Raw genomic sequence first — 56469 nt, forward strand, 5'->3', positions numbered from 1 at the left:
CCGCGGCCGCGTTGCGGGCCTGGTGGGACGAGCACCGCGCGATCTACACCCCGGTACGCACCGGCCTGCTGGAAGCGCTGAACTCGGCTCTGGCCGAGGCCGGTTCGGATGCGCCGACGGTCGCCGAGGTGCTGGCCGAACGCACCGAACCCCTGCTCGAGGAGATCCGCACCCGCCGCAGAGAGGCTCGCGCCGGCGTGGCCGCGGCCACGGCGCGCATCGAGGAGTTGACCGCCGAGCTCGAGCGGGTCGCGGCCCGGCGAGACGACGCGCCGCCCGCGTTCGCGGGCCGCTCCGGCCGGACCGGTGACCGGCCCGGCGCCGCGCTGTGGCGGCTGGTGCGCTTCGCCGACGACGTGCCGCCCGAGACCGCGGCGGGCATCGAGGCCGCGTTGCAGGCCGCGAACCTGCTGGACGCCTGGGTCTGCCCGGAAGGCGAGCTGCCGCCGGACTACGAATCCGATCAGTTCTTGGTGCCGCTGCCCGCATCGCAACGCCCGACCGGTCGCACGCTCGCCGACGTGCTGGTCGTGGAAGACGATTCGGACACGCTGGCGGTGCCGCGGCAGGTCGTGGCCGGTGTGCTCGCTTCCATCGCCCTGCACGATGGCGCGGGCGAACCGAGCGGGGCGGTGGCGATCGGAGTGAACGGCGCGTTCCGGCAGGGCGTGCAGATCGGCCGCCACCGCAAGACCGACGCCGAGTTCATCGGCGCCACCGCGCGCGCCAAGCGTCGCGAGGTCCGCTCGGCCGAGTTGACCGCGGCTGTCGCGGCCGCCGAGCAGGACCGAAGCGTCGCCGGACAGCGGGAGGCCGACGCCGACGCCGAACTCGCGCGAATCTCCGCCGCCGCGAAGGCGCTCCCGCGCCCGACCGCGGTGACCGCCGCTTTGCGCGCGATGTCGGAGGCCGCGGGCGTGCTGCGATCGCGCGCGGAGGCCGCCGCCCAGGCCGAGCGCGATCTCGATCAGGCGGTCGCCGAGGTGTCGGCCGCGGAGAAGAAACTGCGCGCCGCCGCCGCCGCACACCGCACACCGCGCACCGCCGGGGAGATCGATGCGCTGGCCGCGGCCATCCGGCATTTCGAGAACACCGGCACGGGATTGCTGCGGCTGCGCGGGGACCACGAGCGCGAACGAGAGCGCGCACGCGAAGCCGACGACCGCTTGACCGAGGCCGCCGACTTGGCCGAGGCGTTCGCGGAGGAGGCCGAGGCCGCGCGCACCGGATACGAGGAACAGCTGCGCAAGCTGGAGACCCTGCGCGAGGCGCTCGGCGCGGGCGCCGCCGACATCGACCGGGAGCTGGAGCAGGCCCGGCAGCGGATCGAAGCGACCAAGGCCGCGCAGAAGGCCGCGCGCAAGGCCGCCAACCAGGCCATCGAGGCGGTCGGCGACGCCGAGGCCGCCTACCGCACGGCGCACGAGTCGCTGGCCACCGCGCTGACCGAGGTGCTCGCCGAGGTGAAAAACCTCGCGCCGTACGCCCAGCCGGATCTGCTGAGGCTGCTGGGCGCCCCCGCCGACGCACGCTGGCCGAGCAGTGCGGCCGCGTGGTCGACGCCCGAGCAACTGCTGTACCGGATCGCGACGGCAGGGCCGGACGCAACACCGGGGGTGCTGCCCGACGAAGTCGCCGCGCTATTCGACAACCTCACCGCGGCCACCGCGGCGGTGCGCGCGAGCGAGGCGACGCGCAAGTCCACGCGCACGGCGGTGACCGCGGCGTTGCAGGAGTTCGACGCGGCGCTGGCCGGGTCGGGCCGTGATTACCGGCTGCAATGGGACGCCGCGGACGGGTTGACCGTCGTCCAGGTGCACGACGAGCACGGGGTCTCGGCACTGGCCGACTTCGCCGCCCGCGTCGACGCCGCGCGCCGGGATCAGGAACTGCTGCTCACCGACGCCGAGCGGCGCATCCTCGAAGACGCCCTGCTGACCGGCCTCGCCCAGCAGATCCACGAACGCACCAGCGACGCGCGGGATCTCATCGCCAGGATGGGCGCGGAGATGAAGCAGCGGCGGATGTCATCGGGCAACACCATCGGCGTGCACTGGGTGCTCGCCGACAGCCTGTCCGACGCGGCGCGGGCGATGTGCAAGCTGCTCGACCGGGATGCCTCGGCGCTGACGGCGGAGGATCTGGCGGCGATCCGGGCGCATTTCGCCGCCGAGATCAGGGCGGCGCGGGCCGCGCACCCGGAACGCTCCTACCCGGAGATCCTGGCCGCGACCCTGGACTACCGCACCTGGCGGGTGTTCTCGTTCACCTTGATCTCCGCCGACGGCAGCGAGGACAAGCTCACCGTGGCCAGGCACAGCGCGCTCTCCGGCGGGGAGCAGTCGGTGTCGCTGCACCTGCCGCTGTTCGCCGCCGCGCACGTCATGCTCGACTCGGCCGACCCGCAGGCCCCGCGCCTCCTGGCCCTGGACGAGGCATTCGCCGGTGTCGACGACAACGGCCGCAGCGAATTGCTCGGCCTGAGCGTGCAATTCGACCTCGACCTGTTCATGACCGGCTACGACCTGTGGATCACCTATCCGCATGTCCCCGCGTGCGCGCACTACGACCTGGCGCACGCCGCGGCCGAGAACACCGTCAGCGCGACCCTGCTGGTGTGGGACAGCGGCGACCTGCTCGCCGAACACGACGGCACCGATCTCACCACCGCCCTCGGCTCCCCCGATCGACGCAGGCTGCCCACCACGATCGAAGGCGCACTGGAACTCACGCCGGTGACCTAGCAGTTATCTGGGGCGGGTGGCTCACAGGCGCACTCCGGCACGTCGCGCCCGGGCCGGGCCGAGCCGAGCCGAGCCGAGCCGAGCCGAGCCGAGCCGAGCCGAGCCGAGCCGAGCCGAGCCGAGCCGAGCCGAGCCGAGCCGAGCCGAGCAAGGATTCCAGACGGCCCGGCGGTGCCCCCAGCCCGGCGCATAATTTCACCGCTTGCCGCCGCGCCCGGCCGCCACCGTGGCGCCGATCGTCATGGCGTCCTCATCGCCCCCATCGGCCCCGCGGGAGCAGCGGTCGGCGGCGCGCCCGCATCCGCACCGGGCTGCCGATTGCGTTCTACCGACCCGGCCCGGTCACCGCACGCTGGCGTCGGGCAGCATGAGCAGGCATGGTGTGCCCGGCACGTTCGTATTCGAAGATGTCACATCCCACAAACCGGCCCGGTCACCGCACGCTGGCGTCGGGCAGCATGGGCGGGCATGGTGTGCCCGGCACGGTTTGTAGCTCGAAGTGCCACCATTCGTTCTCGAACGATCGGCACAGCCCCCATCGGTAGCCGTTCGCTTCGAGCCAGCGCGCGCCCTGCTGCGGACCGACGTCGACGGCGTCGCCGGACACGTGCGTCGACTCCTCCGGCGGCAGCACCCAGCGGCGCGCGTTGTCCGGCCCGTAGGTCGCCACAGCGTCCTCCCACAGCGCCTGCTGCTCGGCGGGCGTCCGGTAGCCGGACGTGATGGACAGGGGCACCCCCTGCGCGTGCGCCTCGCGTTCGGCCAGGGTGTACGCCAGCGCCAGCGCGGGATCGAGCCCTTCGGTGCCGGTCGCCGAGCCGGCCGACTCGCGCCGCTCGATGGCGACGGCTGTGTCGGCTCGCGCCTCGCCCGCCGAAAAACCGGCTGTGACCAGCGCCGGAAGCGCTACCACCGATAGTCCCGCCGCGATCAGGCTCCGCCCAGCATTCCCAAGCACCATGCGCCGATGCTATCGCCTGCGATCACGTATGCCGGGTATGCCCCGATCCCATATGGGCGGCAGGGGTGTTCCCGCGGTGTCGGCGCATGACTTCACCGGTGACTCATACTGGTCGGGCAGGTGATTGCCGCACCTGTGCCCGGCTCGGAGACACGGACAACGTGAAGCTGTCGAGCGAATGCGGCGACCGTGCCCTACCCCAGTCCGCGGCAGTGCGAGCCAAGGTCCTTCGGTTCGCCCCCTGCTCCGATCACCTCCCCGCATCCGGCGTCGAACGCACCCCGTTGTCCACACCCGAATCGGCGAATACCGATGGGCAGCGACGACAACCGTGCCATGGCTCGCAGCGCGCGCAACGTCCGCACGACAATCGCCGCACCGATCGGCACCATGTGGACAACCGCGAGCGAATTCCACAGAAAACTCCACAACTTGGGATAATGCCGATCTGATATGTCCTTTATGCCCCCAATCTCCCTTGCACAGCAAACGTTTCGCTCCGCCTGGAACGAGTGATGTCCACAATCTGTGCACGTGCTGTGGATCACATCACCACTCGGTCTGTCGTCGATCTCGAATCATCCGTCGATAAGCGGCTTTTGAGTGATTTGCGCCGGATCGGGGCGTCCGACGCGATGAGATCGGATCTCCGCGAGGAACTTTCGCGTAGCGATGCGTCCCTTTCGGTCTGTATGTCGTACCCCTCCGGGGCATCGGCAAACGGACGCACTGCGCGAATCCCCCGCGCCCGCCGCACGGCGAACGATCCGAAGCCCCAGAACGCACTGCGGGCGGCCGGCGCTCGTGCCGCCGGCCGCCCGCAGTTCGGGTGGATAATCCACAGATGTCGGGAATTTCACATTCCCTCCCCAGCCATGTGAAGACCGGCCGCACCACACGGCACGGCCGGATCACATTCCGGGCGTACCTCTCAGCGCGCTCGGACGCGACCGGGACGAGGTCATCGGCACACCCGCTCGGCGAATCCACTCCGCCGCTTCCCTATTGCGCGCGATCCGTTCCAGGATCTCCCCGTCGTGCGCGCGGGCGTACGCGAGCGCCAGCCTGATCTTGCTCGCGTGCAGGTCCGACTTCGCGCTGAGCACGGCGATCCGGCGCTCCACCGGACCGTCCAATTCGCGCAGGCGCGCAACGACTTCCCAGACCTCGGGACCGGCCGTCAGCGCGGCGCGCCGGTCGTGCAGCGGACCGCGGAAGACGATGCCGGGGTGGTCGAGCTGGTCGACGCCTTCCTGGATCAGGCGATCGAGCAACGCGGTACAGCTGGTTCCCTCGCGGGCAGCGCGATCGGCCAACCGGGAGGCGGCCGACTCGGTGAGACACAACGCCGTCGGTACTGGTCTGGACGTGCTCATAGCTCTCCTCGACCTGCATCGGTGCCGGTTCAACGATGTTCTTCGCTAAGCGTGCCCGCTGCGACGGCACCACCGCCCCGGTGATCGGGGTGACATCGTCGTGTCCTGGCCCGCCGCTGCGGGCCGGGACGACGGCTCAGACGCGCTCTTTGGAGCGGGTGCGCACGCGCAGCGCGATCGGCTTCTGCGTTTCGGCGAAGAAGTCGTTGCCCTTGTCGTCGACGACGATGAAGGCGGGGAAGTCCTCGACCTCGATCTTCCAGACGGCTTCCATACCCAGTTCGGGGTACTCGAGCACCTCGACCGACTTGATGCAGTCCAGCGCCAGCCGGGCGGCGGGCCCGCCGATGGAGCCGAGGTAGAAGCCGCCGTGCTCCTTGCACGCCTTGGTCACCTGCGCGGAGCGGTTGCCCTTGGCGAGCATGACGAACGAACCGCCCGCCGCCTGGAACTGGTCGACATAGGAGTCCATCCGGCCCGCGGTGGTCGGCCCGAACGAGCCGGACGCGTAACCCTCCGGCGTCTTGGCCGGGCCCGCGTAGTAGACGGCCATGTCGCGCAGATAGTCCGGCATCGGCTCGCCCGCGTCCAGCCGCTCCTTGATCTTGGCGTGCGCGATGTCACGGGCGACGACCAGCGGACCGGTCAGCGAAAGCCTGGTCTTCACCGGGTATTTGGACAACTCGGCACGAATCTCGTCCATCGGACGGTTCAGGTCGACGCGCACCACGTCGCCGCCGAGGATGGCGTCGGTCTGCTCGGGCAGGTACTGCGCGGGCTCGCGCTCGAGCTGCTCGAGGAACACGCCCTCCGCGGTGATCTTGGCCAGCGCCTGCCGGTCCGCCGAGCAGGACACCGCGATGGCGACCGGGCAGCTGGCGCCGTGCCTGGGCAGGCGCACGACCCGCACGTCGTGGCAGAAGTACTTGCCGCCGAACTGCGCGCCGATACCGAAGGACTGGGTCAGCTTGAAGACCTCCTCCTCCAGTTCCAGATCGCGGAAGGCGTGCGCCGACAACGAGCCCTCGGTGGGCAGATTGTCCAGGTAGTGCGCGGAAGCGTATTTCGCCGTCTTCAAGGCGAACTCGGCGCTGGTGCCGCCGATCACGACCGCGAGGTGGTACGGCGGGCAGGCCGCGGTGCCGAGCGAGCGGATCTTCTCGTCCAGGAACTCCAGCATCCGGGTGGGGTTCAGGATGGCCTTGGTCTCCTGGTAGAGGAACGACTTGTTCGCCGACCCGCCGCCCTTGGCCATGAACAGGAACTTGTAGGCGGGGTTCGCCGGATCGCCCGCGGTGGAGTACAGCTCGACCTGCGCGGGGAGATTGGAGCCGGTGTTCTTCTCCTCCCACATGGTGATCGGCGCGAGCTGCGAGTACCGCAGATTCAGCTTGGTGTAGGCGTCGAACACACCCCTGCTGATCCATTCCGCGTCGTCGGCGCCGGTCAGCACGCCCTCGGACTTCTTGCCCATCACGATCGCGGTGCCGGTGTCCTGGCACATCGGCAGGATGCCGCCCGCGGAGATGTTGACGTTCTTGAGCAGGTCGAGCGCGACGAAGCGGTCGTTGCCGCTGGACTCGGGATCGTCGATGATCTTGCGCAGCTGGCCCAGATGCGCAGGACGCAGGAAGTGACTGATGTCGTGCATCGCCGTTTCGGTGAGCAGCCGCAGCGCCTCCGGTTCGACCTGCAGGAAGGTGCGCCCGTTGTGCTCGAACGTGCTGACGCCCTCGGTCGTGAGCAATCGGTAGGGGGTGTCGTCCGCGCCGATGGGCAGCAGGTCTGAATAACGGAACTCCGGCGCGGTCACCAGTCGCACTCCTTCGAACGGGCCCGAACACCGCGAACGGCCGGGCTGGTCACGAGCACAGCGAGCCTAGCCACCGGCGCGCACGCCCTGCTGGTTAGGCAACCCTATCTCGGACAGTTGGCCGGCAAAGGTTGCACGTTCAACCCCGGTGATGCTACCTCTCATTCCGGAGAAAGCGCCCGGACGTCCGAGTCCGGCCGCGCGCGGACCGTTCGCGCGCCGCACGCCGCGGCGCGTGACGTTCTCGGTACAAGTCGGAGTTTGGAGCGCTGTCGTGACCGATCCCCATTGGCTCGATGACGTCGAGATGCGCGCCTGGCTGGGCTTCGTGCGCACCCGCGATCTCATCGCCGCGGCGGTCGGGCGGGATTCCACCAGGGAGTCCAACCTCACCTACGTCGAATACTCGGTGCTGGCCTATCTGGCCGAGTCGCCGGACCACCGGCTCACCTTCGCCGACCTCGCGGCGAAGCTCGAATGGTCGCAGAGCAGGCTGTCCCACCAGATCACCCGGATGGAGAAACGCGAGCTGGTCGCACGCGAACCGATCCCCGACGACGCCCGCCGCACCGCGGCCAAGCTCACCCCGCGCGGCGCCGACGTGCTCACCGACGCCGCGCCCGCCCACGTGCGGAGCGTGCGCAGGCACATGATCGACATCCTCGATCGCCAGCAGCTGGCCGCCTTGGCCGACATCTACGACACCCTGCTGGCCCACCACCGGCGCGCGGCGGCCGAGCACTGACCGTTCAGGCGGGCGTGGCCGCGTGCTCGGCTGGATCACTTGCCGCGGAGGCGTTTTCGGGCAACCCGAGCGCTCGCTCGAAGCCCGACGGCACCACCACGTCCGAACGGTCCAGATCGGTGACGCGCGTTTTGCGCAGGCCGAGCAGCGCCGAATCGATGCCGCCGCGCAGGATGTCGAGCACGTTCTCCACGCCTGCCTGACCGTTCGCGGCCAGGCCCCACAGATAGGCGCGCCCGATCAGCACCGCGCGCGCACCCAGCGCCACGGCTTTCACCACGTCGCTGCCGCGCCGGACGCCGCCGTCGAGCAGCACCTCGATCTGCGCGCCCACCGCGTCGGCCAGCACCGGCAGCGCCCGGATCGCGGCCGGGGTGCCGTCGAGATTGTTGCCGCCGTGGTTGGACACCGAGATCGCCGCGACGCCCGCGTCCACCGCGCGCAGCGCGTCGTCGACCCGCATCACACCCTTGAGCAGGACCGGCCCTTCCCACTGCTCACAGATCCAGCGCACGTCCGCCCAATCCGGCGCGGGCGTGCCCATCCATTCGCCGTAGGCGCCGAAGAACCCCGGTGCGGGTGCGTCGCCGATGGCCATGTTGGGCGCGGTCAGATCCGGGATGCTGCCCGACCGCGCATAGGTCGCCAGCCATCGGGGACGCGCCAGGGTCTGCGGTGCGAACTTCAGCATCGTGCGCAGATCCAGCTTCTCCGGGATGACCGGACTGCCCCAGTCGCGCCCGTGCGAGAAGGACCAGTCCAGCGTCAGGATCAACCCGACCGCGCCCGCCCGCTTCGCGCGCTCCATCCGCAGCAGGATCTCGTCCTTGCCGCCGCACCAGTACAACTGGAAGAACGTCGCCGGGTTGGCCGCGATCACCTCCTCGATCGGCTTGCTGGCGAACGAGCTCAGGCCCATCGCGATGCCGCGCGCCGCGGCCGCCCTGGCGACGGCGACCTCGCCGTCGGGATGCACCGCCTGCACACCCGTCGGCGAGATCAGCACCGGCATCGAAACCCGCTGTCCCAGCACCGTCGTGGACTGGTCGCGCTCTCCGATCGGCCCCGCCACGTGCGGCGCGAAACCCAGTTCGGTGAACGCCCGCTGGTTGTCCTCGATGGTCTGGCCGCGCTCGGAGCCTGCGATCAGAGCGCCGTACACCGACTTCGGCAGGCGCTTCTTCGCCCGCCGCTGCGCTTCGGCGACGGTCTCGAACCACGGATTCATGTTCCGGTCCTTTCCGGGGAGTTCTCCGGCCACCACAGCCGGGTTCGGTCGAGCAGGTCGGCGCTCAGGTGCTCGAGCAGGGCCGCGCCCTCGGCGGCGGTCGCGCCGGCCGGGTCGCCGAGCACGCCGTTGGCGCTGACCGCGCGCACCCCGCCGCTGCGCAACAGCGGCAGCAGCTCGGCCAGCGGACGGGTGTCACCGGCCGCGGCGCGGTCACCGCGCACGCGCTCGGGCGCGAGCGCCAGTTGCAGCGCCGTCTCCGACCGGCCCGCGTGCGGGTCGCCCTCGAAGCGCGGCAGGTACAGGCGCACGTCGCGGGATTCGGTGCGCAGCAGTTCCGTCGCTCGCCGTAGCGGTTCGATGTTGCCGCCGTGCCAATTGACCAGCAGGATCCGTGCGAAAGTATCGGTCGCCGAGCGGCACAGCTCGACCACCAGCAGTTCCAGCGCCGCCTGCCCGATCGACAGCGTGCCGGGAAACCCCGCGTGCTCACCGCTGGCGCCGTACGGGATCGCCGGCGCGACGAGCACGTCCGCGCGCGCCGCCGCCAGCCGGGCACACAGCGCCACGGCGACGTCGGTGTCGGTGGACAGCGGCAGATGCGGGCCGTGCTGCTCGGTCGCGCCGACCGCGACGGCCAGGATCGCACCCGCGGCGGCGCCCGCGTCGGGCCAGGTGAGATCCGTCAACATGCGGCGACATTATCGTCAGTCACTGACAAAATCAAGGGTCGCCGCGGGCCGAGCACAATCGAACGATGCTGGAGAACCGGGCCACGCGCGGCCGCCCACGCGGCACGACGAAACGCGAACTCGAACTGATCGCCATGCGACTGTTCAGCGAGCAGGGTTTCGACGAGACCACCGTCGAGCAGATCGCCGCCGCGGCGGGCATCAGCGGACGCACCTTCTTCCGGTACTTCCCCACCAAGGCGGAGGTGCTCTGGTCGCAGTTCGACGACGAGGTCGCCGCGCTGCGCGCCGCCTTCGCGACCGTCCCCGACAATGTGCCGATGATGACCGCGGTACGCCGAGTCGTGGTGGAGGCCAACAAATATCGCGCCGAGGACGTTCCGGAACTGCGCACCCGCATGCAGCTGGTGGCGACCATACCCGCACTGGCCGCCACGGCGGGCGCGCACTACGACGCCTGGGAGCGCGCTGTGAGCGCGTTCGCGGCGAGCCGGCTCGGTGAACCGGAGGACGGGCTCATCCCGCTCGCGGTCGGCCGGACCACGCTGGCGGCGGCGCGCGCGGCGTTCGACGCCTGGCTGGCCCGCGCGGACGCGGACCTCACGGTGTATTTGGAGGAGGCGCTCGCAGCGCTGGAACGCGGGTTCGCTACGGTGCCGTGAGGTATTCCCGCACTCGGACTTCAGGCGAGCAACCGGCAGGTTTCGGCGGCGAGTCGGGTGGGGTATGACTAGGCTCGGAATCGGCAAGCGCCGAACGCACACAGATCCCGACTGAACCGTCGAAAGGGGCAGGAGTCCATGTCCGAGGTGTCCATGAGCCTTTCGGCGGATTCCCTGACCGCGGGACCGATCGACCAATTGCTTCCGCAGCTCGTTGAGCACCTGCGCCAGAACCGCACCGCGCTGCGTGAAGAGTGGGCGCGCCGCATCGCCGACGCCCAGCTGCTCACCGCGATGACCCCGGAGGAGATCTTCTCCGAGGCGACCTCGATCTACGACGGCTACGTCGACGTGCTCGAGACCGGTAGCGTCGAAGCGTTGCAGGCCTACGCGCGCGATCTGTCCGAACGCATCATCCCGAGAGGCGTCGAGACCGACGAGGTCATCGGCATCGTGCTGTTGCTGCGCGACGTGCTCGCACGCAGCCTCTTCGAGAAGTACCAGTCGGACTTCGAACTCCTCAACAAGGTGCTCGACGCCTACGAGCCGGCCGCCAACCGCATCGCCAACACCGTGACCGTGTCGTTCGTGCAGGAGCGCGAGCGCGTCATCCGCCAGCAGCAGGAAGCCATCCGCGAGCTGTCCACCCCGGTGCTGCAGGTGCGTGAGCAGCTGTTGATCCTGCCCATCATCGGCGTGCTGGACAGCCAGCGCGCCCGCCAGCTCACCGAACAGCTGCTGCGCGCCATCCGGGCCAACCGCGCGAAGGTCGTCGTCATCGACATCACCGGTGTGCCCCAGATCGACTCCACCGTGGCCAACCACCTGGTGCAGACCGTCGACGCCTCCGGGCTGATGGGCGCGAACGTGATCATCACCGGCTTGTCCTCGGAGATCGCGCTCACCCTGGTCACCATCGGCCTCGATCTGTCGAAGATGAACGCGGTCGGCGACCTGCAGGGCGGTATCGAGGAAGCGGAACGACTGTTGGGCTACGAGGTTTCCCGCGTCACCGAACGGGTTACCGAACGCGACGGCCGCTGATCAGGCGCGCCCATGCCGGTTCCGATTCTCAAACAAGGGACGTATCTCATCGCGTCGGTGCAGTCCGCGCTGACCGACGCCGATACCGAACGCCTGCAGGACGACCTGATGAAACAGGTCAGCAAATACCGGGCTCACGGCATCATCGTCGATGTCACCGCGATCGACGTGATGGATTCGTTCGCCGCGAGATCGTTGCGTACCATCGCGCACATGACGCAGCTGCGCGGCGCCGAAACGGTGATCGTCGGTCTGCAACCGGAAGTCGCGTTCGCCATGGTGCAGCTCGGTCTCACCTTCGAGGACATGCACACCGCCCTCGATCTGGAAGAGGGACTCGCCTGGTTGGACCGCAAGATCCCAGCCCGTCGCCAGCGAGACGGTCGTGACAGTGGCCGCTGAGAACGTGGTGATCGCGGTCAGGGTGTCCGGGGACATCGTGACCGCACGTCAAGCCGGACGCGAACTGGCAGCGAAACTCGGATTCACCCTGACCGACCGCACGATGATCTCCACGGCGATCTCCGAGATCGCCCGCAACATCACCAGTTACGCGGGCAGCGGCGAGATCCGACTGCTCGTCGACGACCGGGAGGGTCGTCAAGCCCTGGTGGTGCAGGCCGAGGATCAAGGGCCCGGCATCATCGATATCGCCAGGGCACTGGAGGACGGCTACTCCACCGGACGCGGGCTCGGGCTGGGTCTGCCCGGCGCCCGGCGGCTCATGGACCGGCTGACCGTGGATTCGGCGCCGGGTCGCGGCACGCTGGTGGAGATGTGGAAGTGGGTACCGAACGGTGCATGAGGACGGGTTCATCGGCCGGATCGAGTGGGCGGTGGCCGGACGCGCGCTGCCCGGTCAGCAGGTCTCCGGTGACCGCGGCGTCGTCCTCGACGCCGGTGGCGGCACCGTCCTGTTCGCGGTCCTCGACGGGCTCGGGCACGGCGCCGCCGCGGCGGACGCGGCCGATCGCGCCGCGCGGGTGCTGTCGGAGAACCGCGCCGAACCGCTGGACGTGCTGATGGTGCTGTGCCACCGGGCGATGGCCGACACGCGGGGGGCGGCGATCTCGCTGGCCCTGTTCGACGAAGGCGACACGGTGCGCTGGCTCGGCGTCGGCAATGTCGAATCCCAGGTGCTGACCGCGGGTCCGGCGGGCAGCCTGCGGGTGCACGCCACCGTCCTGCTGACCGCTGGCATCGTCGGCTACCGTCTTCCGGCCAACCTCCAGCCGCAGTCGGTCGCGGTCCGTCCCGGTGACCTGCTGCTGATGTCCACCGACGGCATCGTCACCGAGTCCGCTTCCGCCATCGATCTTTCCAAGTCCACCGCCGAGATCACCGCCGAGATGCTGGCCCGGCATGCCAAGGACACCGACGACGCACTGGTGCTCGCCGCGCGGCACCGCGGCGCGGGAGGGGCGGCCAGATGAGCGCCCTGCTGGCCGACTTCCTGGACGACTACGCCGACGCGCTACGGCGGCACATGGATTCGCCGACCCAGGCCGGTCTCGCCGAGGGATACGAGCTGGGCAGGCGCGCCCTGGTCGAAGGCATCAGCCTGCTCGACCTCACCGAGAACCACTTCCGCGTGGTCCAGGACGCGGAGGAACAGCGGCAGAAGCAGGCCGCCACCGAGGGCGGCGAACCCGCGGCACGCCTGCCGGAGACCGCGCTGGAATTCCTGTTGCAGACCCTGGTTCCGCTCGACATCGCCACCCGCGGCTATCTCGACGGCACCCGCCGCTACGAGCAGCAGCGTTCCCGCGCCGACGATCTCGCCGGACGCGACGCGTTCCGCACCGCGCTGGTGGAATCGCTGCAGGACGGCTTCTTCGTCGCCGACGCGCAGGGCACCATCATCGAGGTCAACACCGCTTTCGGCGCCCTGACCGGCTACGGCGCCGCGGGTGTCCCCTATCCGCTGCCGCATCCGTGGTCGAGCCCGGAGGGGCCGCGCTATCCCGATCTCGGTACCGAGGCACAGCGCTTCGTCATCCCCATCCGGCACCGCGACGGGCGCAACGTGTGGCTCGCGGTGAGCACCAGCGCCCTGATCAGGCCCGAGGGGAACGAGCGGATCTTCGTCGGCACCCTCCGCGACATCACCGCCGAGCACGACGCGCAGGCGCGCGACCAGGCGGCGTCCCGGCTCGCCACCGCCGTCGGCGCGGCCACCAGCGTGGTCGAGGTGCTCGCCGTCGGCCTCGACGAGCTGCGCCGCACGGTGGGCGCGGAAACCGCGGTGGTGGCCGTGTGGCCGAGCCGCAACGCGGTGCCGGAGGTGTACGTCTCCGGCACGGGCGCCGACAGCACGTCGCGCGACGGCGCCGCGTCCCTCGACGACGCCTCGCGTGCCCTGCTGGAGCGCGCCAGACGCAGGCCGCCCCGCAGCCTGCTCGCCCTTCCGGACGGAGCCGAGAGTTCCGAGGGCATCGTCGCTCCGCTCGGCGAGACCGGCGACGCGGCGGTGTGGTTGCGCTTCGCCGCGCCCCGGGCGATCAGCGCCGCGGACTGGACGCTGTTCTCCTTGCTGATCGGTCATCTCAGCCTCGCCGTGCAGCGGGCGCGCAACTTCGACCAGGCACGCGCCACCTCGCTGACCCTGCAGCGCGCCATGCTCGGCCCGATCGATCTGCCCCCGCGTTTCTCGGTGCACTACGAGCCCGCGCTCCCGCCGCTGGAGATCGGCGGCGACTGGTACGACGTGGTGCCGCTGCGCGACGGCACCATCGGCGTGGTGGTCGGCGACTGCGTCGGCCGTGGATTGTCGGCCGCGGTCGTGATGGGCCAGTTGCGGACCGCCGCCCGTGCGCTGCTGCTGCGCGGCGCGGGACCGGCGCAGCTGCTCGCCGAACTCGATACCGTCGCCGCGCGCATCCCCGGCGCCATGTGCACCACCGTCTGCGCCGCCGTGCTCGACCCGGTGCGCGGTCTGGTCCGCTACAGCAGCGCGGGGCATATGCCGCCGATCCTCGCCGACGTCGCCACGACCGGGCGGCTGCTGGAAGGCGGACGCTCGGTGCCGCTGGCGACCTTCGACACGCCCCGCCGACCGGAGGCCACCACGGCGCTGACCCCGGGCTCGACCTTGGTGCTGTTCACCGACGGTTTGGTCGAACAGCGCGGCGTCGACATCGACGACGGGTTCGCCAAGATCGCCGCGGTGCTCGCCGACACCTCGGGGCGGCTGCCGCGGGAAGTGGCCGACGCGGTGCTCTCGCGCCTGCGGCCGTCCGCCGGTTACGACGACGACGTCGCCATGGTGGTCTACCGCCAGCCGCCCGCGCCGCTGCGGCTGGAAGTGCCGGCGCGCGCGGACGAACTCGCGGTGCTGCGCCGCACGCTGAAGGGATGGCTGGCCGCCGCGGCGGTGCCGCACGACCTGGCCGCCGATCTGGTCGCCGCGGCCAACGAGGCGTGCAGCAACAGCATCGAGCACGCCTACCGCAACGACGACAACGGCCGGGTGCGGATGTCTGCCACCTGTGACATCGACACCGTCGTCATCGTGGTCACCGACACCGGCGACTGGAAGCCACGGGCATCCGATCCCGGATATCGCGGCCGCGGTATCGACATGATGCGCGCGCTGACCGAGGAACTCGACATCGACCACTCCGAAGCGGGCACGACCGTGCGGATGTCGGTGACGCTGCCCGCGATCACCTTCCCGGTCGCCAACCCGTTGCGCGGAACGAACCGCCGCGTCTGACCATTCGCCCCGTGGTGAGCGCAGCGGCGGGCCGGACTCCGTAGATCCGGTATTGCATGCCCCGATAGGGGTTCCCCGATTCCGCCCACTCGCTGACGATCATGCCGAACGCGCCGTCGAACCTGCTGTCGGGGTGGACATAACACCCATACAGGCGCGGCACGATATCCGGACCGCCCGGCGCCCAGAACGACCCCTTCACCGGACGATAGGTCCAGGCTGTGCGCCAGTTGTCGGTGATTCTCGCGGCCACCTTGACGAAGGCTCCGTAGGCACCGGCGTCGAACCCCGACATCACCCAATTCCCTTGGATGCGCCGCAATCCGATCTCGCCGAGCTTCGTGCCATCGGCCAGGATGCCGAAGCGCGGATCGCTGCCGGGATCGCGGCCCCAGCCCCAGTCCTGTCCGTTCCAGCCCCATCCTTGCCAGGCCGCCGGATCGATCAGCGCGGCATGGGTTTCGCGCACACGCCACAGCAGCATGTTCTTGTTCCTGGCCAGCCCGCCGGTGGAGATGACGTAGACGTAGCCGTCGCCACCGCGTTCCCAGGAGATCATCGTGCGTTTTCCGCCGTAGGCGCTGGTCGACCACCGGACGCCGGTATCGGTCCAGCTCTCGCCGTTGTCGTCGGACCAGCGGATCTCGCACCACCGCTCGTTCGCCAGTCCTTGGGTGACCATCACCCACAGATAGATCCGGCTGCCGATCGTGATGGCGTCGCACGGCAGCACCGTGGAGTACTGCGGATTGTCGTGCACGTAGTCCCAGAGCTGCCTGGCATCCCGCGCCGCCGACCGGAATTCGATCGGTCCGGACAGGTCGTGGGTGTCGCTGCGCAACAGCATCGGCGCACGCCAGTTGGGGCCGCCCACTGCGGGTTCGGTGCCGGAGAAGGTGTCACCGAGCAGGTATCCGATCTCACCGCTCGGCATGCGGAAGGGGATGAACAGATCCGAGCCGCCGATGTCGGCCATCGGGAGGGGGTTCAGGTTCTTGATCTTGGGCATCGCCGGATCCTGTCGATTCTGGAGCGTCTCCGATGGATCGGCTCGTAGGGATCGCCGCGAGGTGCGCACGGTTACCTCATCAGTATCGGCTGCCGATGGCTGTGACGTTGCTGAATCGGGCGGACGAAGGTGCCCGAGAATGCGGAAACCGACTGCGCAGCTTGTGTTTCGGCAGCTCGATTCGATATCGGGACGCGCGCCTGCGGTGACCGAGACCGGTTGCGGTCCCCGCTTCGGATGTGCGCGGTGTTCGCCAGTGCTCGGGAATGTGCGGGATCAGCCTCCGTTCGCACGAGTCGATCCACTGCGGAGCGGCTGCCGTCGACACCCCGGGTGACGTGCGTGCGCACCGGCGCCGCGGTGTGACTCCGGGCCGGCCCGGCCACCCGGTGGCCCCTGCCGGGTTTGGGCGGCCCACCAGCGGGTAAGCCGCGCACTGCCATACCGGACCAGCTCACCCAGCGATCGGACGGAACGCATGTCCGAAAAAGACACTGCCGACGCGCGACAGCCCGCCCGTGATCCCGGGGACGCCGGACACAGTGGCGACATCGCGCAACCCCACGGCACCGACGAAGCCGGTCCGATCGTCGCCGCCGAGGCCGAAGCCGCCCGCGCGCGCAGTGCGGAATTCCCGCTCGGCCGACCGGGGCGCCCCTTCGACCGGCGCTCGCCGTTCATGGTTGGGATGACCGGAGCCGCCGGCGTCGCGGTGACCTACGCCGCCATCCGCACCGTGCTCGCCGCAGGCCAGACACTGATCCTGATCGTGGTGGCGTTGTTCCTGGCCATCGGCATGGAGCCGTTGGTGTCCCGGCTGGTGCGACCACGGTTCCCGCGCTGGGCCGCGGTGACCACCGTCTACCTGGTCGGGGTCGGCCTGTTCGCCGGCTTCCTCGCCGCGGCGATACCACCGTTGCTCACGCAGGGCGAAGCGCTCGCGCACAACGCTCCCGATTACGTCACGCACCTCGCCGACCGCTATCCCTACATCGCCAGCCTCGACCAGCGCTTCCACCTGCAGGACCGGCTGCGGCACACGCTCGAATCGGACTCCTCCGGGCTGACCACCGGGGTGCTGGACGCCGGACGCGCGGTGTTCTCCATCGTCAGCAGCACGATCATCGTCGCGGTGCTGACCGCCTACTTCATGGCGAATTTCACCCGGGTGCGCGCTTCGGTCTACCGGCTCTTCCCCCGCTCCCGGCGCCCGCGCGCGATCCTGATCGGCGACGAGATCTTCGCCAAGGTGGGCGGCTACATCCTGGGCAACCTGGTCATCTCGCTGATCACCGCCGTCCTGACCGGCATCTGGCTGCTCTTCTTCGACGTCCCCTACCCGCTGCTGCTGGCGGTGCTGGTGGCGGTGCTCGACCTGATCCCGATCGTCGGTTCGACGCTCGCCGGGGTGATCGTCGCGCTGGTCGCGTTGACCGTCTCCTTGCCGGTCGCGGTGGCGACCGTCGTGTTCTTCATCGCGTTGCGCCTGGTCGAGGACTACGTGCTGGTGCCACGCATCATCGGCCGCGCGGTGCACGTGCCCGCGCTGGTGACCGTGGTGGCGGTGCTGCTCGGGGGCGCGCTGCTCGGGATCATCGGGGCCTTGCTGGCCATCCCCGTCGCCGCGGCCGTTCTGCTGATCATGCGCGAGACCGTGCTGCCCTCGCTCGACGAGCGATGAGGACCGGTTCGGCCGGTTCGTGTCCGCGACGCGCCGGTATCACCGTGTCCGGCGAAGCATGCGGATGACGGCGCTGTCGATGATCGCCCGCTCCGCGTCCGGGGATCCGGCCCGGCGCGCGCGCCGCAGCGCCGCGGCGACGGTCGTGCCGTTCTCGAAGGCGGTGACCACCCGTGGATCGACGTAGGACGCCTGGGCGACGGCAGGAGTGTTGCCGAGCGCGGCGGCGACCTCGTCCATGACCTCCCGCACCGCACGCCTGCGCGCGCGGTGGTTCGACGGCCGCTCGATCGCTCCGAACGCGGCCGCGGCGAGGACGGTCGCCTGCCAGGTGCGCAGGTCCTTGACGCTGCACTCACAGGCGGCCAGCTCCTGGAAGCGCGCGTTGATGTCGTCGGCGCGCAGTTCGCCGTAGCGGTCGCCGTCGCGGTACACCAAGAGCCGATCGGAGTCCGCCTTGCTGCGCAGCAGGGACCGAACGGCCTTGGCCAGCAAGGGGTCTCGCACGCTCACTCGGCGCCGGATACCGCCCTTGGCGACGTAGTCGAACCGCATCTGTTCCCCCGACACCCGGACCTGCTCGCGCAGCAACGTCGCGACGCCACGGGTGCCGTTCTCCTCGGCGTATTCCTCGCCCCCGACCCGGAACACCCCGCGATCCACCAGATCGATGGCCACCGCCTCCACTCGCCGCCGCGCCAGGCCACGCAGGGCGAGATCCTCCCCCACCTGCGCGCGGACCTGCGGCAGACGCCCGGCCAGCGCCAGGACCCGGTCGAACTTCTCCTCGTCTCGCTCCTTGCGCCACTGCTCGTGGTAGAGGTACTGGCGCCGGCCCGCGGCGTCGACGCCGACCGCTTGGATGTGACCGTTGTCGTGCTGGCAGATCCACACCTTCCGCCAGGCCGGCGGAATCGCCAACCCTCGAATGCGCTCCAGCGTCGCGTCGTCCACGGGTTCGCCGCCCACCGTGCGATAACCGAATCCGCGTCCGCGCCGGACGCGTTGCAGGCCGCCGTCATACGGTCGGCTACGGCGCAATCGCATGCTCACATCAGATAGCTGCCCTGTCCTGGACGGACGAAACAGTCCGCGGCGCCAGGTCCCGGCAGGACGACCTGGCGCGGCCCGTGTCCGCTGCCGATCCGTTCGGCCGGACCGGCTACGGGGCCGGTGGGACGAAAGGCTGATTGACCGTGGTGAAGTACTGCACCAAGGCGGCGACGGCGATCGGCGCGGTGACGAAGAGCTGACCGGCGAGCGTGCCCAGAGCGCCGACGGCCAGGATGCCGCCCAGACAGCCGACGGCGGCGGCCGGGATGAACGGGCCGAACATGCCGACGATCGTCGCGGCCGCGACGGTCGCGCCCGCGATGCCGCCGAGCACGCAGCCGACCAGGCCGCCGCCGAGACCGCCGACGACGGTGCCGATCGCCGCGCCCGTCGCGATGGTGTCCTTCAGCCGGGTGAACGCCGCGACCTCACGCTCGTACGGGGTTCGCCAGCGCGCCGAGTCCTCGAAGGGAAGGGCGACCGGGCGGTACTGGGCGTGCTCGACGTCGAACAACGGTGTCAGCGTCGCGGTCCGGTCACCGATGTCGGCCGCGATCGGGAAAACGAAGTCGTCGACGCGGAATTCCAGCGGCGTGCCCGCGAGGACGGTGCCGTCGTCCGCCGCGACCGCGAACACTCCGTTCTCGGCCCGCACCGAGCCGGAGTCGATCCGGACGACCACGCTCTCGGCGGAGGTGGTGGCGGTGTAGTTGACCACCTGCGCACCGGCTGTCCCCGGCGCTGCGACGGCGTTTCCGGCCGAGCCGCAGGCCAGAGCGACGGCGAGGGTGGATATCGTGGCGATCTCGCGCAGAACCATGTCCGTCAGTCCTGCTTCACCGTGCCCAGGACGGCCCCGCTGTTCGCGTCGACCGTCACCTCGTGCTCGATGCCGTCGGGTGTCCTGAGTTCGACCTCCCACACCGCCGTCGTCCCCTCCGCATCGAGTTCCGCGGAGACCACGGCGCCGCCGGGCACGGCTTCGCGCGCCTTGTCCACGGCTTGCTGCCTGCTGATCGCGGGAGCCGCGGTGAGCGCGAGGTCGTGGTCGGAGAGGTACGCGGCGACAGCGTTCCGGTCGGGCGAGTGCGGCCCGGTGGCGGCGTACAGCGCCACCGGTCCGCCGACGAGCAGCCCGGCGACAGCGGCCGCCGCGAGCAACCCGCGCCGACGGCGAAACGCACGGCCGACAGTGGACTTCATGGTGAAACCTCCTGCAAGAGTCGTGATCTCGAAGACGAGGATCACCTTCGCAGGACGTGGCTTAAGGCAGCCTGAAGCGACCTGAAAATCATTTCAGGAACACGTTTTCCCGTCATCGTCGGGCTCGCGGCGTTAAGGTCGGTCACGGGTCGGGGTTTCCGGGGGTTCTCGCATTCGTCTCCGTCGGTCAGTCCCGACGCTGCCCGCGCCGGCTGTGCCCGCTGCTCAGCCGTCGCCGAGGCGCGAGGGTGGGTGCGCTCGATCCCCTCCGAATGCACCCACCTTCCCGAACCGCCGCGCCGACCGGCCCGGTGCACTCATTCGGCGACGAATTCCGCCTCGCGTTCCACCGCCTCGATGGTTCGCCGCGGCACCTGGATGGGACCGGGAGTGTAGGTGATCGCACGCAGCGCGCCGGTGTAGCGGAACGTGCCGCGGCGTTCGCGCAGTTCCCACGCCACCGGGCCGCGGGCGTCCACGCCGACGGAGATCCCGGTCCACGGCGACATGCCGACCAACTGGACTCGATCGACCAGCCGCGCGACCTGGGCGCCGTCGACCTCGACGGCGAAATCCCACCGCAGCCGGGGCCGCACCGTGGCGCGCACGGTGATGTGCCGCGTGCCGACCGCGAGCGTGGGGGTGGGCGTGGTGACGCTGTCGTAACGGCCGTAGCTGTTGACCCCGAACGTCACCCGGCCGTCTTCGATGTAGAGCAGATAGCCGCCCAGCGGGTCACCGTGCGCGACGAGAACTCCTTCGTCGCCGGAGACGTACCCGGCGAGTTCGGCTTCGATCACGAAGTCCCGGTAGGCGATCAGCCGCTGTGAGCGGTACCGCTCCAGTGTCGGCGTGCCCGGCAGCAGGCGGACGGGTGCGGAGAATCTGTCCTCCTCCGGTCGCCGCCGCGCCAGATCCTCGCGCGTGACCAGCGGGAAGACGGTATTGGCCCAGGCGGATTCGTCCCATGCCGCGGCCAGTTCCGCGACCTTCTCCGGAAATCGCTCGGCGACGTCGTGCAGCTCCGTCGGATCGGTGCGAACGTCGAACAGCTGCCAGCGCGGCTGGTCGATGTCGGTCCCCGGCTCGTACAGCGACAGCAGTTTCCACCCGTCGCGATAGAAGCCGCGGTTGCCGACCATCTCCGAGTACTGCTCGGTGTGCTCGGACGCCGCCCGCGGGTCACGCAGCGTTCGCACGGCCGAGACCCCGTCGAACTCCTTGGCCCGCAGACCGTGGCGAACGGTCGGCCGCCGCAATCCGGCCAGCTCCAGCAACGTCGGCGCGAGATCGGTGACGTAGGTGTACTCGTGCCGGATGCCGTTGTCGCCCGCGCCGCGCGGCAGCCCCTTGGGCCAGGAGATCACGAACGGCACGCGGACGCCGCCCGCGAAGGTCTGGCCCTTGTAGAAGCGGAACGGCGTATTGGACGCCTGACCCCACCCGCGCGGATAGTGGACGCCCAGCTTCGCGGTGCCGATCAGTTTCTCGTCGTGCGGTACGTCGCCGATCCAGTCCGGATCGGTGATGTGGGCGAACTCCGCGAAGTAGGTGCGGGTGCCTTCCGGCCCGCCCTCGGCGGTGCCACCGTTGTCGGAGGTGAACACGATGATGGTGTTGTCGAGCTCGCCGAGTTGCTCGAGTGTGTCGACCAGGCGTCCCAGGCTCTGATCAATGCTGTCCACCATGCCCGCGTACACCTCCATGTAGCGGGCGAATCGCCGCTGCTGCGCGGGAGTCAGCGAATCCCATTCCGCCGCTTCGTAACCCGGCTCGGTATTGCGCGGTTTCTGCTGGGTGCCCGCCGGAAAGAGGCCCTGCGCCAGTTGCTGGGCGAACCGGCTCCTGCGCAGGTCGTCCCATCCCTTCGCGTAGCGGCCGTGGTATTTGGCCAGGTCCGCCGGCTTGGCCTGGAGGGGACCGTGCATGGCGACGTGCGCGAAGTACAGGAAGAACGGCTTGGCGGCGTCGTGCGCGCGCAGATCCTTGATGTAGGCGATGGCCTTGTCGGTCAGATCGTCGGTGAGGTAGTAGCCCTCCGGATACTCCTCGATATCGATGACCGAGGAGTCCGATACCAGCTGATTCGGGTAGTAGAAGGAGTTGAGGCCCTCCAGCGAACCGTAGTAGCGGTCGAAGCCGCGCTGGGTCGGCCAGGAATCCCGGTGGGCGGCCGGGTTCATCGTGGCGTCGCGCACCAGGTGCCATTTGCCGACCGCGTACGTGGCGTACCCGTTGCCGCGCAGCATCTCCGGCAACGTCAGCACGTCGTCCGCCAGTTCCAGCCGCAGACCCGGATACCCGGGATCGGCGTTGGCGACGAAGCCGAATCCGGCGCGGTGGGCGTTGATCCCGGTCAGCAGCGACGCACGCGACGGCGAGCACAGCGGGGTGGTGTGGTAGTTGGTCAGCCGGAGGCCGGTGGCGGCCAGACGGTCCAGCGTGGGTGTCTCGATCTCGGAGCCGAACGGGCCGATGTCGCTGTAGCCCATGTCATCGATCAGCACCACGACGATGTTCGGAGCGCCCTCGGGGGCGGTGGGCGGGTAGCGCCAATCCGGTGTCGAATCGGCCGTGGTGCGGCCGACCGAGCCGCCGAAGTCTTCGTAGCCGCGAGCATGGGGTGGAACAGGCATTGGTGCAGTCAAAGCCACGTTCGCGCCGGTCACCATTCTTTCGCGCAGCGTGCGCCCAACGGATGACCGGGTGATCCGGTGTTGCTACCTTCGCTGCCGGCTGTGGGCCGCGCCGGCCGGCGGACGCGCCTGGGCTGTGCTGCGATGCAACGCGGCGACCAAGTCGGCGACGTCCGCCGCATCCGGTGTATAGCCGGGGAAGTAGCAGCACACCTCCTCGATCCCCGTGCCGAAGCGGGCCCGGATCTGTGCCGCGCACTCTTCCGGTGTGCCCGCCACTCCGATCGTGCGCACCATCTCCTCGGTGACCGATGCGCGCATCTCGGCGAAACCGCCGGTCTTGGACAGGGCGTTGAGCCTGGGGTGCAGCGCCGCCCATCCCTCGACTTCGAGGACGGGACGATACGCGGGCGTGGACCCGTAGAAGGCGATCAACGAGCCCACTCCGCCCATCGCGGCGGCCAGCGCCTGCTCGGTGCGGCCCACCGCGATCATGACCTGAGCGATCACCGGGAACTCCGCCGCGCCGCGCCCGGCCCGGCGCAGGCCCTCGGCGACGGCGGGGAGTGTGCGCTCGGTGAAATGGCGCGCGCTGTTGAACGGCATCACCAGCAGCCCGTCGGCGACCTGCGCGGCCTTGCGGGTCATCACCGGTCCGAGCGCGCCCATCAGCACCGGCGGCGGCCCGAACGGGTTCGGTCCCGGATCGAAGGTGGGCGGCATCAGGGTGTGCGTGTAGTACTTGCCGCGAAAATTCAATGGGCCCTGCCCCTCCCACGCGGCGAGGATCGCCTTCACCGCCGCCACGCTCTCCGCGGTGCGCTCCGCGGGCGCGCCCCAACTGCTGCCGTAGCGCTTCTCGACATGGGCGCGGATCTGCGAGCCGAGGCCGAGCCGGAACCGCCCCTCGCTGTAGACCCGCAAGTCGTAGGCCGCGTGCGCCAGATGCATCGGGCTGCGCGGCCCGGCGATCGCCACGTTCGTCATCAGTTCCATGGCTGTCGCACCGGCCGCGACGACGAGCGGGAAGAACACGTCGTGCGGGCCCTCGAAAGTGAACAGGCCGTCGGCCCCGGTCTCCGCCAACGCGCGCGCCTCGGACGCGACCGCACGCGGCGCTCCCGTGACCTGCAAATGGACCTTCACTTCGACCTCCGCCGGTCATCGGTGCGCCACGTCTTCCGCGACACGACGACCCCATCGTATGGACAGCACTCCGTGCATGTGTCCAGTCCGCCGGAATCGCCTGGAGAGCGGTGCGCCGCAGGGTGTTTCACGACAGCACCGTCGGCGGCGGAGATCTCCACGGGGACGTCAGGTACCCGAGCGCGATTTCTCGCGCACGGTGATGACGACCACGAGGTCGCCATAGGGAGCCGCGCCCATGGCCAGCCGGTGGCTGAGGTGTGCCAAGCCGAGCCATCGTCCGTATTTGGTGTGCATGCCGGTTCGCACGTGGTCGATCAGCGGCCCCGTCCGGACCAATTCGGCGGTGCCCTGATGCTGCCGAGAACCCAGAGCCGGTTCCCCTCGCCAGTCTCCGGCCTGCACGATGACCCGCTGCTCGCGGGCCAGGTGCCGCGCCTCGCGCGAATGCGACGAGATCCGAATGGCCAGACGCCCGTGGTCGAGCGGTAACACCAAGTGCGGCACGGTGTTCCAGCGCCCCGTCGCCTCCGGCCGCGGGTAGGTCACCCGCACGGTTCTCGCATCCCACCACAGCATCCCCGGATGCCATTCGCTGGGCCGATCCGGCACGTCGATGACGTGATGCGCCGCGGCGAGCCTGCTGTGCCGTCGCGGGGTGTAGCCGTGGAGTCTTCGGCCGAGTGAGGAGCCGCCGTGCACGGGATATGCCATCGCGTGGGAACCTCCGGGACAGGGGGTGGATGCGGGATGTCGATCCGATCTGGCGTACTGCGATCGCGCCGGGACGCTGTCGCAGATTCCGTGTACCACCAGGCTCTACCCGGTGCAACGACATCCTCGTGTCGTCGCGCGATGGAAAGCGAATCGTCACGCGCCGCGCCGGGCCGGGAAGGCGCCGCGACCGTCGGCGGCGGACCGGCGCGCACGAATCGCGTTCACGACGGCGAACAGCACTCCGATGCCGAGGAGGACGCCACCCCGCAACCACACCTCCCCGTCGATCCGGGTGAACAGGAACAGACAGGAAGCCAGACCCAGCCACGGCACGACGAGGGGCACGCGGAAATGCTCGGCCCCGCCGGGCTCGCGCCGCAGGAGCAGCACCGAGATGTTGACCGCGGTGAAAACGCAAAGGAGCAACAACACCAACGTCTCGGCGAGGGAGGCCACCTCTCCGGTCAGTGCGAGCGCCAACGACACCGCAGCGGTCACGGCGATCGCCACCCATGGCGTTCTGCGGCCCGGCAGGATCCGGCCCAGCGCCCGCGGCAGCAGCCCCTCGCGCGCCATGCCGTAGGCCAGCCGCGAGGACATGATGCCGGTCAGCAGTGCCCCGTTCGCGACGGCCACCAGGGCGACCACGGCGAACAGCTCGTCCGGGACGCCACCGGCCACGCGCACCACCTCCAGCAGCGGGCCGCTGGAGTTCGCCAGCCGGTCGGTGGGGACCACCGCACCGGCCGCGAACCCGATCAGCAGGTACACGCCACCGGCGGTGAGGAGCGCACCGAAGAGGGCACGCGGATAGGACCTGCGCGGGTCGGCGACCTCCTCCGCCAGATTCACCGAGGTCTCGAAGCCGACGAAGGAATAGAAGGCCAGCACCGCGCCCGCGAGGGTCGCGCCGACGACGCCGTGCTCCGCGGTCCCCACCTCGGCGAGCCGGGCCGGTTCGGCGTCACCCCGGACGATCACCCACGCACCGAGCCCGATCACCAGGACCAGGCCGCCGAGTTCGACCAGGGTCGCGGCCACGTTGGCGCCGAGCGACTCCTTGATGCCGTACACGTTGAGCAACGCCAACGCGCCGAGGAACACGACCACCACCGGCGTGGTCGGCAGCGTCACCAAGGCGCGCAGGTAGTCCGAGGCGAACGCCCTGCTCAGCGCGGCCACCGACACGACGCCGGCCGCGAGCATGCAGAAGCCGACGAGCGATCCAGCGGCCGACCCGAGCGCGCGGCCCGCGTAGTGCGCCGAGCCGCCAGCTCTGGGGTACCTCGTCGCCAGCTCGGCGTAGGAACCGGCGGTGAGGCAGGCCAGAGCGAGGGCCACCAGCAGCGGCAACCAGATCGCACCGCCGGACTCCCGCGCGATGTTCCCGACCAGCACGTAGACACCCGCGCCCAGGATGTCGCCGAGGATGAAGAAGTACAGCAGGGGCGTGCTCACCGCCCGTCGCAAAGTATCCGCCACAGGGCGGCGGATACCCGCGTCGTCGGCGCTGAAGCCCGCGCCAGACCCCCGCGGCTGTGACACTCCTGCGTCGCGTCACTCCTGGTGAGGCGGTTCACGCCAGGTGGTGGCGCATACCGTCTACGCGGCGGGGAATGCCAGAACGAGTGATAGACAATGCTCCATCCGGGGCCGCACCCACGGTCCCGGTCACCAAGAGAACGGGGAGTTTCCAGTTCTGGTTCGCCGATCAACGCTGGGAATGGTCGGACGAGGTCGCGGCTCTGCACGGGTACGCGCCGGGTGAGGTGACACCCACCACGGAACTACTCCTGGCACACAAACATCCGGACGACCGGGCCGAGGTCGCCGACACCCTGGCGATGGCGGTGCGGACCGGACTGCCGTTCAGTGGCCGCCACCGCATCATCGATGCCGCGGGCGTCATGCACCATGTGCTGGTGGTGGGAGATCAGATGCGGGACGCCACCGGCGCGGTGGTCGGCACGACGGGCTACTACATCGACGTCACCGACACCGTCGACGAGCAGCGCCAGGAGATCATCGACGCCACCCTGCCGGAAATGGTCGCCGCCCGCGACGTGATCGAGCAGGCGAAGGGCGCCTTGATGCTGGTGTACAGCATTTCGGCCGATCAGGCGTTCCGTGTGCTCACCTGGCGGTCGCAGGAGACGAACCGCAAGTTGCGCGTGCTGGCCGAGGAGCTGGTGGCCGCGCTGGCCGATTTCGGCGGCGCGGATGTGCAGACCCGCACCCGCTTCGACCACTTGCTGCTCACCGCGCACGAACGTCCCGCCTCCGGCCGCCGGTGACCCGAACGCGTCCGATCCGGTCGGCTCGGCCGGACCGGATGCCGTGGAAGCCTCGACGCCAGATGACCTCATCGAGGTGAATGCCGCGATCGCCGGTCATGGGCCCGCGGTCCTGCTGCCGCACGGGTTCCCGCACCTGGCGATTGTGCGGGCACATCATCCCGCTGCACGCGCCGACAGAACTGGTGTCGTTGCTCGGCGATTTTCTCGCCGACGACCACACGGCCGCGTGACGGAAAAGGGCGCACCAACCAACCGAGCCCCGAACCGGGCTACATCGGTTCGGGGCTCGCTCGGGGGTATTCGCGCCTATCCACCGATCGCTCGGTAGTTTGACCAGACGAATGTACCGGGGCGCCCCCGGTATCGCCAAACCCGGGTTCTCATATGAGGTTCTTCTGCTTGCGGATTCGCCGGCGCAGATCGGTCATCAGCGCGTGTGATCCGCCGTGCCGGACGAAGCGCGGAATGAACCGGTTGACGAAGGAAACGAAGACGAACAGGTTCTCGAAACGCCGCTGGTCGGCGGCGGTCCACTCCACCCGGAGCTGTTCCCGGAAAATCGGAGCCAAGAATCCGATGGTGAGGAATCGCAGCAGGTTGCGGAAAGGCAGCCGCAGATACCAGTGGATCATCCGCAGATTCAGCAGGCTCTCGAGATAGCCGCGGACGTAGTCGTCCAGCACGACCTGCTCGCACGCGGTGTTCCAATACTTGTCGAATTCCGCGCGGGTGGCGGGCCACATATCCTCCGTGACCTGCAGGGTGGTGCCGAGAGTCGAGGACGAGGTGTAGAAGGCTTCGGCCTGCTCGTCGTTCATTCTCCCGTGCAGCAGCTGGTAGGTGTCCTCGAAACCGATGTAAAGGCAGGCGGCGACCCACAGTTGGAGGTTGCGGTCGAAGGCGTTGTACTTCACGGCGGCTCCGGGAGCCGAATGCACCTGCCGGTGGGCCACATTCACCGCTTCGCGATATGCCGCGCGCTCTTCGTCGGTGCCGAGGATGGCGACCGCGAGATATTGCGTTGTCGTACGCGCCCGTTTCCACGGGTGCTTCATCAGCGATCCGGACTCCACCTTGCTTTCGGCCACGCCGTAGCCGACGCCGGGCCGGGCCATCTGCATGACGACGTTCGCCGCGGCGCCGGCGAAGGACCAGAAATCCAGCGCGTCGGTGAGTTTGATCGGCCGCTTGGTATACGGCCGATGCGTGACGCTGATACCGATGCGGGTGCGATCCTTCGTCAGCGGCACACTGTGGTCGCGCTCGGAGTGATGAGCGACTGCGGTCATCGGGATGTCCTTCCATCTGCGTTCACACGTCGCGTGACCAGGCGAACCAGTCGCGCCGACGTCAGCAGGACGCCGCCGAACACCAGCCCGGCGGCGGAGAGCACGACGAGGAACTCGAACACGGTCAGCTCCGCGCCGAGCACCCGGCTGACGATCGATGGGCCGGATCCGACCGTGTCGGGGCGTCCCACGGACGCCGAAGCCGAGGCGCGCCCGACTCCGGCGCGTTCCCACTTCGGCCGTTGCTCCGCGAGAACGTCGGCGCGCATCGGACTCTCCTGCGTTCGATGACCCGAACCGGCCATCTCCTATTTATGTTACTGATCATTCTAACTCTCACCGAGGCAGTTGCGCAATAAAACTGCACTTTGATATGCATCTTTACACTGCGCTTTGACTATATGTGTATCGTTGTTTCAGTCTTCTCACGCTGGGTTCCGCATCATTTCTGCACCCTCGGCGGCTGTGTCGCCGTATCGAACAGGGTGACCTGCATCAGTCGCGCCACGGCATCCTCCGGACAGCCGCGCCCGCCGTCCCCCAGCGCCCTGCCGAGGTCGACGACCAGACCGAAGGCGGCGTGCACGAGAATGCGCGCTTGCGCTTCCGACAGCTCGGGGCGGACGGCGACCAGCAGTCGCCCCCACTCCGCCACCGACAGACGCTGGATGTTGCGCAACACGACCCGGTCTTCGGCCGGGACGTGCGAGAACTCCGTGTAGTAGACGAACGTAAGCTCCCGCTCGGCGAAAGAGCCAGCGACGTAGAGCGTGATCAACTCGGTCAGCGCCTCGAAGGGAGTGGCCGCGGACGCGATGGCGGGACCGATGGCGTCGGCCACCCGGTCGGCGGCGCGCCGGAAGGCGGCGGTCAACAGGTCGCTCTTGCTGCGGTAGTAGCGGTAGACCGCGGACGCGGCGGTCAGATCCGCCGCGGCGGCGATGTCCTCGACGCTGACGTTCGGGTATCCGCGCTCATGGAACAGTTCCACGGCTCTCGCCAGCAACAATTGATGCTTGAAAGGCGTGGGCGGGTCCGGCGGCGGCGGAGCGGCGGAGGACTCGGCGCAGGCGGGCAGCGCGGCGTGCACGGCCGTCCAGCAGGCGGAGGCCAGCAGGGCCGCGAGGGATTTCGTCGGCAGGGCGGCGTGGTGATCACCGATGCTGCTGACGATGCTGAGTATCGCCACCGCCCGGACGAATTCGTCGCGCTTGCTCAACCCTGGGCGCACCGCACCGATCAGCCGGCGCAGCGCGGTGATCGAGGTCGCGAACTGATCGGTGAGAGTTTCACCGTCCTCGTCGTCCAGATAGCGGCCTTCCCAGCGCGCCAAGGTAACCGTCGGCCGATTGGTGACGGCCTGGGCGATCAGGGCGTCGATGACGGATCGCAATCGAGCGTCGGCACTCCAGCTCTCGGCTTGCGCGGGGAGCGTCACCGCGTCGACGGTCGCCTGACCCAAGCGCAGCAGCTCCGCGCGGAACAGCGAGTACTTGCTGGGGTAATGGCGATACAGCGCCGCGGAGCTGATCCCGACCTTGGCCGCGATCTCCTCCATGCTCACGCCGTGATACCCGAGGGCGCCGAACGCGGCCGCGGACGTGGCCGCGATCTGCGCGCGCCGGTTGCGCGGGCGTCGGCGCACCACCCGTTCCGGACCGGGCTCGGCCGATCCGGATCTGGCGCTCGTCACGACACCCGCGTCAAGGTTGCGTCGGTAACGCCAACGGCGAGTTGACCTTGTTCACCAACCACCGGTCCCCCACCTTCTCCAGACGCATCACCATCGACAACTGCCCCGGCGCGGGCTTGCCCTTGGTGCCCAGACTGGTGATGGTCTGGCCGATGATCACGATCGCTTCGGCGGAGTGCTCGTCACCGGCGCGAATCGCGCACTGCACGTCGCGCGTGGCCGACGTGACCTGGCCTTCACCGAGGACGGTACGCAGCTCCGTGCTGGTGGATTCGAACTGCTTCTTCCAGTCACCGGTGGCGCCGTCACTGACCGCGGCGAAGTAGGGGTCGAGATTCTTCGAGTCGTAGTTGGCCAGGATGGGCGCGTAGCGGCAGGCCGCCGCGCGCGCGTCCTCCTGCGCCGCCAGCAGATTCTCGCTGTCGCGGCTCTGGACGTACCAGTAACCGGCCGCGGCCACCGACACACCCACGAGGACGGCCGCCGCCGAACGCACGAGGATCGGACCGGGACGCCGGATGGGCAGACGGCGCAGCGTGCGCCACCGGCCACCGGAGGCCGCCGTGCCCGGCTCGCCGGGGACGGAGCCGCCGTCCGCGGCCGGCGTCGTTTCGCCGGAGGCCGCTTTCTCCGGCTCGACGACCTCGGCGTCCACTTTCTTTGGGGGCGATTCGGTTTCGGCGACCGGATCGACGTCTTCACTCTTCATCGGGAATCTCCTAGTTGCCGGGCACCGGGCGGGACAGTTCGTCGCCACGGACGCCCGGGGGCGGGGCGGCGCCGTTGTCCGGAACGGCGGGTCGTGGCGCGTTCGCCGAACCGCGCACCTGCAAGGCCGGATCGCTGGTGACGCAGTAGTTGTAGAGCCGGACCCTGGTGTCGGTCATCTTGTCGGTGGGCACCACGGGGATGGTGTCGTATTCGCAGGTGGGGCGCGGCCAGATGTCGACCAGCGTGTAGAAGGCGTTGTCGTGGGCGGGTATGCCCAGCGCCTCCGAACCGACCCGCAGCGCGGGGAACAGCGCCGCGATCGCCGGGGCGCGCAGCTTGGCCGCCTTGGTGATCGCGACGAAGTTCGTCACCAGATTCGTGATGGGGTCCTCGGTCCGCGACACGAAGCCGCCGAGGGTGCCGAGCTGAGCGGGCCCTTCGTCCAGGAGGTGGCGTACTTCCAGGTCCGCCGCGGTCAGCTGCTCGAACAGCACGCCGCCCGTGCGCGTGAGTGTCGCGAGATCCGGTTGCGCGTGCGAGGTGGTCTCGGCGATCACTTCCAGGTTCTCGATCAGCTGCCGGGTCTGCGGCAGCAGATCGGACAGCCCCGCCATGGCGCGGCTGATGCCCGACACCATGTTGCGCAACTGGTCGGGGCCACCGGCCAGTGCTTTGTCGAGTTCGTCGACGATGACGTTCAACCGGTCCGGGTTCAAACCGCCGATGAAGCCGCTGAGATTGGTCAGCACCGACTGCACGGTCACCGGGACCGTCGTCTGGGAGCGTTCCACCAGCGCGCCGTCGGTGAGGTACGGGCCGGTGTCGGAATCCGGGCGGAAGTCGAGGTACTGCTCGCCCGCCGCCGACAACCGGCCGACGGCGACGGTGCCGCCCACCGGTATCTCGGCCGCGCCGTCGATCTCGGCCACGGCCGCGACGCCGCTGCCCGAGACCTTCACCTCGCGGACCTTGCCGACCCTGGTGCCGCGGAAGGTGACATCGTTGCCCGCCGCCAAGCCGCCGGAGGACTGCAACTCCACGGTCACCGTGTAGTCGTCGCGCAGCGGATCCAACCGCAGGACCTCGGCGCCGAGATAGGCCGCGCCGAGAACGAGCACCACGATCAGACCGAAATTCGCGACCGCGACGCGGCGACGCACCAGCCATCGCCACAAGGGGGGATTCATCGCTCTCCTCCTTGCTGCTGGGGTTGCTGCGGCGGACTGGTGACCCGGCCGATCACCTTCTCGATCACCTGCGCCAAGCTGCCGATGAACGCGGGCACGTCGCCGATCTCGGGCAGCCTGCTGCCGCTGGGATCGGTCAGGGCGCCGACACTGAGGTAGGACACCGTCGCCGCGACGGCGAGGGCGGGTCCGTCCAGGGAGGCCATCAGCGAGGGATAGATGGTGTGCAGCCCGTCCAGGGTCCCGTCCAGGTCGTCGCCCATCTGGGTGAACCCGGCCATCAACCGCTGGATGCTGTCGAACAGGCTGACCGCCTGCGGACCGGTCGTCTCGGTGAAGTCGCCGAGCGCGGTCATCGTGGTCGAGACCTTGTCGAGCAGGTCCACGATCGACTGGTTGTTCTCGGTGAGCATGGCCAGCAGCCCGGGGAAGGTGTCCGCGGCGTCGCCCAATTCCGCTTTGCGCCTGGACAATTCCCCGGTCAGCACGTTGAGCCCGGTCAGGACGCTGTCGATGTCGCCGGTGCGCTGGTTGAGCGCGGCGATGACATTGGTCAGTTCGCTGAGCAGGTGCGCCAGTTGCGGCGCCCGGCCTGCGAACATCGAGTCCATCTCGGAGGTGATCTTCGCGGCTTGGTTGATGCCGCCGCCGTTGATCAGCATCGAAACCGACATCATCAGCTGCTCGACGGATGCGGCGGCGGAGGTGTGCTCGGTGCCGATGACGTCACCGGCGCGCAGGTTCTCGCCGCCAGAGGTGGCAGCGGGCAGGGTCATCGCCACGAAGATGTCGCCGAGCGGCGTCGCCTGGCGCAGCTCCGCTGTGGTGCCCCTCGGCAGCTGGATGTCCTCCCTGATCAGCATCTCCACCTCAGCGATGAAGTTGGTCGTGCTGATCGCGGTGACGACGCCGATATCGGTTCCGCCGATCTTCACGTGCGCGTGATCGGGCAGATTGAGCGCGTCGCGGAAGGCCGCGCGAATGGTGTAGCCGGGAGCGCCGATACCCGGTTTGGGCATCGGCAGATTCGCCACCGTCACGCCGCAGCCGGTCGCGGTGCTCAGTGCCGCGACCAGCGCGGCCGCCACCGCGGTGCGTCGAAGCGGGTTCGTTCCGATCATTTCGAAATCCCCAGAAGTGCCGCGGTCAGGCCGAAGTCGGGCCCGAAGTCCTGGATCTTTCCGGTGCGGCAGCCGTCGAGGCGCATCTGGACGCGTTCGCAGAACTGCGAGACCACCTCGTTGTCGAGCAGGACCTTGTCGGTCAGCGCGTGCAGGCGCAGCGCTTGGTGTTCCCGGCTGACGGCGTTGGACAGATTCTCGAACAGCAACGGCCCGACGTCTACGATCTCGGTCAGGCCGCGGGCGTTGGCCCGCATCTGCTCGGTGATGGTCGTGAACCGCTCCAGCGCACCCGCGAGCTGATCGGAGTTCGCACCCACCAGCGTGGCGGTGTTGGTGACGAACTGGTCCAGTTGCCGCAGCACCGCTTGCAGACCGGGGGCCTGGTCGCCCATCAGCTGCACCAGTTCGGTGAGGCGGCCGCTGAAATCACGCACCGTCTGGTCGTTCTGGGCGATGATCTGCGTGATCTCGTTGAGTTTGATGATCGTGTTCGAGATCTGGTCCTTGTTGGCGAAGGTGACCTCGAACGCCGAGGACAACGCGTCCAAGGTCGCGCGCAGTCGGTCGCCGTTGCCGTCCAGGAGTGGGAACAGGACGCGGCTGGCCATCGGCCCGTCGCGGTCGTCGCCTTTGAGCGCGGCGCCGAGCTGGTCGAAGTTCTGCAGGATGCGGTCGAGTTCGACCGGTGTCCGCGTCCTGGCCAGCGGGATGTGGGTCCCGTCGGTGAGCAGTGGCCCGTCGCCGCTGTAGGCGGGCGCGAGTTCGACATGGCGATTGGTGATCAGCTGCGGCGACACCAGAGCGGCGATGGCATCGGCCGGAACCTCGGTGCCCTTATCCAGGCTCATGGTGACCTGGACGTAGCTGCCCTTGGCCGTCACCGTGTCGACCCGGCCGACCGGAACGCCGAGCACCGCGACCTCGTTGCCCGCGTACAGCCCGGCGACGTTCTCGAAGTCGGCGCTGATGCGGATGCGCTCGCCGAGATACTCCCTCCGCAGCGAGGTCAGGCTGTCCGGCACCAGCCCGCAGCTCGCGGTGACCAGCGCGGCCACGACCAGCACGCCGAGCTGCGCGAATCGTCGTGTTCTCATCAATTGCACCCCTGTACGGCTCGAGCGAAGCACAGCCAGTTGTCCGGGAAGAACCACGGCGCCCAGACGTCGCCGTAGGGCCCGTTGCCGACGGCGTTGTTGAACTGCCGCAAGGCGATCGGCATGTTCTCGTAGAGCCGGTCCAGATTCTCGCGGTTCTTGACCAATCCCTCCGACATGGTGTTCAGGTCGTGGATCAGCGGCGCGAGCCGGCCGTTGTTCTCCAGACCCATTTCCTGCAGCAACCGCGACAGGGCCGCGACATTGTCGAGCAACTGTTTCAGCAACTCCTGTCGTTTCTGAACGGCGTTGCCGATCGCCTCGCCGCGGGTGAGCAACAGCAGCACGCTGTTCTGGTTGTCGGAAACGAGCTGGGACACCTGGTCCATGCTCTTCAGCAGCGCGTCCACTTCGTCGCGGCGATCGGTGACGACCTTGGCCAGCGCGCCGATGCTGTCGAGCGCCTGCACCGCCAGCTGCGGGGAATCCCCCATCTGCTGATCGACCAGGTCCAGGGCCTGGCGAAGTTTCTGCGGATCGAGACGTTCGATGCGTTCGAAGGAGTTCTTGTACTTCGGGTCCTGGATGACCTTGCTCAGGTTGTACGGCACCGACGTGTTCTCGATGCGGATGCGGTTGCCGGGCAAGCCCTTTCCGTCTCCCGGCACCAAGTCCACATGCAGTCGGCCGAGGATCGTCGACATCTTGATGGCCGCACGCGCGTCGGGACCGAGACGCAGATCGCGGCGCACCTTCAGATCCACCACGACCTTCGTGCCTTCGAGCCGCACCGCGCGCACCGCGCCCACTTCGATCCCCGACACGTCGACTGTCGCGCCGGGGCGCAAGCCGGCGGCCTGCGCGAATTCGGCGTGGATCGTCTTGTCGCCCAGCCGGGCCTGGGTCAGGACACTGGATCCGATCAGCAGAGCGGCCACCGTCGCGGCGGCGATCAGGCCGAGCCGCAGATACCGGTTGCGCAGGAAGCCCGGCCACGGAATGCGCTTGATCACCGGCACACCTCCGAATGCGAGTTGCCGCCCACCTGCGAGAACAGGCCCGGAGGCAACACGACGCCCCATAGGGACACGTCGAGGCCGCACAGGTAGGCGTTTCCGTAGGCGCCGTTGCTGGTGAAGCGCGCGACGCCGTTGAGGACGGCGGGCAGTTCGACCGCCGCCCGGTCCAGGGACGCGCCGTTGAGCAGCAGCAACGCGACACCGGTGGTGGCGTCGTTCTGTGCCTTCGCCAATCCCGGCTTGACCTGCATGATCAGCTGGGTCAGGGAGTCGGTCGTGTGCGCGACCGTGTCCACCGAACGCTTGAGGCTCTCGCCCTGCGAGTAGAGCGCCTCGACCAGAGCCCTCGCCTGGGTGAGCAGGGTCTCCAACTCCTCGCTGCGATTGGCCAGGCCGCTGATCACCGAGCTGAGATTGGTCAGCACCTCCCCCAGGATCTTGTCCCGCTGCCCGAAGGTGCCCGCCAGATCGGCGGCCTGGGTGATGAGGCTGCTGAGCGACACCTGATTGCCCTGCAGGGCCTGGATCAACGTCTCGGACAGCGAATTGACCTGATCGGGCTGCAACACGCTGAACAGCGGCTCGAACCCGGACAACAGCGCGGACACGTCGAACGACGGCTCGGTGCGCTCCAGCGGGATCCGCGCGCCCGCCGCGACGACGGTGCCCGCGTCCTTGCCCGGCGCCAGGGCGATATAGCGCTGTCCGATCAGATTCTGGTAGCGCACCAGCGCTTTCGTCGTCGTGGTCAGATGCTGACGCGCATCGATGCGGAACTCGACCTCGGCGCGGTAGCCATCGGTGAAATCGATCTTGTCCACGCGACCGACCCGCACGCCCGCCATGCGCACGTCGTCGCCGACGCGCAGCCCGAGCACATCGGAGAAGACCGCCGAATAACGCTGGGTGTCCCCCGCGACCGACCGCTGCAACGTGGACCAGATGGTGACGGTGAGCGCGATCGCCACCACCGCGAACAGGCTGAATCCCGCCAGCGCTTTGCCTGATCTCATCGGAGGGATCCTCCTCGGTCGGCCTCGTTCACGGTGACCGATCCGCCCGCGAGCACCGGGCTCAGCAGCAGATACTGGGCCACGGTCGGCCGCGCGCCGACGATCGCCGCGACCGCGTCCGGTCCGCGCAACGCGATCGGCCGCGCCGCGGCTCCCGGACTTTCCGGTCCCGGCTCGGCGGGCGCCGCGGGGCCGGGCGCAGGCGAAAGACCCGGGATGGACGGCAGGCCCGGAATGAACGGCAGACCCGGTATCGCGGGCAGGCCCGGCAGCACCAGCCCCATGGCGCCCAGCGGCGCCGGCGCGACCGTCGCGGGCGCGGGTCCCGCGGCGTCGAGCCACTTCGGCATCAGCTGCGGCGGATAGTTCTGCTCCGGCGCCACCTCCGGCACCGTGGCCCCGCCACAGCGGGGGCCGTACTGGTCGCCGTAGTGCGGGCAGTCCTTCGCGGTGTACTGCTGGAACGGCGTGAACGACACATCCATCTTCCACACCATCTGTTTGGACGGGCCGAAGTGGAACGTGGTCGCCAGCCGTCGCAGCGCCACGTTCAGATTCGCCGCGGTGTACGGGATGGCCTCGGGATCCTTGGCCAAGCCGCCGAACAGACCGTCCAAGCCCGAGACGAGGAACTTGCCCGCGTCGGGGTTACGGGCGAACAGCGCGTTGACCGAGTCGACCGTCGCGTTGCCGGTGGCCAGCAGGTCGACGAGCTTCGACCGTCGTTCGGCCAGCGTTCGGGCGGTGGTCACCGACTCCGAGAGGACCCCGACCAATTCGGGAGCCGACTGGCTCAACGCGATCGATGCCCGCCCGAGATCGCCGAGCAGTGCGTCGATGCCCGGCGTCGCCCGTATCTCGGTCAGCCAGTTGTCCAGGCGCTCCACCGTCGAGCCCGGCACGCGCGCCGCGGGATCCAGCGCCGCCGCGAGCGTGGCCAGTACCCGGCCCAGCTTCTCGGGCTGGATCTTCTCGAGCACGTCGCGCAGCACGTTCAAGGTCGTCTGCAACGCCACCGTCTCGCTGCTGGTGTCCTCCTGGATGGTGGCGCCAGCGCGCAACGTCCTCGGCTCCTGGCCGTTGTCGACGAATTCGATCGCCGTGACGCCGAACAGGTTGTTCGGGATGACCCTGGCGGTCACGTTCACCGGGATCGTCTCGGCGATACCGGGTTTCAGATCGACGCGCGCCCGCTGGCTGGCGCCTCTCGCCACCACGTCCACCGCGGCGACGCGGCCGACGACCATGCCGCGGAATTTGACGTCCGCCCGGCCGGGCAAGCCGTCGCCGGTGCTGGTGAGCACCACGGTCACCGGGACTTTGTCCTCGAAGTAGCCGGTGTAGCGCAGCGCGAGCAGATACAGCAGGACCGCGACCGTCGTCAGCACCGCCAACCCGGCGAGGGTCAACTGCTTCGCGGTCGGTCCGCGACCACTGGGGTCAAGAATCATCGTCGGCCTTACCCCGAGATCCGGAATCCGGGATCGATGCCCCAGATCGTCAACGTGAGAAAGAGATTGGCGAACACCATCACGACGATCACCATCTTGATGGCGCGCCCGGCCGCGACCCCGACGCCTTCCGGGCCACCGGTGGCGACGTAGCCGTAGTAGCACTGGATGAACGTCGACAGCAGCACGAACACCACTACCTTGAGCAGCGAGAAGAAGACGTCCGGGCCGATCAGGAACTGGAAGAAGTAGTGATCGTAGGTGCCTGCCGCCGTGCCGCCCAGGAACAGCACCGTGACCTTGGTGGCCAGGTAGGCGGTGGCCAGGCCGATGCTGTAGAGCGGAATGATGGTCAGGGTGGAGGCGATCATGCGGGTGCTGATCAGATACGGCAGCGGACGGATGGCGATGGACTCCAGCGCGTCGATCTCCTCGGAGATCCGCATCGAGCCCAGCTGCGCGGTGAACCGGCAGCCCGCCTGGATGGCGAAGGCCAAGGTCGCCAGGATCGGCGCGAGTTCGCGGGTGGTGGCGAACCCGGAGATCGCTCCGGTGAGCGGGGACATCGTCAGCAGGTTCAGAGCCGTGAACGACTCCATGCCGACGATGATGCCGCCGAACGCGCACAGGATGACGACCACGCCGATCGTGCCGCCGCCCACGATGAGCGAGCCGTTGCCCCAGCCGACATCGGCCGTCAGCCGCGCCACCTCACGGCGATAGTGCTTGAGCACGAAAGGAATGGCGATGAGCGCTTGGAAGAACGTGACGGCCTGGTGCCCCACCCGCTGATTCGCGTGCACGGGCGCCAGCGCGGCCTTCCCGACGGTCTGCAGTGGCCGCAGCGCCGGAGGTGTGTAACTGCTCGCCATGTTCACACCACTTTCGCCGGGAACAGCGTGTTGTACAGCTGAGTGAGAATGATGTTGGTGGCGAACAACATCAGCGCCGAGCTGACCACGGCCGAGTTCACCGCGTTCGCGACGCCGCCGGGGCCGCCGTGCGCGTGCAAGCCGATGTCACAGGCGATGACCGCGGTGAGCACCCCGAAGATCGCGGCCTTGACCAGGGCGATGATCAGGTCGTCGGCCACCGCGAAGGACGCGAACGAACTGATGAAGGAGCCCGGCGTGCCGGATTGGGCGTACACGTTGAACATGTAGGCGGTTGCGAATCCGACGAACACCACGAATCCGCACAGCAGGACGCTCACCAGCACCGCGGCCGCGAGCCGTGGCGCGACCAGGCGGCGGATCGGGTCGACGCCCATCACCATCATCGCGTCGATCTCCTCACGGATGGTCCGCGATCCCAGATCGGCGCAGATCGCCGAACCCACCGCACCGGCGACCATCAACGCCGACACCAGCGGCGCGCCCTGGCGGATGATGCCCAATCCCGCGACCGCGCCGATGAACGTCGTCGCGCCGACTTGATTCACGAGCGCGCCGACCTGGATGGAGACCACGACGGCGATCGGGATGGCCACGAACACGGTCGGCGCCGCCGACACATTGGCCATGAAGGCGCACTGTTTGATGAATTCCCGGTACGGGAATCGTCCCCGCACCAGTGACACGAACAGCTGGACAACCGCTTCCCGGCCGAGAGTGACCTGCCTGCCCAGTGTCTCCAGCGACCGCTGGGGGTGGCGCCGCCACAATCCCGAGGCGCTGTCGATCATCTTCCCGAGTTCGCCCGGGGGTTGCTTGTCGGCTGGCGTTCGCAGCGAGGCAGTCACCGGTCGCCGTTCCTTTCCGATTTCTCGTCCACCGCGCCCCGGCGGCCGCCCCTTCGATGGCGCGGAGCGGGTGAAGTGTTGCACACCTCACAGCGGACGGACAAGTTACAAGTGATTGAGGATTCCATCGTGCAGCATCCCTGTCGATGCAGGTAAGACGCCGACCGCTCCCTGGATACCCACATTGAACTGCACATACATACATAAAATGCGCGCAAGTCTTGCCACCGAAAGTCAAGCCTCGGCAGTAAGTAATCAGCTATTCTCCGCCTTCTTCGACCGGTCGCTCACCCGCGCGGCCACTAGGAGATGGCTTCCAGCCAGCGTTGCAACAGCACTACGAGCGCGACGAACACCGCGCACCCGGCGAGGAAGGAACTGAGCACGGCCACCCACAGCCCGAAACGGAGCACGGGATTGACCTTCATCCGCCCACCGAGGATCTTGACCACGATCACGAGAACGTCGATGAGCCACACCAAAGCCATCATCAGGTCATGCACACATTCGAGAAGGTCAGCACGGGCCAGCACACGATCGATCCCAGGAACGACATCAGCAGATCGATGCCGTGCATATCGCGCAGATGACCGGTGTGCGTAAGCGTCCAGATCACCCCCGCCAGACCATAGGGAACGCCGATGATGATGAGAGTGCCGAGGAACTCCGAGATCTTCATCTCGTAGCTGAGTATTCGGTCCAGCTTCTTGAGCATGCGTCGATGCGTCCTTTCGCTTCGATCCACGTCGCCGCGCGCGAACCGGGATACCGCCGGAAGGGAGGTGTCCGACCGCACGGGCCGACAGGACCCGCGCCGTATGTTAGTCGATATTCTCGGACATATGGAAGGGTTGCGGATAGATTGCAACGGAGATTTCCCGTATGACCAGGTCATAGGTCTGATCAGTCGGCGATCAGTGTCACTCATGTTGATGAATATTCGCGACCATGGGAAGCGGTGAGCGGCGGTGTCATGCGTGACGGCAGGTGTCACGGCGCTGGGTTCGCCCCGTACCGCGGGCCCGCTGTGCCGCCCCGCGAGCCGAACCATGGGCAGGACTCCGCCTGCCGGACTTGACCTTTCCCCAGGGGCAAGGTTGGACGGTGGTCGCATGAACGACAACGCACCGCACATCGTCGAAGCCACGATCCGCGAACAGGCCGCCGCCTGCTGCGCGTCCAACGGAGTGCCCGGATTCGTTGCCGGCGTCTACCACGCCGGCGAGCAGATCGTCGTCGCCCACGGCGTCGCGAACACCGCCACGGGGGCGCCGATGCGGGCGGACACCGGGTTCCTTTTCGGCTCGGTGACCAAGGTACTGACCACGACGCTGGTCCTCCAGCAGGTCGAGCGGGGACTCCTCGATCTCGACGCGCCGGTGACGCGGTACCTGCCCCGGTTCGCGCTGACCGCGCCGGGTTCGGCGGAGCAGATTCTCGTCCGGCACCTGATCTCGCATACCAACGGCATAGACGCGGACCTGTTCTTCCCCGACGCGAAAGGGCGTGACGCGCTGCGGATCTATGTCGACGGCCTGGCGAGCGATTGCGGTGTCCTGTTCGAGCCCGGCGAGCAGCTCAGCTACTCCAACGGCGGCATGATCGTCGCGGGCCGCCTGCTGGAGGTGGTGACCGGGCTGTCCTTCCCCGAGCTGCTGGAGCGCGACATCTACGCGACCGTCGGCATGACGAACTCCAGCACCTCGGCCGAGCGGGCCATCCTGCGCAGCACAGCTGTCGGGCACTTCCCCGACCCGGACACCATGGCGGTCAGGCCCACCGGCATGTTCACGTTGCCCGACACCTGGGGACCGGCCGGTGGCACGCCGATCGGCACCGTCGCCGACCTGCTCGCCTTCGGGCGCACCCACCTCGCCGGCGGTGTGTCGCCCTCCGGCACGCGGGTCCTCTCGAGCGGCTCGACCGCACTGATGCAGCAGGTTTGGCACGACATGGCCACCCCGAACGTCCCGCCGATGGGTCTGGGCTGGGTGCGCTACCCGTTCGGCGACACGACCGTCCTGGCGATGGCGGGCGCGTCACCCGGCGGCGTGTCCATCCTGTGTGTGGTGCCCGAGCACGATCTGGTGTTCACCGCCTACGGCAACACACCGGGGGCGATCGTGCTGCACGACCAGATCCTGCGATGGCTGCTGAGCGAACACCTCGGCGTGCGGATCCCCGCTCTGGTCACCGAATCGGCGAAGGACATCGACCTCACCCCTTATGCAGGCACCTACCGTTCCGATCAGCTGCGTGTCGAGGTCGGCATCGTCGACGGTCAACTCGAGGAGCGGGTGACCTACGAACCGGCGGACGCGGCGCAGGAGCGGATCTTCACCGAGTTCGCCGGAGGCAGGACCGCCGCCCCTCCGCAGCGCTATGTGCCGATCCGGCCGGGTCTCTTCGCGCCCGCCGGATACCCGTTCGAGACGTTCGACGGATACCTGCGCCTGCTGCTGGTCTCCTACCACGACATCCGGGACGGCCGAGCGCGTTTCCGCAATGCGGGCGGCCGCCTGGCCCGGCGGAACTGAACCGCTCGCGCAGCCATTCCCATTAGGCTGACGCCGTCGAAAGTGCCCGGACGGATTCGGTGTGGCGAGGTCGGCCGCAGCGGGCGGGCGCGAAAGAGCGAGGTGGGCAGGATGCGGGTCGGTCGGTGGCGGCGGGTGGTCGCATCCGTCGTGTGCGGAGTCGGGTTGCTGGCGGGATCATCGGCCGGCGCGGCGGCGGACCCGGCCGGTGACACCGTGTGGTTGTGCAGGCCGGATCGAGCCGACGATCCGTGCCGGGGCAGCTCGGCGACCACGGTGCGGCAGGCCGGGCAACCCGATGCGCGCGAGGACCCGGCGCCGTCCGCGGATTCCGGGGTGGACTGCTTCTACGTGTATCCGACGGTGTCCGCGGAGCCGACACCCAACGCCGATACCGCGGTGACTCCGGAGGTGCGGGCGGTCGCCGAACAGCAGGCGGCCCGGTTCTCCCAGGTCTGTCAGGTCTTCGCGCCGGTGTACCGGCAGCGCACCCTCGCCGCGCTGGCGCGCGAGCGGTCCTACTCCCCCGAGGAGCGCGCCGAGATGGCGCGCATCGCCTACGAGGACGTTTTGCTGGCATGGCGGCAGTTCCTCGCGGAGCGCGAAAAGAGCAGGCCCATCGTGCTTCTCGGGCATTCCCAGGGGGCGCGCATGCTGCGCCAGTTGCTCCGGGACGAGATCGAACCCCAGCAGGCGGTGCGTGACCGCATCCTGTCGGCGATCCTGCTTGGCGGCAATGTGGTGGTGCCGAAGAACAGTGATGTCGGCGGCGACTTCCAGTACCTGCCGCTGTGCCGCGGCGAGCAGCAGACCCGGTGCGTCCTGGCCTGGCAGACCTTCGGCGCGACGCCGCCCCCGGACAGCCGATTCGGCCGCAACCCCATGACGCCGGAGCCGCTGCCGCGTCCGTACGGCCCGGACTACGAGATCGCCTGCACCAACCCGGCATCGTTGCGCGACAATGATTCCCGCATCGCGTCCACCGTGCTCAGAACCGCGCCCGTACCCAGCCCACTCGGCGCCGAACTTGCGCTTCGGCACGGACCGTCCGCCGTCGCCGCGCCGACGCCGTGGCTGGTCCCCGCCGAGCGGTACCGGCTCCAGTGCGTACGCGACGGCGAGGCGACAGCGCTGCTGGCGACACCGGAGCCGGGCAGCTCCGAGCTGTACGCCGTCCCGGACGCGACCTGGGGGCTGCATCTCACGGACGTGGAGATCGCACTGGGCGACCTGGTCCGCATCGTCGCGGCCCAGATCAGTGCCGACCGCGCGGCGCACCGCTGAACGAAGTCGTCGGCCAGAGCTTTCCGCGTGCGGGGTCTGCCCGGCGACGCCGTGGCGCAGCGGATCTATCCGAGGCCGCGCGCCCGAAACCGCGTGGCTCGGGCCACGCGGGCGGCTATCCGGGGTGGATCGGGGTGATGGGTTTCCCGCCTGCGCCGGTGTGCAGGTAGAGGTCGCGCAGCAGGCAGACCTCCGACAGGTGGTGGATCAGTTCACGGTGGATGTGCAGCACCAGATCGGCCATGGGAGCCTCGGGGAAGGGTTCCTTCGGGCCGAGCGGGACCCGGAGGCCGTCCTCGCCGAGACCGCGCACTCCCGTCAGCCAGCGGTCGAGCTGGGCTTCGAGCTGGTCGAGCGCGGTGGCCGCGTCGCCCGCGTATTCCCAGGTCTCGTAGGAGGCCGCGGGCGCGCCGAAGTGGGCCGCGTTGCGCACGGCGAGCACGCCGACGATGACATGCCCGAGCCGCCAGGCGATGGTGGTGAACGGCGCGGGGACCGGGTGCGGGAAGGCGTAGTCGATCGTGAAGTCCCCGGCTCCCGCCTGCACGGGCGCCGTCGAACTGCCGCGCGGCCGCACGCTCCAAGCGTCCGGCACCGGCGACCAGAAGTACTCCTCGTCGGTGAGGCCGCGGAGCCGGTCGCGCAGTTGGTGGTTCCAGTGGACTTCCCATTGCTCGCGGAGCGTTCGGTTCCAATCGAGAGCGTCTGCATCCATGCCGCAACCCTGGCACCCCTAGCGGACAGAATCGGTCCGCTGTATCTGGCAGGCTGAGCGGCATGGAGGCGGCGAACGGTGCCGAGCGGGGCACGACCGAGCGCGTGCTCACGCTGCTCGGTCTGTTGCAGCAACGCCAGGTCTGGACCGGCCCCGAGCTCGCCGAGCGGCTCGGCGTCACGCCGCGCACGGTACGACGCGATGTCGGGCGCCTGCGCGCGCTGGGCTATCCGGTGCACGCCTGCCACGGGGTCGGCGGCGGCTACCGGCTCGGCCGGGGGCAGGAGTTGCCGCCGTTGCTCCTCGACGACGAGGAAGCGATCGTCACCGCGGTCTCGCTGCTCGGCGGCGCGGGCGCCACGGTCGCGGGCGCGGGCGACGCCGCGCTGCGGGCGCTGGCGAAGCTCGACCGGGTACTGCCCACCCGGTTGCGGCACGAAGTGCACGCGCTCTCCGGCTCGGTGGAGTCCTTCGGCGGCGGCCACGCTCCGGTGGATCCCGATGTGCTGATGACCCTGGCCAGAGCCTGCCGCGACGAGGTCGAGGCCGGTTTCGGCTACCCGGCGGGAGACCGGATGCGACGGCGGCGCGTGGAGCCCTACCGCTTGGTCGCCTCCGACCGGCGCTGGTACCTGCTGGCCTTCGACCTCGATCGCGCGGACTGGCGCAGCTTCCGCGTCGACCGGATGACCGACGTGGCCGCACGCACCTGGCGCTTCCGCCCGCGCGCGACGCCGGAGGCCGCGGCCTACGTGCAAGAAGGCGTGGCGAGCCGGGTCTACGCGCTACAGGCCCGTTTCCTGGTGCACGCCTCCGCCGACATCGTGCGCGCGCAGATACCGCCGTCGGCGGCAGTCGTGCTGCCGCGCGGCAGCGAGCGCTGCGAGGTCCGCAGCGGAGCCGACGACAGCCTCGACCTCGTACTCGTGCACATGCTGTTGCTCGGCCACGACTTCGAGATACTCGACCCGCCCGAACTCGCCCGCCGCAGCCGCGCGCTGGCCGAGAAGCTGCTGTCGGCCGGCGCGAGGGGCACCGGGGATCGCTGAGCCGGTCCCGGCTCGCTCGACTGTCCACGGCTCGGACACACCGGCGGCTGTCCGCGTGCGTTACTGACGAGCGAGCGCGGCGCCGGAGCCTGTCGATGTCCCGGCTCGCGCGGTCTCGCCGTCCACTCCCCCGCGCAGGGGCGACGCGGGCCGCGGGCGGTAGGCCAGACAGGCCGCCGACGCGCCGTCCACGGCCAGGAAGACCACTGTGCGTGCGGTGTCCAGCAGGCCCGTTCGCAGTGCGTGGAGGTAGGCGTGCACGGGACCGGCGGTGTAGGGATCTCCGATACCGGCGTCGAAACCGACGACCGACCGCACCGGGATGGCCAGCGACTCGGCCAGCCGGGTGCGGAAGCCCGCATCCTGGTCGGGAGCCAGCAGCAGCGCGTCTCCGTCGGCGAAGCGGTCGCGGGCGAGCCCTTCGCTGTCCAGGCAGGCGCGCACCACCGTGGCCGCCGAGTCCACCCGGTCCTCCGCACCGGTACGCACGCAGATGGCGCTGCGGCCGTCGGCGCCGACGTCGTTCAGCGGCACATAGGCGATCGGGCCGACCGGGCCGGTGGTGTCACGCGTGTGCAGCCGCCCGAATCCTTTTGCGGCGGGCGAGGTTCCCAGCAGCAGCGCGGCTCCGCTGGCGCTGTAGGGGAAATCGGCGACGTGGCGCTCGGTCGAGGGATGGGCGTCACCCGCGACGAGCAACGCGTACCGCACCGTGCCGGTGGCAAGGAAGGTGTCGGCGGTCGCGATGGCGTGCAGCAGGCCGCAGGCGCCGTGCATCAGGTCGAAGGACAGTACCGGGACACGCCCGGCCGCGTAGGTCAGGCCGAGGCCGATCCGCTTCTGGATGAGGGCCGACACCGCGGGCTCGGAGATGTTGCTGTCCCGGAAGACACCCGCGTTGACCAGCATCCCGATCTCGTGCAGGCCGACCTCCGAGCGCTGCACGCAGGCCAGCGCCGCGCGGGTGGCCAGTTCGAGGTAGCTGCCGGTGTCGAGGTCGCGGTTCGTCGCGGCCGAGACGATCGTCGTCGCCATGCTCATGCCGCCAGACGGGAGATCGTCGCGGCGAGATATCCGGAGACGATTCCGGAGGCCGCGGGGATCATGAGCACTTTGGATCCCTTCGGGATCTTCTGTCGCGCGAGATGCTCGTGCAGCACGAGGAAATGGGAGGTCGAAGCGGTGTTGCCGTAGTCGTGCAGCACGTTGAGGGCCTGCGGCATCGGCGTGCCGAAATGCCGTTCGGTCAGATCCGAGATGTACTCGATGGCAGGCGCGCTGAACTGGTGATGAATCCAGTAGTCGTATTTCTCGCTCTCCCAGGTGCGTCCGGTCTCGGCGAGGAAGTCGGCCATCCGGTCGATGCCCTGCCGGTAGCGGGCTTCGTTCTGCATGGCGCGGTTGTCGGTGTACATCGCGATGCCGCCGGTGCGGTCGCTGGGCATGCCGATGCAGTGCTCGGCGCCGTCTGCCGCGGTCATCAGCTCGACGTAGTGCAGTTCGTCGTCATCGTCGCCGCGGTCGTCGAGCACGACCGCGACCGCCGCGTCCCCGACCGTCAGCGCCGCGAATTGCGGGTCGTAGGGTTTGCTGATCTCGCGCAGCGCCGTCTCGGCGATCGGCGTGATCTGCTCCCCGCTGACCACCAGCCCGTTGCGCACCGCGCCGGCTTTGATCATGCGATCGAGCACCATCACCCCGGTGATCATCCCGGCGCACGCGTTGGACACATCGAAGTGCCTGGCCGCGTTCGCGCCGATGGCATTGCCGAGCATGAGCGCGAAAGATGGTGCGTAACAGAAGATCCCCGCGCCGCGGGTACGCGTGATGGAGGCCGAGATGACGACGTCCAGTTCGTCGGCCCGGTAGCCGGAATGCCACAGGCAGTCCTCGATCGCGTGCAATGCCAGCTCGAAGGACGATTCGTACCGGTCCGGATCCGAGTCGTAGACACGCCGGTTCTTGATCCCGGTGATGCGCTCCAGATCCAGCGATCTCGGCACGGCCAGCTGGGCGATCAGGTCTTCGGTGGAGCGGACGGTCGCCGGCGTGTACGCGCCGATCGACTCGAAACGAGTACGAAGCATGCTCCCCTGCTTTCCGCTTCAGTCGGCATCGATGGTCGTGTTGCTTCGCGACAACGGTGTCGCCGGTCGTGCGTGCGCCTACCCGGTGAGTCCGACCAGGGACGCGCTGACTTCACACAGTCGCTGCCCGAGCGCGTCGTCCTGCGCGAGACGCGACGGAGCCTTGACGCGGCTGTTCTGGAAGTAGCAGCCGCTCACGGCGGCGACTTCCGGATCGGTGGCCAGGTAGGTCAGCGCTCGTCCGCCCTCGGCGGCGGAGATCATGAACAATCGCTTGGCGAGCGCCACGAACGGTTGCCCGAACCATGGCATCGCGTCCCAGATTCCGGTCGCCACGGCGCCGGGGTGGAAGGCGTTGACCGTGACGCCGGTTCCGGCCAGCCGCCGCGCCAGCGCCCGGGTGTAGAGGACGTTCGCCAGCTTGGAGCGGCTGTATGCCTTCTCCCCCGAATATCCGTGCCGGAAGCCCAGATCCGCGAAATCCATCGTGGCGCCGAATTGCAGGACCGACGAGGTGAACACGATGCGTGACGGGGCGCTGCGCACCATCAGATCCGTCAGCAGTTCGGTGAGCAGGAAGCCACCGAGATGATTGACCGCGAACGTGGCCTCGATGCCGTCCACGGTCTCGGTGCGGGTCTTGTGGTAGCCGCCCGCGTTGTTGGCCAGCACATCCAGCCGGTCGTATCCGGCCAGAACCTGCTTCGCCAGCTGCCTGACCGACGCCTGCGACGCGAAATCGCACTCCAGTGTGTCGACTCCGGCCGCCCCCGCGCCCCGGACCAGCTCCGCCGCGGTGGCGAGCTTCTCCGGATTCCGCCCGACCAAGACGAGCCGATTCCCCTGCGCCGCCAGCTGCTGAGCCGACTCCAGCCCGATACCCGATGTCGCCCCCGTGATCAGGATTGTCCGCACAGCCGACACCATGCCACAGAAGTTGCCTCGAAGATTGCTGACACGAGCCATCGGACCGAGATTTCCCTCGGAAGGTCTCTGATCATCGCGGACCAGGAGCCGAAGCCGGTGCGCGATATTCGCCCATCGGGTCTCGACGGTAGCTGTCAGAGCCATTCGACGTGGCGGGCGCAAGGTTCCGCAGTGCGCCCTCGACGAGCCGGATGTCGGCGGGGCCGCTGCGGTCAGCAGGGTGCGCGCGCTGCCGTCCGCGGCCCCGGCTTCGCTTCGGCGCGTCGTCAGTGGGTGCAAACGCGTTCGATCAGGGCGACCACCTCCGCGGGGTTGTCGACCTGGAGGACCAGTCGCGCGTAGCGTTCGTCGGCCAGCTCGACGACCACGGCCTTGCCGGGGTCACGCACATCCCAGAACACGCGCTCGCCGTCGATGTGGAAAGTTCCAGCGGTGATCACACCGGGCAGGTAAGTGCCGGGCGCTCGAACGCCTTTGCGCTCTCCGCCGATTCCCGGATCGATCGTGGCGCCGCGGACATTCGTCAGCGGGATCACCAAACGGCTTTTCAAGGCCCAGAGTTTGTCCAGGCCTTTCAACCGGACCACCAGATCGGTACCCGCGATAGTGATCTCGGCCATGTCATTCTCCTTCTGTCGTCGCTACGGTCCGGCCGGTCGTTTCGGCCGCGAAGTCGGCGATCGCCTCGCCCGCCCGTGCCCGCACTCGAAGTCCCAGCAATGTCGCTGTCGGCACCGTCCCATCGCGCCCCGGCGCCGCGGTACAGCTGTCGAGTTCGGCGAACGCGCCTCTCACCTCGGCCGCGATCTCCGGATCGGCGCTGCCCTGCTCGATCGCCGCCATCAGCAGCAGGTCCAGGGCGCCGATCTCTTCGGAAGCCACTGCGGCGCAGAGGGTACGGAGCGAATCGTCGGCGGACAGCGCGTGCCGCAACTGCCCGCGCGCGGCCCGCAATGCCCGGAGATAGAGCCCTCGTTTGCTGCCGAACGTGCGATACAAGCTGTGGCGGTGGATGCCCAGCTCACCGACGAGGTCGTCGATCGACACGGCGTCGAAGCCGCGGCGGGCGAACAGTCGCGCCGCCGACTCGACGACCGTCTCCTCATCGAACGCTCTCGGCCGTGGCATGGTGCCACGGTAGGACATATGGGAATGTTCAGTCAAGAACGACCGTTCCCATATGCTTATGCCAGTGACAAGTGGGGCTGAGGGCACGTCCCTCCGACGATCTTCGCCGGACGTCACGGCCGCCAGGCTCGGGAGGCCGGTCGGTGGAACCGGGTATGGTTAGCTCTATGAACACTCAAAGGTTGCGAATCTGCCGCGATTTGTGTGTTGTGATGTTGTGACCAATACTTCCGGAGACGCGTATCCCCTCGCGGACACGATGACCACCACGGTCGCGGCCCGCGACGGTGCGACGGTGCTGACGGTGGCCGGCGAGGTCGATCTGGCGACGGCGCCTGCGCTGGAGAACGCGATCGATGCCATCCTCAGCGGCAAACCCGCGGCCCTGATCATCGACCTGACCGAGGTCAGCTTCCTCGCCTCGGCGGGCATGGCCACGCTCGTGGCGGCCCATCAGCGCGCTGGCTCGACCACCGCGATCGCCGTCGTCGCCGAGGGGCCCGCCACCAGCAGACAGCTGAAGATGACCAGCCTGGATCAGGTGTTCGCGCTGCATTCGACGCTGGACGACGCGCTGGCGTCGCTGCGCCAGAGCTGACTCACGCCGCTGCCGCCGTCGCACCCGTCGACGGCGGCAGCGCCATTTCTCAGACCAGTTCGCGCAGCTGTTCGATGAGCTTGACGCGCTCGGCGGCGGTGGCCGCCATCGGGACAACGTTCAACACCGTGACGCCCGCTTCCTTGAAGGCGGCGACCCGCTCCTTGACGTATCCGGCCGAGCCGACCAGGGAGATGTCCCGCACCAGCTGATCCGGAACCGCCTTGGTGGCGGCCTCCTTCTCCCCCGCCAGGTACAGCTCCTGGATGCGGTCGGCCTCGGCGCCGTAGCCGTACTTGGTGGCCAGAGTGTGGTAGAAGTTCTTGCCCTTGGCGCCCATGCCGCCGATGTAGAGCGCCAGATGCGGCTTCACGAACTCCAGCAGCGGTTCGACGTTGTCCCCGATGGCCAGGGCCGGGCCGGCGTACACGTCCAGCTCGCCCAGGGCCGGGTCGCGCTTGGCGAGCCCCGCGGTGAGCGAATCGGCCCACACATCCTTCGCCTTCTCCGGCAGGAAGAAGATCGGCTGCCAGCCCTCGGCGATCTCGGCGGCCAGTTCCACGTTCTTCGGCCCGAGCGCGGCCAGCAGCACCGGGATGCGTTCGCGCACCGGGTGGTTGATCAGCTTGAGCGGCTTGCCGAGGCCGGTGCCCTGCCCCTCGGGCAACGGGATCTGGTAGTACTTGCCCTGGTATTCCAGGCGCTCGCGCCGCCACACCTTCCGGCAGATCTCCACCAGCTCCCTGGTGCGGCCGATCGGCGCGTCGTAGGGCACGCCGTGGAAGCCCTCGATCACCTGCGGACCCGATGCGCCGAGGCCGAGCACGTAGCGCCCGTCGGAGACGAAGTCCAGGCCCGCCGCGGTCATGGCGGTCAGGCTCGGGGTGCGCGTGTAGAGCTGCAGGATGCCGGAGGCCAGCTGCAGGCGCGTGGTCTTGGCGGCCAGGTAGCCGAGTGCGCTCACCGCGTCGAACGAGTACGCCTCGGGCACGAACACGATGTCCAGGCCCGCCCGCTCGAGGTCGGCGACTTCGGCCGCCGCCTCTGTGAAGCCCCCCGAGTAGTTGATGCTCAATCCGATCCGCATGGCACTCAACATAACGGCGGGTATGTCCCGGCCGCGCACCGGCCACGGGGGAAGGCCCGGCAAGGCGTGGTCACCACCGAGCGAACGGCGCCACGGGGTAGCGTCTACTCGTAGACCAACCTCGCCGTAAACGAAAGGCAACACCCTCGTGTCGCAGACCAGCTCGTCGTCCACGGAAACTGCGCCGTCCTTCGGCGGGGCCGCCCTGGCGCAGTATCTGAGCGATCTGGCCGCCAAGATTCCCGCACCGGGCGGCGGCGCGGTGGCCGCGCTGCACGCCGCCCAAGCCGCCGCGCTGGTCGCGATGGTCGCGCGCTACACCACGCGCGCCAAGGACGCCGAGAACCGGCCGGTGATCGATCGGATCATCGAGGCCGCCGACGCGGCCCGCGAGCGCGCGCTCGCGCTGGCCGACGCCGACGCCGCCGCGTTCACGGCCGTCGGCGCCGCCTACAAGCTGCCCAAGGACACCCCGGAGGAGCTCGCCGCCCGCACCGCGTCGATCAACGCCGCGCTGATCGAGGCCGCCCGGGTGCCCGCCGCCGTCGTCGACGAGGCGGACGAGGTGCTGTCGCTGGCGGCGGAGCTGTTGCCGATCGGGAACCCGAACGTCGTCACCGACATCGGCGCCGCCGCCGACGCCTGCCGCGCCGCCGCGACCTCCTCCCAGCTCAACATCGAGATCAACGTGGCATCGCTGCCCGCCGCCGAGGGCGACCGGTTCGCCGCGGTCCTGGTGCGCATCGATGAGCTCACCGCGCGGGCGGACGCGATGCACGCCGACGTCCTGCACGCCGTGCGGAGCTGACCCGCTCGCCGGGACGTCCGCGTCCCGGCGCCGTCAGGCGGGCGGGTCCCACGCGACCAGCACGATCTTTCCGCGCACCCGCCCCGACTCGCTGAGTTCGTGCGCCTTCGCGGCGTCCGCCAGCGGCAGCACCTGGTCGATGGTCGCGCGCAGATGACCGCGCTCGACCATCGTGGTGATCTCGCGCAGCGACACCCCGGACGGTTCGACATAGAACCGCTCGTAACGCGGGTCGCCTTCCGCATCCGAGCCCTGGGTGTCGATCAACCTGCCGTCGGGGCGGAGCACCGGAAGCGAGCGGGCGCCGTACGCGCCGCCGACCAGGTCGAGCACGATATCCACTTCGCGCACGGCGGCGGCGAAATCCACTGCGGTGTAGTCGATCACCTCGTCCGCGCCGAGCCCGCGCAGGTACTCGTGATTGGCCGCGCGCGCGGTGCCGATCACGTACGCGCCGCGATGGCGGGCTATCTGTACCGCCAGGTGCCCGACGCCGCCCGCGGCCGCGTGCACCAGCAGACGGTGCCCGGCGCCGAGCGCGGCCAGCGCCTGCCACGCGGTCAGCGCCGCCGTCGGCAGTGCGGCGGCGTGCACCAGGTCGACGTTCCCCGGCTTCGGCGCCAGCGTATCCGCCCGCGCCACCACGTATTCCGCGTTCGCGCCGCCGAACACCATGCCGTACACCGGATCACCGATCGCGAACCGGTCCACGCCGGGTCCGAGTTCGGCTACGACACCCGATACGTCCAGTCCCAGCGTCAGCGGGGGATCACCCAGCTTCCCGACCAGTCCGGCGCGCACTTTCCAGTCGGCGGCGTTCACGCTGGTCGCGGCGACCCGCACCAGCACCTCCCCTGGACCCGGCCGCGGCCGGTCCACCTCGACCACTTGCAGCACTTCCGGGCCACCGAACGCGTATTGCGTGATTGCGAGCATGCGCCGATTCTGGCGGCAGATGGTACCTTTCGGAAAGAAGGCACCTTTTCGATACCGAGGTACCCAATGGATACTGTCTGTGACCGGCTCGCGGCCGGCAACCTGGTCGACAACTACCTCCACCACTGCCCCGCACGCGAAGTGCTGACCGTGCTCGCCGACAAGTGGGTGATGCTGGTGCTCGGTGTGCTGCGCGGCCACGACGGGCCGATCCGCTTCAACGAATTGCGTCGCCGCTTGGACGGCATCACCCAGAAGATGCTCACCCGAACCTTGCGAGACCTGGAGCGCGAGGGCCTGGTGCGCCGTGCGGTCTATCCCACGGTGCCGCCGCGGGTGGAGTATTCGCTCACCGAGATGGGCGCGAGCATCGGTGCGATCACCCACGCCATGGGCGTGTGGGCCGTCGAGCATCAGGACCGGATACTCGCCGCCCGTGCGGATTTCGACGCGCGAGCGGCGGCTCCGCCGGAACCGGTGCCATCCGGCGGATCGCGCTGACCGGCGCCGGCTCGGAAAAGCACCCGTTTCGATTCGGCTCGGCCGGGTAAGCGGCCAATGATGGGCGTGCTCCCCGAGCACAACCGGACTGCGGACCGGTTCTATCCGTGGCCGAGTTGATCATGGGGGCTTAGACTGTTCCTTGCCTACCACACCAGCTCGAAGGGGTGGACGCCATGAGGAGCGCCATTCGGTACCTGTTCCTCGCGACCGTGATCGTGGCACTGGCCGCGTTAGGGTCGGGCGCGGCGGCAGCGACGATGATCGGAAAGCCGTCGACGCCTGCGGTGGCGGCGATCGGACCCTCGAACGGCCAGGTGGTGGGCGTCGCCCATCCGGTGACCATTCGTTTCGCCGCACCTGTCACGGACCGCGCACGAACGGAACAATCCATCGACATCAGAACCGCCCGGCCGCTGCCGGGCACCTTCGCGTGGACCGGCGATCGCGAAGTGACGTGGACGCCGACCGGGTTCCTGCCCGCCGACGCGAGCATCCTCGTCTCGGTCGGCGGTGTGCGCACGGACTTCCGCACCAACGCGGGCGTTTTCGGTGAAGCGGACATGTCGGCGCACACGTTCACGCTCACCGTCGGCGGCACGGTCGTCCGCACGATGCCGGCCTCGATGGGCAAGCCGGGATACGAAACACCCACCGGCACTTGGCCGGTGCTGGAGAAATTCCGGTCCGTCGTGTTCGACTCCCGCACCATCGGCATTCCGCTGAGTTCGCCGGAGGGCTACATCATCAACGGCGAATTCGCCGAACGACTCACCTGGGGTGGGGTTTTCATTCACTCGGCCCCGTGGTCGGTGAATCAGCAAGGGTACGCGAACGTCAGCCACGGCTGCATCAACCTCGCCCCCGACGACGCGGAATGGGTCTATCACACGATCGGAGTCGGCGACCCCGTCGTCACGCACTGGTGATCCGCGCCCCTCTCCGGGTAGCGTCGGATGACGCATCCGACGGGAGGGGCACCAGTGCGCGAGTTTCCGATTCCACCGCCGCGTGACGCGAAAGAAGCCGAGTTCCAGGATCTTTGGGGCCCTTGGGCATCCGTCACGCCCGGCGATGTCGGCGAGATCCTCGGCGACATCGACGCTCCGTGGTGGATCGCGGGCGGCTGGGCGATCGACGCCTGCACCGGCACCCGGCGGCAGCACAGTGACATCGACGTGGCGATGTTCCGCGCCGATCTGCCCGCCTTGCGCACCGCCGCACGGGGCCGCCTGCACATCTGGTCCGCGGGCCCGGACGGCATTCGCCCCGTCGACGAGCGCTTCCCCGAGGTGGCCGAGAACGCCGATCAGGTGTGGCTGCGCGCGAACGCCCGGTCGCCGTGGCTGATCGACCTCCTGCTGAATCCAGGACAGGACGGGGCGTGGGTCAACCGGCGCGATCGCGCCATGGTCGCACCGCTCGACGAGGTGACCTGGATCGCCGACGACGGCATCCGGTACCTCAACCCGGAACTGGTGCTGATCTTCAAAGCCAAGCAGGGCAGGCCGAAGGACCGCGCGGATCTAGAGCGGACCTGGCCGCACCTCACTTCGGCACAGCGCGCCGCGGTGCGAACGTACGTGACCGGCCACTTCCCCGAGCACGAATGGCTGGATCTCCTGGGGTGATGCCCGGAATCCCGAACCGCGCTTCGCCGTGGCAACGACGCTCGGCCGTCGGCACGGCGGACCCGTCGGCGCCATCCCGCGAGCCGGGCCCGATCGCGCGGCGCAGGTGCGCCGGATCGACGTACCGGGCGGTACCCTCCGAGGGGCGGGCGGCTCAAATGTGAACGCGGCGCGGCGTTCCCGGCTCGTGACGATGCGGTTAATCTGACGGGGACCTGATGAAGGGCGGGGCGATGGATCGACCGGAGATGAGCGCACGACCCGGTTACGACCGGGGGAATCCGTACGGTGCCGAACGGCCGCCGCAGGCGCCGTCCGGCGAGGACTACCGCGGCGAGTGGGCCGCGTGGGTGGATCGGCCGGCCGAGCAGCCGGCCGAACCCGCCCCGCCGCGGGAAGCCGAGCCGGACCTGTACGAGGATCAATTCTCGGGACTGATCGACCGCTCACCCGCGCCGCGTACCGCGTGGCGATGGGCGCTGCCGCTGTTCGCCACGCTCGGCATCGCCGCACTGGCCCTCGTGGCCTATCTGCTGGTCGGGGCCGGCGGGCCCGATACCCAGTCCGCCGCACCGGCTCCGTCCGCGCAGAACACCGCCCCCGCGGCGCCCGCCGCGCAATGCCCTGCCGAGCGAGTGGGCAACCGGATCCAGGGCAACGGCGTGGGCGGTTTCGACTCCGGTCCCGCGGTGATCTTCGCCTTCCAGCACGCCTATTACGTGGAACGGTCCGGCGAGCAGGTCCGCGCCACCACCACCGCGGACGCCGCCGTCCAGGCAGCCGACGCGATCCAGCGCGGCATCGACAGCATTCCCGCCGGCACCACCCACTGTGTCGCGATCAGTCCCGCCGCCTTCGCGGGCCAGTACATCGTGGTGGTGACCGAGTACCGCCCAGGGCAGCAGCCGGTCACCTACAACCCGCAGATCGTCACCACCACCAAGGACGGCGAGCGCACGCTCATCAGCGCCATCGCCCGCGGGTGAGGCGGCTCGTCGCGAGCACGCCCGAACGCGGTCGATCAGTCGGATTCGGCGGCGGTGACCACGTGGCGCATGAGCAGTGCCGTGGTGACCGGGCCGACGCCGCCGGGGACGGGGCTGAGCCCCCCGGCCTTGCCGCGCACCGAGTCGGCGTCGACGTCGCCGACGATCTTGCCGTCGGGGGCCTCGTTGGTGCCGACGTCGATGACCACCGCGCCCTCCCGGACATGCTTGCCGGAGATCAGGCCGATGCGGCCCGCCGCGGCGACGACGATGTCGGCGGTGGCGGTGACGGCGGCGAGGTCGGCGGTGCGGGAGTGGCACACCGTGACGGTCGCGTCCTTCGCCAGCAACAGCTGGGCCAGCGGCTTGCCGACGATGTTGGAGCGGCCGACGACGGCGACGTGGCGGCCCGCCAGCGGGATCCGATGGTGTTCGAGCAGTTCCACCACGGCCTCGGAGGTGGCGGGGACGAAGCCGTCGAGCCCGGCCGCCAGCAGGCCCAGCGACAGCGGGCTGACGCCGTCGACGTCCTTGGACGCGACGATCGCGGAACTCACATCGTCGAGGGTGACGCCCTTCGGCAAGGGGGTCTGCAGCATGATCGCGTCGGTCGCCGGATCCGCGCCCCGCGCTTCGAGTTCGGCCCGGATCGCCGCCACGTCGGCTTCCGCGCCGAGATCGACCGTGTCGCAGGCGATTCCGAGCCGTTCGGCCGCTTTGCGGAGCGAGTTCACATACCAGGCGCTCGCCGGGTCGTCGTTCGCCACGACCAGAGCAAGGCGCGGGGCGGCGCCGCCCTCGGTGCGTGCGGCGGCGCGGGCCTTGGTGTCGGCGTTGATGGCGGCGGCGAGTTCCTTGCCGGACAGCGAAACGGTATCCACGTTGACACAGCCTAACGGGCGCGGCCGGACGAATACCGCACCAGTCCACGCCGAGCCGCGCTGATACGAGGCAATCGCACGCTGAACGGGCGGCGCAGCGAACGCGACCGGACCCGGCGCCCTGAGGGCTCTCGTCCACCGTCCCGGTGGCACCGGCGGGCCCGCCTCGGACTTCCGTCCGCCCCGGCGCCCCTTCCGACCGGCTCGCCAGGCCGGGGCAGAGCGACACGGGCGGGAGTTACGGCGGCAGTTCGCCTGGCGCCGCTCCGA

General features: G+C 69.1%; 56 protein-coding genes. 20 read left to right on the plus strand and 36 right to left on the minus strand.

Annotation, left to right across the window (positions count from 1 at the left end):
• Nucleotides 1-2744 (plus strand): SbcC/MukB-like Walker B domain-containing protein (locus tag NB3_RS12570; protein WP_280516580.1); only part of this gene is annotated, 2744 nt, incomplete at its 5' end.
• A gap of 433 nt (nt 2745-3177) precedes the next feature.
• Here NB3_RS12570 and NB3_RS12575 read toward each other — a convergent pair.
• The 3 genes from NB3_RS12575 to NB3_RS12585 all read right to left on the minus strand — a co-directional run bounded on the left by NB3_RS12575 (nt 3178) and on the right by NB3_RS12585 (nt 6894).
• Entirely contained in the window at nt 3178-3705 is a 528-nt protein-coding gene (locus tag NB3_RS12575; protein WP_084486180.1) for a M15 family metallopeptidase, read from the minus strand.
• Between the two features lie 911 nt (nt 3706-4616).
• Nucleotides 4617-5081 carry a hypothetical protein gene (locus NB3_RS12580; RefSeq protein ID WP_218020576.1) on the minus strand — a complete coding sequence of 155 codons (465 nt, stop codon included), beginning with the start codon at nt 5079-5081 and terminating at the stop codon, nt 4617-4619.
• Nucleotides 5082-5217: 136 nt separating this feature from the next.
• A complete protein-coding gene (locus NB3_RS12585; RefSeq protein WP_067801708.1) occupies nt 5218-6894 on the minus strand; it encodes a fumarate hydratase in 1677 nt (558 codons plus the stop codon).
• A 274-nt stretch (nt 6895-7168) separates the two neighbouring features.
• Between NB3_RS12585 and NB3_RS12590 the strand changes: the two genes are divergently transcribed.
• Complete coding sequence (locus NB3_RS12590; protein ID WP_067801434.1) at nt 7169-7639, plus strand: MarR family winged helix-turn-helix transcriptional regulator; 471 nt, start codon at nt 7169-7171, stop codon at nt 7637-7639.
• A 4-nt stretch (nt 7640-7643) separates the two neighbouring features.
• Here the strand turns inward: NB3_RS12590 and mftD are convergent, their stop codons facing one another.
• On the minus strand, nt 7644-8867 hold the full coding sequence (gene mftD / locus NB3_RS12595; protein WP_067801437.1) for a pre-mycofactocin synthase MftD: 1224 nt from the start codon (nt 8865-8867) through the stop codon (nt 7644-7646).
• Nucleotides 8864-9559 carry a mycofactocin biosynthesis peptidyl-dipeptidase MftE gene (mftE, locus tag NB3_RS12600; RefSeq protein ID WP_067801439.1) on the minus strand — a complete coding sequence of 232 codons (696 nt, stop codon included), beginning with the start codon at nt 9557-9559 and terminating at the stop codon, nt 8864-8866. Before mftE ends, mftD begins: the two co-directional genes overlap by 4 nt.
• 65 nt (nt 9560-9624) lie before the next feature.
• On the opposite strand from mftE, the gene mftR reads away from it, so the two are divergent.
• The 6 genes from mftR to NB3_RS12630 all read left to right on the plus strand — a co-directional run bounded on the left by mftR (nt 9625) and on the right by NB3_RS12630 (nt 14980).
• Complete coding sequence (gene mftR / locus NB3_RS12605) at nt 9625-10221, plus strand: mycofactocin system transcriptional regulator MftR (protein ID WP_067801442.1); 597 nt, start codon at nt 9625-9627, stop codon at nt 10219-10221.
• Nucleotides 10222-10359: 138 nt separating this feature from the next.
• On the plus strand, nt 10360-11265 hold the full coding sequence (locus tag NB3_RS12610; protein ID WP_039798458.1) for an STAS domain-containing protein: 906 nt from the start codon (nt 10360-10362) through the stop codon (nt 11263-11265).
• Between the two features lie 12 nt (nt 11266-11277).
• Nucleotides 11278-11667 carry an STAS domain-containing protein gene (locus NB3_RS12615; RefSeq protein WP_039798459.1) on the plus strand — a complete coding sequence of 130 codons (390 nt, stop codon included), beginning with the start codon at nt 11278-11280 and terminating at the stop codon, nt 11665-11667.
• A complete protein-coding gene (locus NB3_RS12620) occupies nt 11657-12070 on the plus strand; it encodes an ATP-binding protein (RefSeq protein ID WP_051020806.1) in 414 nt (137 codons plus the stop codon). The genes NB3_RS12615 and NB3_RS12620 overlap by 11 nt, the downstream gene beginning before the upstream one ends.
• Nucleotides 12063-12698, plus strand: coding sequence for a SpoIIE family protein phosphatase (locus NB3_RS12625; RefSeq protein WP_067801445.1), 636 nt, complete (start codon nt 12063-12065; stop codon nt 12696-12698). Before NB3_RS12620 ends, NB3_RS12625 begins: the two co-directional genes overlap by 8 nt.
• Nucleotides 12695-14980, plus strand: coding sequence for a SpoIIE family protein phosphatase (locus NB3_RS12630; protein ID WP_067801448.1), 2286 nt, complete (start codon nt 12695-12697; stop codon nt 14978-14980). Before NB3_RS12625 ends, NB3_RS12630 begins: the two co-directional genes overlap by 4 nt.
• Here the strand turns inward: NB3_RS12630 and NB3_RS12635 are convergent.
• Nucleotides 14931-15989 (minus strand): DUF4185 domain-containing protein, encoded by a 1059-nt coding sequence (locus NB3_RS12635; protein WP_084486181.1) that lies wholly within the window; start codon nt 15987-15989, stop codon nt 14931-14933. The two genes, NB3_RS12630 and NB3_RS12635, sit on opposite strands and share 50 nt — an antisense overlap.
• Nucleotides 15990-16467: 478 nt before the next feature.
• Between NB3_RS12635 and NB3_RS12640 the strand changes: the two genes are divergently transcribed.
• Nucleotides 16468-17670: an AI-2E family transporter gene (locus NB3_RS12640; protein ID WP_084486182.1), complete on the plus strand. Its 1203-nt coding sequence runs from the start codon at nt 16468-16470 to the stop codon at nt 17668-17670.
• A gap of 39 nt (nt 17671-17709) precedes the next feature.
• Here the strand turns inward: NB3_RS12640 and NB3_RS12645 are convergent, their stop codons facing one another.
• The 7 genes from NB3_RS12645 to NB3_RS12675 form a co-directional block, all read right to left on the minus strand.
• Nucleotides 17710-18717 (minus strand): DNA topoisomerase IB, encoded by a 1008-nt coding sequence (locus NB3_RS12645; protein ID WP_067801451.1) that lies wholly within the window; start codon nt 18715-18717, stop codon nt 17710-17712.
• A gap of 115 nt (nt 18718-18832) precedes the next feature.
• Complete coding sequence (locus tag NB3_RS12650) at nt 18833-19543, minus strand: DUF8020 domain-containing protein (RefSeq protein ID WP_067801453.1); 711 nt, start codon at nt 19541-19543, stop codon at nt 18833-18835.
• A 5-nt stretch (nt 19544-19548) separates the two neighbouring features.
• The gene (locus NB3_RS12655; protein ID WP_067801456.1) at nt 19549-19926 is read right to left on the minus strand and encodes a PepSY domain-containing protein; all 378 of its coding nucleotides are present in this window, start codon (nt 19924-19926) and stop codon (nt 19549-19551) included.
• A gap of 317 nt (nt 19927-20243) precedes the next feature.
• Nucleotides 20244-22562 (minus strand): arylsulfatase, encoded by a 2319-nt coding sequence (locus tag NB3_RS12660; protein ID WP_067801460.1) that lies wholly within the window; start codon nt 22560-22562, stop codon nt 20244-20246.
• Nucleotides 22563-22646: 84 nt separating this feature from the next.
• Nucleotides 22647-23708, minus strand: coding sequence for a TIGR03617 family F420-dependent LLM class oxidoreductase (locus tag NB3_RS12665; RefSeq protein ID WP_067801463.1), 1062 nt, complete (start codon nt 23706-23708; stop codon nt 22647-22649).
• Between the two features lie 168 nt (nt 23709-23876).
• Nucleotides 23877-24422 (minus strand): hypothetical protein, encoded by a 546-nt coding sequence (locus NB3_RS12670; RefSeq protein WP_067801467.1) that lies wholly within the window; start codon nt 24420-24422, stop codon nt 23877-23879.
• Nucleotides 24423-24578: 156 nt separating this feature from the next.
• Nucleotides 24579-25883, minus strand: coding sequence for an APC family permease (locus NB3_RS12675; protein WP_244891883.1), 1305 nt, complete (start codon nt 25881-25883; stop codon nt 24579-24581).
• A 158-nt stretch (nt 25884-26041) separates the two neighbouring features.
• Between NB3_RS12675 and NB3_RS12680 the strand changes: the two genes are divergently transcribed.
• Entirely contained in the window at nt 26042-26719 is a 678-nt protein-coding gene (locus NB3_RS12680) for a PAS and ANTAR domain-containing protein (protein WP_067801469.1), read from the plus strand.
• Nucleotides 26720-26799: 80 nt separating this feature from the next.
• A complete protein-coding gene (locus NB3_RS35010; protein WP_157111775.1) occupies nt 26800-26952 on the plus strand; it encodes a hypothetical protein in 153 nt (50 codons plus the stop codon).
• 150 nt (nt 26953-27102) lie between these two features.
• On the opposite strand, the gene NB3_RS12685 is transcribed toward NB3_RS35010, so the two are convergent.
• From NB3_RS12685 to NB3_RS12750, 14 genes are all read right to left on the minus strand, one after another.
• Nucleotides 27103-28011: an oxygenase MpaB family protein gene (locus NB3_RS12685; RefSeq protein WP_067801472.1), complete on the minus strand. Its 909-nt coding sequence runs from the start codon at nt 28009-28011 to the stop codon at nt 27103-27105.
• Nucleotides 28008-28280, minus strand: a complete 273-nt coding sequence (locus tag NB3_RS12690) for a hypothetical protein (RefSeq protein WP_067801476.1) — start codon at nt 28278-28280, stop codon at nt 28008-28010. The genes NB3_RS12685 and NB3_RS12690 overlap by 4 nt, the downstream gene beginning before the upstream one ends.
• A 173-nt stretch (nt 28281-28453) precedes the next feature.
• Nucleotides 28454-29704 carry a TetR/AcrR family transcriptional regulator gene (locus NB3_RS12695; RefSeq protein ID WP_067801479.1) on the minus strand — a complete coding sequence of 417 codons (1251 nt, stop codon included), beginning with the start codon at nt 29702-29704 and terminating at the stop codon, nt 28454-28456.
• A gap of 10 nt (nt 29705-29714) precedes the next feature.
• The gene (locus NB3_RS12700; RefSeq protein WP_067801482.1) at nt 29715-30413 is read right to left on the minus strand and encodes a hypothetical protein; all 699 of its coding nucleotides are present in this window, start codon (nt 30411-30413) and stop codon (nt 29715-29717) included.
• Between the two features lie 10 nt (nt 30414-30423).
• On the minus strand, nt 30424-31602 hold the full coding sequence (locus NB3_RS12705; protein ID WP_067801484.1) for an MCE family protein: 1179 nt from the start codon (nt 31600-31602) through the stop codon (nt 30424-30426).
• A complete protein-coding gene (locus NB3_RS12710) occupies nt 31599-32723 on the minus strand; it encodes an MCE family protein (RefSeq protein WP_067801487.1) in 1125 nt (374 codons plus the stop codon). Before NB3_RS12710 ends, NB3_RS12705 begins: the two co-directional genes overlap by 4 nt.
• Nucleotides 32720-33820 carry an MCE family protein gene (locus NB3_RS12715; protein ID WP_067801490.1) on the minus strand — a complete coding sequence of 367 codons (1101 nt, stop codon included), beginning with the start codon at nt 33818-33820 and terminating at the stop codon, nt 32720-32722. The genes NB3_RS12710 and NB3_RS12715 overlap by 4 nt, the downstream gene beginning before the upstream one ends.
• A complete protein-coding gene (locus NB3_RS12720) occupies nt 33820-34833 on the minus strand; it encodes an MlaD family protein (RefSeq protein ID WP_371855901.1) in 1014 nt (337 codons plus the stop codon). Before NB3_RS12720 ends, NB3_RS12715 begins: the two co-directional genes overlap by 1 nt.
• A complete protein-coding gene (locus NB3_RS12725) occupies nt 34830-35852 on the minus strand; it encodes an MlaD family protein (RefSeq protein WP_067801497.1) in 1023 nt (340 codons plus the stop codon). The genes NB3_RS12720 and NB3_RS12725 overlap by 4 nt, the downstream gene beginning before the upstream one ends.
• Nucleotides 35849-37303 carry an MlaD family protein gene (locus NB3_RS12730; RefSeq protein ID WP_067801499.1) on the minus strand — a complete coding sequence of 485 codons (1455 nt, stop codon included), beginning with the start codon at nt 37301-37303 and terminating at the stop codon, nt 35849-35851. Before NB3_RS12730 ends, NB3_RS12725 begins: the two co-directional genes overlap by 4 nt.
• Before the next feature lie 8 nt (nt 37304-37311).
• The gene (locus NB3_RS12735; RefSeq protein ID WP_067801504.1) at nt 37312-38175 is read right to left on the minus strand and encodes an ABC transporter permease; all 864 of its coding nucleotides are present in this window, start codon (nt 38173-38175) and stop codon (nt 37312-37314) included.
• A 2-nt stretch (nt 38176-38177) separates the two neighbouring features.
• Entirely contained in the window at nt 38178-38987 is an 810-nt protein-coding gene (locus tag NB3_RS12740) for an MlaE family ABC transporter permease (protein WP_067801716.1), read from the minus strand.
• A 359-nt stretch (nt 38988-39346) separates the two neighbouring features.
• Nucleotides 39347-39535, minus strand: a complete 189-nt coding sequence (locus NB3_RS12745; RefSeq protein WP_067801718.1) for a hypothetical protein — start codon at nt 39533-39535, stop codon at nt 39347-39349.
• Nucleotides 39535-39759: a hypothetical protein gene (locus NB3_RS12750; protein WP_067801507.1), complete on the minus strand. Its 225-nt coding sequence runs from the start codon at nt 39757-39759 to the stop codon at nt 39535-39537. Before NB3_RS12750 ends, NB3_RS12745 begins: the two co-directional genes overlap by 1 nt.
• 397 nt (nt 39760-40156) lie before the next feature.
• Between NB3_RS12750 and NB3_RS12755 the strand changes: the two genes are divergently transcribed.
• Nucleotides 40157-41581 carry a serine hydrolase domain-containing protein gene (locus NB3_RS12755; protein WP_067801511.1) on the plus strand — a complete coding sequence of 475 codons (1425 nt, stop codon included), beginning with the start codon at nt 40157-40159 and terminating at the stop codon, nt 41579-41581.
• Nucleotides 41582-41692: 111 nt separating this feature from the next.
• On the plus strand, nt 41693-42865 hold the full coding sequence (locus NB3_RS12760; protein ID WP_157111776.1) for a DUF3089 domain-containing protein: 1173 nt from the start codon (nt 41693-41695) through the stop codon (nt 42863-42865).
• A gap of 115 nt (nt 42866-42980) precedes the next feature.
• Here the strand turns inward: NB3_RS12760 and NB3_RS12765 are convergent, their stop codons facing one another.
• On the minus strand, nt 42981-43580 hold the full coding sequence (locus NB3_RS12765; protein WP_067801516.1) for a DinB family protein: 600 nt from the start codon (nt 43578-43580) through the stop codon (nt 42981-42983).
• A gap of 62 nt (nt 43581-43642) precedes the next feature.
• Here NB3_RS12765 and NB3_RS12770 point away from each other — a divergent pair, with 62 nt between their 5' ends.
• Entirely contained in the window at nt 43643-44629 is a 987-nt protein-coding gene (locus NB3_RS12770; RefSeq protein ID WP_067801519.1) for a helix-turn-helix transcriptional regulator, read from the plus strand.
• Nucleotides 44630-44689: 60 nt separating this feature from the next.
• Here the strand turns inward: NB3_RS12770 and NB3_RS12775 are convergent, their stop codons facing one another.
• The 5 genes from NB3_RS12775 to NB3_RS12795 form a co-directional block, all read right to left on the minus strand.
• A complete protein-coding gene (locus NB3_RS12775) occupies nt 44690-45670 on the minus strand; it encodes a hypothetical protein (RefSeq protein ID WP_157111777.1) in 981 nt (326 codons plus the stop codon).
• Nucleotides 45667-46716: a 3-oxoacyl-ACP synthase III family protein gene (locus NB3_RS12780; RefSeq protein WP_067801525.1), complete on the minus strand. Its 1050-nt coding sequence runs from the start codon at nt 46714-46716 to the stop codon at nt 45667-45669. Before NB3_RS12780 ends, NB3_RS12775 begins: the two co-directional genes overlap by 4 nt.
• A gap of 78 nt (nt 46717-46794) precedes the next feature.
• The gene (locus NB3_RS12785) at nt 46795-47631 is read right to left on the minus strand and encodes an SDR family oxidoreductase (RefSeq protein ID WP_218020577.1); all 837 of its coding nucleotides are present in this window, start codon (nt 47629-47631) and stop codon (nt 46795-46797) included.
• Nucleotides 47632-47909: 278 nt separating this feature from the next.
• Nucleotides 47910-48263 carry a hypothetical protein gene (locus tag NB3_RS12790; protein ID WP_067801531.1) on the minus strand — a complete coding sequence of 118 codons (354 nt, stop codon included), beginning with the start codon at nt 48261-48263 and terminating at the stop codon, nt 47910-47912.
• A gap of 1 nt (nt 48264) precedes the next feature.
• Nucleotides 48265-48771, minus strand: a complete 507-nt coding sequence (locus tag NB3_RS12795) for a TetR/AcrR family transcriptional regulator (RefSeq protein WP_067801721.1) — start codon at nt 48769-48771, stop codon at nt 48265-48267.
• Between the two features lie 259 nt (nt 48772-49030).
• Between NB3_RS12795 and NB3_RS12800 the strand changes: the two genes are divergently transcribed.
• Complete coding sequence (locus tag NB3_RS12800) at nt 49031-49369, plus strand: STAS domain-containing protein (RefSeq protein WP_067801534.1); 339 nt, start codon at nt 49031-49033, stop codon at nt 49367-49369.
• Between the two features lie 49 nt (nt 49370-49418).
• Here NB3_RS12800 and NB3_RS12805 read toward each other — a convergent pair whose 3' ends face one another.
• Nucleotides 49419-50456 (minus strand): LLM class F420-dependent oxidoreductase, encoded by a 1038-nt coding sequence (locus tag NB3_RS12805; protein WP_067801537.1) that lies wholly within the window; start codon nt 50454-50456, stop codon nt 49419-49421.
• A 148-nt stretch (nt 50457-50604) separates the two neighbouring features.
• Between NB3_RS12805 and NB3_RS12810 the strand changes: the two genes are divergently transcribed.
• Nucleotides 50605-51264, plus strand: a complete 660-nt coding sequence (locus tag NB3_RS12810; RefSeq protein WP_084486186.1) for a cyclodeaminase/cyclohydrolase family protein — start codon at nt 50605-50607, stop codon at nt 51262-51264.
• Between the two features lie 33 nt (nt 51265-51297).
• Here the strand turns inward: NB3_RS12810 and NB3_RS12815 are convergent, their stop codons facing one another.
• Nucleotides 51298-52200, minus strand: coding sequence for an NADP-dependent oxidoreductase (locus NB3_RS12815; RefSeq protein ID WP_067801541.1), 903 nt, complete (start codon nt 52198-52200; stop codon nt 51298-51300).
• Nucleotides 52201-52266: 66 nt separating this feature from the next.
• Here NB3_RS12815 and NB3_RS12820 point away from each other — a divergent pair, with 66 nt between their 5' ends.
• The 4 genes from NB3_RS12820 to NB3_RS12835 all read left to right on the plus strand — a co-directional run bounded on the left by NB3_RS12820 (nt 52267) and on the right by NB3_RS12835 (nt 55318).
• Entirely contained in the window at nt 52267-52701 is a 435-nt protein-coding gene (locus tag NB3_RS12820) for a winged helix-turn-helix transcriptional regulator (RefSeq protein ID WP_067801542.1), read from the plus strand.
• 176 nt (nt 52702-52877) lie between these two features.
• Nucleotides 52878-53630 (plus strand): L,D-transpeptidase, encoded by a 753-nt coding sequence (locus tag NB3_RS12825; protein ID WP_067801727.1) that lies wholly within the window; start codon nt 52878-52880, stop codon nt 53628-53630.
• A gap of 54 nt (nt 53631-53684) precedes the next feature.
• Complete coding sequence (locus NB3_RS12830) at nt 53685-54332, plus strand: nucleotidyltransferase domain-containing protein (RefSeq protein WP_084486187.1); 648 nt, start codon at nt 53685-53687, stop codon at nt 54330-54332.
• A 248-nt stretch (nt 54333-54580) separates the two neighbouring features.
• The gene (locus NB3_RS12835) at nt 54581-55318 is read left to right on the plus strand and encodes a DUF8176 domain-containing protein (RefSeq protein WP_067801548.1); all 738 of its coding nucleotides are present in this window, start codon (nt 54581-54583) and stop codon (nt 55316-55318) included.
• Between the two features lie 35 nt (nt 55319-55353).
• On the opposite strand, the gene NB3_RS12840 is transcribed toward NB3_RS12835, so the two are convergent.
• A complete protein-coding gene (locus tag NB3_RS12840; protein WP_067801551.1) occupies nt 55354-56199 on the minus strand; it encodes a bifunctional 5,10-methylenetetrahydrofolate dehydrogenase/5,10-methenyltetrahydrofolate cyclohydrolase in 846 nt (281 codons plus the stop codon).
• Between the last annotated feature and the right edge of the window lie 270 nt (nt 56200-56469).

It is taken from the genome of Nocardia beijingensis NBRC 16342 (genome assembly GCF_001612785.1).
Lineage (GTDB): Bacteria > Actinomycetota > Actinomycetes > Mycobacteriales > Mycobacteriaceae > Nocardia > Nocardia beijingensis.

Bases quoted from the DNA above. Each gene is read 5' to 3' on its own strand.
- NB3_RS12575 (WP_084486180.1), bottom strand. From the start codon at position 3,705: ATGGTGCTTGGGAATGCTGGGCGGAGCCTGATCGCGGCGGGACTATCG.
- NB3_RS12580 (WP_218020576.1), bottom strand. From the start codon at position 5,081: ATGAGCACGTCCAGACCAGTACCGACGGCGTTGTGTCTCACCGAGTCG.
- mftD (WP_067801437.1), bottom strand. From the start codon at position 8,867: ATGAATCCGTGGTTCGAGACCGTCGCCGAAGCGCAGCGGCGGGCGAAG.
- mftE (WP_067801439.1), bottom strand. From the start codon at position 9,559: ATGTTGACGGATCTCACCTGGCCCGACGCGGGCGCCGCCGCGGGTGCG.
- mftR (WP_067801442.1), top strand. From the start codon at position 9,625: ATGCTGGAGAACCGGGCCACGCGCGGCCGCCCACGCGGCACGACGAAA.
- NB3_RS12610 (WP_039798458.1), top strand. From the start codon at position 10,360: ATGTCCGAGGTGTCCATGAGCCTTTCGGCGGATTCCCTGACCGCGGGA.
- NB3_RS12615 (WP_039798459.1), top strand. From the start codon at position 11,278: ATGCCGGTTCCGATTCTCAAACAAGGGACGTATCTCATCGCGTCGGTG.
- NB3_RS12630 (WP_067801448.1), top strand. From the start codon at position 12,695: ATGAGCGCCCTGCTGGCCGACTTCCTGGACGACTACGCCGACGCGCTA.
- NB3_RS12635 (WP_084486181.1), bottom strand. From the start codon at position 15,989: ATGCCCAAGATCAAGAACCTGAACCCCCTCCCGATGGCCGACATCGGC.
- NB3_RS12640 (WP_084486182.1), top strand. From the start codon at position 16,468: ATGTCCGAAAAAGACACTGCCGACGCGCGACAGCCCGCCCGTGATCCC.
- NB3_RS12645 (WP_067801451.1), bottom strand. From the start codon at position 18,717: ATGCGATTGCGCCGTAGCCGACCGTATGACGGCGGCCTGCAACGCGTC.
- NB3_RS12650 (WP_067801453.1), bottom strand. From the start codon at position 19,543: ATGGTTCTGCGCGAGATCGCCACGATATCCACCCTCGCCGTCGCTCTG.
- NB3_RS12655 (WP_067801456.1), bottom strand. From the start codon at position 19,926: ATGAAGTCCACTGTCGGCCGTGCGTTTCGCCGTCGGCGCGGGTTGCTC.
- NB3_RS12660 (WP_067801460.1), bottom strand. From the start codon at position 22,562: ATGCCTGTTCCACCCCATGCTCGCGGCTACGAAGACTTCGGCGGCTCG.
- NB3_RS12670 (WP_067801467.1), bottom strand. From the start codon at position 24,422: ATGGCATATCCCGTGCACGGCGGCTCCTCACTCGGCCGAAGACTCCAC.
- NB3_RS12680 (WP_067801469.1), top strand. From the start codon at position 26,042: ATGCCAGAACGAGTGATAGACAATGCTCCATCCGGGGCCGCACCCACG.
- NB3_RS35010 (WP_157111775.1), top strand. From the start codon at position 26,800: ATGCCGCGATCGCCGGTCATGGGCCCGCGGTCCTGCTGCCGCACGGGT.
- NB3_RS12685 (WP_067801472.1), bottom strand. From the start codon at position 28,011: ATGACCGCAGTCGCTCATCACTCCGAGCGCGACCACAGTGTGCCGCTG.
- NB3_RS12690 (WP_067801476.1), bottom strand. From the start codon at position 28,280: ATGCGCGCCGACGTTCTCGCGGAGCAACGGCCGAAGTGGGAACGCGCC.
- NB3_RS12700 (WP_067801482.1), bottom strand. From the start codon at position 30,413: ATGAAGAGTGAAGACGTCGATCCGGTCGCCGAAACCGAATCGCCCCCA.
- NB3_RS12705 (WP_067801484.1), bottom strand. From the start codon at position 31,602: ATGAATCCCCCCTTGTGGCGATGGCTGGTGCGTCGCCGCGTCGCGGTC.
- NB3_RS12710 (WP_067801487.1), bottom strand. From the start codon at position 32,723: ATGATCGGAACGAACCCGCTTCGACGCACCGCGGTGGCGGCCGCGCTG.
- NB3_RS12715 (WP_067801490.1), bottom strand. From the start codon at position 33,820: ATGAGAACACGACGATTCGCGCAGCTCGGCGTGCTGGTCGTGGCCGCG.
- NB3_RS12725 (WP_067801497.1), bottom strand. From the start codon at position 35,852: ATGAGATCAGGCAAAGCGCTGGCGGGATTCAGCCTGTTCGCGGTGGTG.
- NB3_RS12730 (WP_067801499.1), bottom strand. From the start codon at position 37,303: ATGATTCTTGACCCCAGTGGTCGCGGACCGACCGCGAAGCAGTTGACC.
- NB3_RS12735 (WP_067801504.1), bottom strand. From the start codon at position 38,175: ATGGCGAGCAGTTACACACCTCCGGCGCTGCGGCCACTGCAGACCGTC.
- NB3_RS12740 (WP_067801716.1), bottom strand. From the start codon at position 38,987: ATGATCGACAGCGCCTCGGGATTGTGGCGGCGCCACCCCCAGCGGTCG.
- NB3_RS12745 (WP_067801718.1), bottom strand. From the start codon at position 39,535: ATGATGGCTTTGGTGTGGCTCATCGACGTTCTCGTGATCGTGGTCAAG.
- NB3_RS12750 (WP_067801507.1), bottom strand. From the start codon at position 39,759: ATGCTCAAGAAGCTGGACCGAATACTCAGCTACGAGATGAAGATCTCG.
- NB3_RS12755 (WP_067801511.1), top strand. From the start codon at position 40,157: ATGAACGACAACGCACCGCACATCGTCGAAGCCACGATCCGCGAACAG.
- NB3_RS12760 (WP_157111776.1), top strand. From the start codon at position 41,693: ATGCGGGTCGGTCGGTGGCGGCGGGTGGTCGCATCCGTCGTGTGCGGA.
- NB3_RS12765 (WP_067801516.1), bottom strand. From the start codon at position 43,580: ATGGATGCAGACGCTCTCGATTGGAACCGAACGCTCCGCGAGCAATGG.
- NB3_RS12770 (WP_067801519.1), top strand. From the start codon at position 43,643: ATGGAGGCGGCGAACGGTGCCGAGCGGGGCACGACCGAGCGCGTGCTC.
- NB3_RS12775 (WP_157111777.1), bottom strand. From the start codon at position 45,670: ATGAGCATGGCGACGACGATCGTCTCGGCCGCGACGAACCGCGACCTC.
- NB3_RS12780 (WP_067801525.1), bottom strand. From the start codon at position 46,716: ATGCTTCGTACTCGTTTCGAGTCGATCGGCGCGTACACGCCGGCGACC.
- NB3_RS12790 (WP_067801531.1), bottom strand. From the start codon at position 48,263: ATGGCCGAGATCACTATCGCGGGTACCGATCTGGTGGTCCGGTTGAAA.
- NB3_RS12795 (WP_067801721.1), bottom strand. From the start codon at position 48,771: ATGCCACGGCCGAGAGCGTTCGATGAGGAGACGGTCGTCGAGTCGGCG.
- NB3_RS12800 (WP_067801534.1), top strand. From the start codon at position 49,031: ATGACCACCACGGTCGCGGCCCGCGACGGTGCGACGGTGCTGACGGTG.
- NB3_RS12805 (WP_067801537.1), bottom strand. From the start codon at position 50,456: ATGCGGATCGGATTGAGCATCAACTACTCGGGGGGCTTCACAGAGGCG.
- NB3_RS12815 (WP_067801541.1), bottom strand. From the start codon at position 52,200: ATGCTCGCAATCACGCAATACGCGTTCGGTGGCCCGGAAGTGCTGCAA.
- NB3_RS12820 (WP_067801542.1), top strand. From the start codon at position 52,267: ATGGATACTGTCTGTGACCGGCTCGCGGCCGGCAACCTGGTCGACAAC.
- NB3_RS12825 (WP_067801727.1), top strand. From the start codon at position 52,878: ATGAGGAGCGCCATTCGGTACCTGTTCCTCGCGACCGTGATCGTGGCA.
- NB3_RS12835 (WP_067801548.1), top strand. From the start codon at position 54,581: ATGAGCGCACGACCCGGTTACGACCGGGGGAATCCGTACGGTGCCGAA.